This window comes from Jiangella alkaliphila (genome assembly GCF_900105925.1).
In the GTDB taxonomy this organism is placed as follows: domain Bacteria; phylum Actinomycetota; class Actinomycetes; order Jiangellales; family Jiangellaceae; genus Jiangella; species Jiangella alkaliphila.
This window is the reverse complement of record NZ_LT629791.1, coordinates 451,512-509,182: the sequence shown is the minus strand read 5'-3', so window position 1 is coordinate 509,182 and position 57,671 is coordinate 451,512. Positions and strand designations below refer to the sequence as shown.

41 protein-coding genes, 1 tRNA gene and 1 pseudogene (2 of these 43 cut by a window edge) are annotated in these 57,671 nt (G+C 67.7%); 28 read left to right on the top strand and 15 right to left on the bottom strand.

Annotation, left to right across the window (positions count from 1 at the left end; translation table 11 throughout):
• On the top strand, positions 1 to 16,487 hold the 3' portion of the coding sequence (locus BLV05_RS02350) for a right-handed parallel beta-helix repeat-containing protein (RefSeq protein WP_152690535.1). It extends 3,373 nt beyond the left edge of the window; only the last 16,487 of its 19,860 coding nucleotides appear in the window; its start codon lies off the left edge, out of view; the stop codon is at positions 16,485 to 16,487.
• A 68-nt stretch (positions 16,488 to 16,555) separates the two neighbouring features.
• Positions 16,556 to 17,236 (top strand): hypothetical protein, encoded by a 681-nt coding sequence (locus BLV05_RS02345; RefSeq protein WP_152690536.1) that lies wholly within the window; start codon positions 16,556 to 16,558, stop codon positions 17,234 to 17,236.
• 15 nt (positions 17,237 to 17,251) lie between these two features.
• Here the strand turns inward: BLV05_RS02345 and BLV05_RS02340 are convergent, their stop codons facing one another.
• Entirely contained in the window at positions 17,252 to 17,752 is a 501-nt protein-coding gene (locus tag BLV05_RS02340) for a DUF6326 family protein (protein WP_046766613.1), read from the bottom strand.
• Between the two features lie 161 nt (positions 17,753 to 17,913).
• On the opposite strand from BLV05_RS02340, the gene BLV05_RS02335 reads away from it, so the two are divergent.
• From BLV05_RS02335 to BLV05_RS02310, 6 genes are all read left to right on the top strand, one after another.
• On the top strand, positions 17,914 to 19,053 hold the full coding sequence (locus tag BLV05_RS02335; protein WP_046766614.1) for a sensor histidine kinase: 1,140 nt from the start codon (positions 17,914 to 17,916) through the stop codon (positions 19,051 to 19,053).
• Positions 19,050 to 19,706: a response regulator gene (locus BLV05_RS02330; RefSeq protein ID WP_046766615.1), complete on the top strand. Its 657-nt coding sequence runs from the start codon at positions 19,050 to 19,052 to the stop codon at positions 19,704 to 19,706. Before BLV05_RS02335 ends, BLV05_RS02330 begins: the two co-directional genes overlap by 4 nt.
• A gap of 398 nt (positions 19,707 to 20,104) precedes the next feature.
• Positions 20,105 to 20,629, top strand: coding sequence for a hypothetical protein (locus tag BLV05_RS02325; protein WP_046766616.1), 525 nt, complete (start codon positions 20,105 to 20,107; stop codon positions 20,627 to 20,629).
• Positions 20,626 to 20,922 carry a hypothetical protein gene (locus tag BLV05_RS02320; RefSeq protein WP_046766617.1) on the top strand — a complete coding sequence of 99 codons (297 nt, stop codon included), beginning with the start codon at positions 20,626 to 20,628 and terminating at the stop codon, positions 20,920 to 20,922. Before BLV05_RS02325 ends, BLV05_RS02320 begins: the two co-directional genes overlap by 4 nt.
• A gap of 162 nt (positions 20,923 to 21,084) precedes the next feature.
• The gene (locus BLV05_RS02315) at positions 21,085 to 21,339 is read left to right on the top strand and encodes a type II toxin-antitoxin system Phd/YefM family antitoxin (protein WP_051425603.1); all 255 of its coding nucleotides are present in this window, start codon (positions 21,085 to 21,087) and stop codon (positions 21,337 to 21,339) included.
• Positions 21,339 to 21,716, top strand: a complete 378-nt coding sequence (locus BLV05_RS02310) for a PIN domain-containing protein (RefSeq protein ID WP_046766618.1) — start codon at positions 21,339 to 21,341, stop codon at positions 21,714 to 21,716. Before BLV05_RS02315 ends, BLV05_RS02310 begins: the two co-directional genes overlap by 1 nt.
• A 129-nt stretch (positions 21,717 to 21,845) precedes the next feature.
• Here the strand turns inward: BLV05_RS02310 and BLV05_RS35445 are convergent, their stop codons facing one another.
• Positions 21,846 to 22,442 (bottom strand): hypothetical protein, encoded by a 597-nt coding sequence (locus BLV05_RS35445; protein WP_152690539.1) that lies wholly within the window; start codon positions 22,440 to 22,442, stop codon positions 21,846 to 21,848.
• A 76-nt stretch (positions 22,443 to 22,518) separates the two neighbouring features.
• On the bottom strand, positions 22,519 to 23,085 hold the full coding sequence (locus BLV05_RS35440; protein WP_152690540.1) for a hypothetical protein: 567 nt from the start codon (positions 23,083 to 23,085) through the stop codon (positions 22,519 to 22,521).
• A 117-nt stretch (positions 23,086 to 23,202) separates the two neighbouring features.
• On the opposite strand from BLV05_RS35440, the gene BLV05_RS35435 reads away from it, so the two are divergent.
• Complete coding sequence (locus tag BLV05_RS35435) at positions 23,203 to 23,385, top strand: hypothetical protein (RefSeq protein ID WP_152690541.1); 183 nt, start codon at positions 23,203 to 23,205, stop codon at positions 23,383 to 23,385.
• An 87-nt stretch (positions 23,386 to 23,472) separates the two neighbouring features.
• Here BLV05_RS35435 and BLV05_RS35430 read toward each other — a convergent pair whose 3' ends face one another.
• Together BLV05_RS35430 and BLV05_RS02305 are read right to left on the bottom strand one after the other, a co-directional pair.
• Positions 23,473 to 24,498 carry a DUF6414 family protein gene (locus BLV05_RS35430; RefSeq protein WP_152690542.1) on the bottom strand — a complete coding sequence of 342 codons (1,026 nt, stop codon included), beginning with the start codon at positions 24,496 to 24,498 and terminating at the stop codon, positions 23,473 to 23,475.
• 125 nt (positions 24,499 to 24,623) lie between these two features.
• Positions 24,624 to 25,388 carry a GntR family transcriptional regulator gene (locus BLV05_RS02305; RefSeq protein WP_046766619.1) on the bottom strand — a complete coding sequence of 255 codons (765 nt, stop codon included), beginning with the start codon at positions 25,386 to 25,388 and terminating at the stop codon, positions 24,624 to 24,626.
• A 163-nt stretch (positions 25,389 to 25,551) separates the two neighbouring features.
• On the opposite strand from BLV05_RS02305, the gene BLV05_RS02300 reads away from it, so the two are divergent.
• Genes BLV05_RS02300 through BLV05_RS02285 form a run of 4 tightly spaced genes read left to right on the top strand, consistent with a single transcriptional unit; the run spans position 25,552 to position 28,977 of the window.
• Positions 25,552 to 25,881, top strand: coding sequence for a hypothetical protein (locus BLV05_RS02300; protein ID WP_046766620.1), 330 nt, complete (start codon positions 25,552 to 25,554; stop codon positions 25,879 to 25,881).
• The gene (locus tag BLV05_RS02295; protein WP_046766621.1) at positions 25,881 to 27,455 is read left to right on the top strand and encodes a replication initiator; all 1,575 of its coding nucleotides are present in this window, start codon (positions 25,881 to 25,883) and stop codon (positions 27,453 to 27,455) included. Before BLV05_RS02300 ends, BLV05_RS02295 begins: the two co-directional genes overlap by 1 nt.
• The gene (locus BLV05_RS02290; RefSeq protein ID WP_082154890.1) at positions 27,440 to 27,718 is read left to right on the top strand and encodes a helix-turn-helix domain-containing protein; all 279 of its coding nucleotides are present in this window, start codon (positions 27,440 to 27,442) and stop codon (positions 27,716 to 27,718) included. The genes BLV05_RS02295 and BLV05_RS02290 overlap by 16 nt, the downstream gene beginning before the upstream one ends.
• Positions 27,718 to 28,977, top strand: coding sequence for a tyrosine-type recombinase/integrase (locus BLV05_RS02285; RefSeq protein WP_046766622.1), 1,260 nt, complete (start codon positions 27,718 to 27,720; stop codon positions 28,975 to 28,977). The genes BLV05_RS02290 and BLV05_RS02285 overlap by 1 nt, the downstream gene beginning before the upstream one ends.
• 13 nt (positions 28,978 to 28,990) lie before the next feature.
• Here the strand turns inward: BLV05_RS02285 and BLV05_RS02280 are convergent.
• Positions 28,991 to 29,065 (bottom strand) — tRNA-Asp (locus BLV05_RS02280).
• A gap of 766 nt (positions 29,066 to 29,831) precedes the next feature.
• Complete coding sequence (locus BLV05_RS02275) at positions 29,832 to 30,434, bottom strand: hypothetical protein (protein ID WP_046766623.1); 603 nt, start codon at positions 30,432 to 30,434, stop codon at positions 29,832 to 29,834.
• A gap of 194 nt (positions 30,435 to 30,628) precedes the next feature.
• Here BLV05_RS02275 and BLV05_RS02270 point away from each other — a divergent pair, with 194 nt between their 5' ends.
• Complete coding sequence (locus BLV05_RS02270; RefSeq protein WP_052762062.1) at positions 30,629 to 31,264, top strand: hypothetical protein; 636 nt, start codon at positions 30,629 to 30,631, stop codon at positions 31,262 to 31,264.
• A gap of 61 nt (positions 31,265 to 31,325) precedes the next feature.
• Here BLV05_RS02270 and BLV05_RS35425 read toward each other — a convergent pair whose 3' ends face one another.
• Together BLV05_RS35425 and BLV05_RS02265 are read right to left on the bottom strand one after the other, a co-directional pair.
• Entirely contained in the window at positions 31,326 to 31,535 is a 210-nt protein-coding gene (locus BLV05_RS35425) for a hypothetical protein (protein ID WP_152690543.1), read from the bottom strand.
• An 850-nt stretch (positions 31,536 to 32,385) separates the two neighbouring features.
• Positions 32,386 to 32,616 (bottom strand): hypothetical protein, encoded by a 231-nt coding sequence (locus BLV05_RS02265; RefSeq protein WP_046766624.1) that lies wholly within the window; start codon positions 32,614 to 32,616, stop codon positions 32,386 to 32,388.
• A gap of 324 nt (positions 32,617 to 32,940) precedes the next feature.
• Between BLV05_RS02265 and BLV05_RS35420 the strand changes: the two genes are divergently transcribed.
• On the top strand, positions 32,941 to 33,624 hold the full coding sequence (locus BLV05_RS35420) for a hypothetical protein (protein WP_152690544.1): 684 nt from the start codon (positions 32,941 to 32,943) through the stop codon (positions 33,622 to 33,624).
• A gap of 13 nt (positions 33,625 to 33,637) precedes the next feature.
• Here the strand turns inward: BLV05_RS35420 and BLV05_RS02260 are convergent, their stop codons facing one another.
• Positions 33,638 to 36,631 carry a DEAD/DEAH box helicase gene (locus tag BLV05_RS02260; protein WP_046766625.1) on the bottom strand — a complete coding sequence of 998 codons (2,994 nt, stop codon included), beginning with the start codon at positions 36,629 to 36,631 and terminating at the stop codon, positions 33,638 to 33,640.
• Positions 36,624 to 37,427, bottom strand: coding sequence for a hypothetical protein (locus BLV05_RS02255; RefSeq protein ID WP_152690545.1), 804 nt, complete (start codon positions 37,425 to 37,427; stop codon positions 36,624 to 36,626). The genes BLV05_RS02260 and BLV05_RS02255 overlap by 8 nt, the downstream gene beginning before the upstream one ends.
• Before the next feature lie 426 nt (positions 37,428 to 37,853).
• Between BLV05_RS02255 and BLV05_RS02245 the strand changes: the two genes are divergently transcribed.
• Positions 37,854 to 38,087 carry a hypothetical protein gene (locus BLV05_RS02245; RefSeq protein ID WP_046766627.1) on the top strand — a complete coding sequence of 78 codons (234 nt, stop codon included), beginning with the start codon at positions 37,854 to 37,856 and terminating at the stop codon, positions 38,085 to 38,087.
• 561 nt (positions 38,088 to 38,648) lie between these two features.
• Here BLV05_RS02245 and BLV05_RS02235 read toward each other — a convergent pair.
• Positions 38,649 to 39,371 (bottom strand): 5-formyltetrahydrofolate cyclo-ligase, encoded by a 723-nt coding sequence (locus BLV05_RS02235; RefSeq protein WP_197683508.1) that lies wholly within the window; start codon positions 39,369 to 39,371, stop codon positions 38,649 to 38,651.
• A complete protein-coding gene (locus BLV05_RS02230) occupies positions 39,368 to 40,540 on the bottom strand; it encodes a helix-turn-helix domain-containing protein (protein WP_046766630.1) in 1,173 nt (390 codons plus the stop codon). Before BLV05_RS02230 ends, BLV05_RS02235 begins: the two co-directional genes overlap by 4 nt.
• 471 nt (positions 40,541 to 41,011) lie before the next feature.
• On the opposite strand from BLV05_RS02230, the gene BLV05_RS02225 reads away from it, so the two are divergent.
• The 8 genes and pseudogenes from BLV05_RS02225 to fxlM all read left to right on the top strand — a co-directional run bounded on the left by BLV05_RS02225 (position 41,012) and on the right by fxlM (position 52,926).
• Positions 41,012 to 41,593: a helix-turn-helix domain-containing protein gene (locus tag BLV05_RS02225; protein WP_197683506.1), complete on the top strand. Its 582-nt coding sequence runs from the start codon at positions 41,012 to 41,014 to the stop codon at positions 41,591 to 41,593.
• Positions 41,594 to 41,707: 114 nt separating this feature from the next.
• Complete coding sequence (locus tag BLV05_RS02220; protein WP_052762063.1) at positions 41,708 to 42,691, top strand: CapA family protein; 984 nt, start codon at positions 41,708 to 41,710, stop codon at positions 42,689 to 42,691.
• An 86-nt stretch (positions 42,692 to 42,777) separates the two neighbouring features.
• On the top strand, positions 42,778 to 42,957 hold the full coding sequence (locus BLV05_RS02215; RefSeq protein ID WP_046766631.1) for a hypothetical protein: 180 nt from the start codon (positions 42,778 to 42,780) through the stop codon (positions 42,955 to 42,957).
• A 71-nt stretch (positions 42,958 to 43,028) separates the two neighbouring features.
• On the top strand, positions 43,029 to 46,076 hold the full coding sequence (locus BLV05_RS02210; protein WP_046766632.1) for a lantibiotic dehydratase: 3,048 nt from the start codon (positions 43,029 to 43,031) through the stop codon (positions 46,074 to 46,076).
• Positions 46,069 to 47,355 carry a lanthionine synthetase C family protein gene (locus BLV05_RS02205; RefSeq protein WP_082154895.1) on the top strand — a complete coding sequence of 429 codons (1,287 nt, stop codon included), beginning with the start codon at positions 46,069 to 46,071 and terminating at the stop codon, positions 47,353 to 47,355. Before BLV05_RS02210 ends, BLV05_RS02205 begins: the two co-directional genes overlap by 8 nt.
• 200 nt (positions 47,356 to 47,555) lie before the next feature.
• Positions 47,556 to 51,130: pseudogene (dnaE, locus tag BLV05_RS38470) on the top strand (DNA polymerase III subunit alpha).
• Complete coding sequence (locus tag BLV05_RS02195) at positions 51,127 to 51,486, top strand: DUF6300 family protein (RefSeq protein ID WP_082154897.1); 360 nt, start codon at positions 51,127 to 51,129, stop codon at positions 51,484 to 51,486. The pseudogene dnaE and the gene BLV05_RS02195 overlap by 4 nt, the downstream one beginning before the upstream one ends.
• Before the next feature lie 189 nt (positions 51,487 to 51,675).
• A complete protein-coding gene (gene fxlM, locus BLV05_RS02190) occupies positions 51,676 to 52,926 on the top strand; it encodes a methyltransferase, FxLD system (protein WP_046766809.1) in 1,251 nt (416 codons plus the stop codon).
• A 144-nt stretch (positions 52,927 to 53,070) separates the two neighbouring features.
• Here fxlM and BLV05_RS02185 read toward each other — a convergent pair whose 3' ends face one another.
• The gene (locus BLV05_RS02185; protein WP_052762065.1) at positions 53,071 to 53,520 is read right to left on the bottom strand and encodes a hypothetical protein; all 450 of its coding nucleotides are present in this window, start codon (positions 53,518 to 53,520) and stop codon (positions 53,071 to 53,073) included.
• Entirely contained in the window at positions 53,517 to 54,395 is an 879-nt protein-coding gene (locus BLV05_RS02180) for a DNA/RNA non-specific endonuclease (protein WP_152690547.1), read from the bottom strand. The genes BLV05_RS02185 and BLV05_RS02180 overlap by 4 nt, the downstream gene beginning before the upstream one ends.
• A gap of 1,052 nt (positions 54,396 to 55,447) precedes the next feature.
• Between BLV05_RS02180 and BLV05_RS02175 the strand changes: the two genes are divergently transcribed.
• The 4 genes from BLV05_RS02175 to BLV05_RS02160 all read left to right on the top strand — a co-directional run.
• Positions 55,448 to 55,636: an excisionase family DNA-binding protein gene (locus BLV05_RS02175; RefSeq protein ID WP_197683505.1), complete on the top strand. Its 189-nt coding sequence runs from the start codon at positions 55,448 to 55,450 to the stop codon at positions 55,634 to 55,636.
• 99 nt (positions 55,637 to 55,735) lie between these two features.
• Complete coding sequence (locus tag BLV05_RS02170; protein ID WP_046766636.1) at positions 55,736 to 56,788, top strand: hypothetical protein; 1,053 nt, start codon at positions 55,736 to 55,738, stop codon at positions 56,786 to 56,788.
• Between the two features lie 15 nt (positions 56,789 to 56,803).
• Positions 56,804 to 57,478: a hypothetical protein gene (locus BLV05_RS02165; protein ID WP_083421261.1), complete on the top strand. Its 675-nt coding sequence runs from the start codon at positions 56,804 to 56,806 to the stop codon at positions 57,476 to 57,478.
• A protein-coding gene (locus BLV05_RS02160; RefSeq protein WP_046766638.1) for a type IV secretion system protein crosses the window boundary here: on the top strand, positions 57,475 to 57,671 show its 5' end (the start). It continues 1,324 nt past the right edge of the window; the window shows 197 of its 1,521 coding nt (coding positions 1-197); the start codon lies at positions 57,475 to 57,477; the stop codon falls past the right edge of the window. The genes BLV05_RS02165 and BLV05_RS02160 overlap by 4 nt, the downstream gene beginning before the upstream one ends.

Genomic DNA, 57,671 nt, shown 5'->3' with positions numbered 1-57,671 from the left:
ACTGCGCGCTCGAGTCGGCCACGCTGCGCCTCTACTCCAGCTCGCACACCGAGGGCCGGACGCTCGTCGCGGAGCCGCTGGCGGAGACGTGGAAGGAGAGCACGCTCACCTGGCTCTCGCAGCCCGACCCGGTCGCCGGCGCCGCCGGCGCCACCGCCGAAGCGGGAGAGGGCTACCGCGAGTTCGACGTGAAGACTCACGTCGAGGGGATCTTCGCGGGCACCGTCCCCAGCCACGGCTGGGTGCTGCGTGACCAGACCGAGTCCGACCTGGAGAGCGGCGGCGACCAGACCTTCGTGTCCAGGGAGCAGCCGCAGGATCCGCCCGAGATCACCCTGCCCGAGCTCGAGCTGCGCTTCGTGCCGACCGCCACCCAGCCCCCACCGGATCGTGAGGAGCCGGGGGCGCCGGAGGTCGTGACCTGCGGGCAGGTCATCACCAAGAGCACCAAGCTCGCCGCGGACGTCACCGGCTGCCTCGGCGAGGGCATCGCCATCGGCGCGCCGAACATCGTCCTCGACCTCAACGGGCACACGGTGTCCAGCGGCTTCGTCCTCGAGCCGGGCGAAGAGGACAACCTGACTCCGGGTATCCGCAGCGGCTACCCGAACGTCGAGATCCGCAACGGCACGGTCACGAACTACGGCTACGGCATCCTGCTGAGCCCGGGCTCCATCCACAGCGACGTGCACGGCATGACGCTGGTCCGCAACGCGCTCACCGGCGTGCAGCTCTTCGACGCCGACAACGGGCGCACCGGCGCCTCGGTCTACGACAGCGTCTTCGACTCGAACGGCGAGACCGGTCTGCAGCTCATGAGCGGCACCGAGGGCGCGCTGATCGAGAACAACCACTTCGTCTCCAACGGCATGTCGATCCACGTGTTCGACAGCCACCGGAACGTCATCCGGAACAACACGATCAGCGGCATCATCATCGACCCGGCCCTCGACTCCGATGCCGGCATCGTGGTCGAGAACGGCTCGCGGCAGAACGTCCTGGAGAACAACGACGTGAGCGACACCGGCGACGCCGGCGTCGTCATCCACCAGGGCTCGCACGGGACGATCGTCCGCGGCGGCGTCCTCGTCCGGAACGGCGACGCGGGCGTCATCGTGCAGGACTCGGACCGGATCGAGGTCGACGGCGTGCTGGCGCACCAGCAGTCCGACGGCGGCGTCGTGCTGTCCAACTCCAGCAACAGCGTCGTCAAGAACAGCGATCTGCGCTACAACCCGTCGGGACTCGACGCCTCGGGCACGAACAGCCTCGTGGTCGAGAACAACGACGTCTCGCGCTCGCTCCAGGCCGGGATCGAGCTCGGCGACGGCGTCAGCATGATCATCCGCGACAACATCGCCAACAACAGCGGCGGCGCGGGCATCTCGGTGGAAGCCGCCGCCTTCGACGCGAACGGCGTCGGCGTCGGCGGAGCGCTGATCGAGGGCAACACCGCGCACGAGAACGGCGAGAGCGGCATCTCGGTCGCGACCGGACGCCACACGATCCGCAACAACACGGCGAACCTCAACGCCGGCTACGGAATCGAGGCCGGCGAAGAGCCGGTTCAGGGCGAACCGCTCGACCCGAACCGGAACATCGACGGCGGCGGCAACCGGGCCGGCGGCAACCACGCCGACGTCGGCGTCACGCCCGGCCTGCCCGACGCGGTCCAGTGCGTGGGCGTCGTCTGCGGGACGACCGACTTCGGTGAGATCACCCCACCGGACCTCGCCGCGCCGCAGACCACGCTGACCTCGGTGCCGCCCGCCGCGACCGGGAACCAGACGGCGGTCTTCGAGTTCACCGCCAACGACGGTCCGACCGGCGATCCGGTGACCGCGATGATCTTCGAGTGCCGCCTCGACGCGCCACCGGACCCGGCGGTGCCGCCGGAGGACCCCGAGCTCGAGCCGCCCGACCCGACCGAGCCGCCGGAGCTGCCGGAGCCGCCCGAGGGCGAGCGCTGGGTGGAGTGCGCCAGCCCGCAGACCTACCTCGGCCTCGAACCGGCCATGGACCACCACTTCGAGGTGCGCGCCGTCGACCAGGCCGGCAACTTCGATCTCACCCCGGCCGAGTACACCTGGCGGATCGAGCCCGGCGTCGAGGAGGACGGCACCGAGGAGTGCGGTCCCGGCGAGACGCTCGGCGTCGACTGCGCCGCCGCCGGCGCCGCGCCGAACACGCGCATCACCGAGGCGCCCGGCGAGCTGGTCACCGACGAGGCCGGCACGCGCTACGACACGACGAACCAAGCGGCGACCTTCGCGTTCACCGGCAACGACAACCGGACCGCGGGCGAGAACCTCACCTTCGAGTGCCGGACGTACCACGAGGAGTTCAACGACGAGCTCACGCCCGAGGACATCCCGGGCACGGTGGAGTGGGGCCCGTGCGAGTCGCCGAAGCAGTACGCCGGCCTCGCCCACGGCGGGCACATCTTCCAGGTCCGCGCCGTCGACCTCGTCGGGCACAAGGACCTGAGCCCGGCGTCGCACACCTGGTGGATCCACCCGCCGCCCCCGGACACGACGCCGCCCGACACCGAGGTCCTCACCGGCCCGGACCCGACGACCGTGCAGACGAGCGCGACGTTCACCTTCACGGGCAGCGACAACCAGACGCCGATCGACGGACTCACGTACGAGTGCCGGCTCGACGGCGCGATGGACGCGGGCGAGCCCGCATGGACGGACTGCACCTCGCCGCACGTGGTCAACGGCCTGACACCGGGCGAGCACGTGCTCCAGGTCCGAGCCGTCGACCTGTCCGGAAACGTCGACGACGTGAACGGCGCCGTCGACGACCCGGCCGAGCCGGACCCGCTCGACCCGGGTGACGGGGTCCCGGCGGCCTACGTCTGGACCGTGGGCGCGGCACCGGTGCACAAGACCGTCTTCTGCGGCCAGACGATCACGCAGAGCATCATCGTCAACAACAACCTGGGCGACTGCCTGGGCCACGGCCTCATCGTGGGCGCCGACGGCATCACCATCGACCTGAACGGCAAGACCATCGACGGCAAGTCGCTCGGAGCCGCGATCCTCAACAACGGCTTCGTCTCGGTGACGATCCGCAACGGTCGTCTCGCCGACTTCGACTACGGCGTCATGCTGAACAACGGCGCCGGGCTGAACATCGTCGAGGGCATCACGGCGGAGACCAACCAGGAGGCCGGCATCAGTCTCGGCCATGGGACGTTCCCCGAGGACCCGACCCTGGCCCCGAGCGAACCGGTGCCCGGCTTCCAGTCCGGCGTCGACGGCACGATCGTCCGGTCGAACACGCTCGTGTCGAACCGGCGCGGCGTGTGGATCCTCAACGGCGCCAAGGACAACGTCGTGCGCGGTAACCTCATCGGCGCCTCGAGCGACGACGCGGTCTGGATCGAGCGCGCCACCGAGAACCTGATCGACGGCAACGACCTGCAGTCCTCCAGCGGTGCCGGCGTGCTCCTCGAGGGCGCCACCGGCAACACCGTCAAGGGCAACACGATCGTGGACGCCGCTCACGGTGTCCTGGTCGGGGCCACGACGCAGGGGCCGACGATCGGCATCGAGTCGACCGGCAACGTCGTCGTCGGCAACATGGTGTCCGACACCGCCGGACCCGCCTTCGAGATCGACACGTCGAGCCAGAACCAGCTGATCGACAACGTGGGGACGCTCTCGAGCGCCTACGCGATCGAGCTCTACCGGGCGAACGACAACGTCATCCGTGGCAACGAGGTCAGCGGGAACAAGGGCGGAGTCTCGCTCAAGGAGTCGACCGGCAACCGGATCGAAGCGAACGACGCCAGCAACTCGGAGTCGACCGGCATCACGCTCGAGGCGCAGTCGCTCAGCAACGTGCTGCTCGACAACGTGTCCAGCAACAACGACGGCGGCGGGATCTACATCGGCGACGAGACCCCGGCCGGCCAGGGCACCCTCGTCGAGGGCAACACGACCAACGGCAACAAGGGCACCGGCATCCAGGCATCGAAGCCGGCGCACCTGTTCAAGGACAACGTCGCCTTCGACAACGAGAGCTGGGGCATCCACGTCGGCGACCCGTCGAACGGGCGGGCGAACATCGACGGCGGCGGCAACGTCGCGCAGGGCAACCAGGGCCCGCTCGGCATTGACCTCAAGCCCCAGCAGTGCTACAACATCACCTGCGTGGACGGGCCCGGCGGCGGCGACTCGATCGCCCCGAACACGAGCATCCTCGAGGCGCCGGTCAACCCGAGCACGCAGAGCATTGCCGTCTTCCACTTCACGGGCGCCGACAACGCGAGCCCGGTCACCTTCGAGTGCCGGTTCGGCCCCCAGCCTCTCGCCGCGTCCGTGGAGTGGAAGGCCTGCACCAGCCCGGAGACGATCACCGATCTCGTCAACGACACGTACGCGTTCGAGGTCCGCGCGATCGACTTCAGCGGCAACGCCGACGCGACGCCGGCCACCTACACGTGGTCGGTGGAGCTCGGTAGCTTCGCGGTCTCGATCGACTCCACGCCGGACAAGATCACGGTGGACACGGACGCCACGTTCGCGTTCTCCGCCAACCGCAACGCCGGCGTGACGTTCCAGTGCCTGCGGGTCGACGCCGGCACGGACCTGACCGACCTGTGGCCGGACGCGGCGGCCTGCACCTCGCCGGTCACGTACACCGATCTCGAGCCCGGTGACCACGAGTTCTGGGTCCGGGCCACGGACGCCGCGAGCACCTTCGACACGAAGGTGTTCGCCTGGACCATCGGTCCGCTACCGGTGGCCGCCCAGGTCAGCTGCGGCCAGATCCTCACCCAGAGCACGCGCCTGACCAACGACCTCGTCGACTGCGGCGGCCACGGCCTCATCGTGGGCGCCCCCGGCATCACCATCGATCTCGACGGCCACGTCATCGACGGGCTGGGCCTCGACGCCGGCATCCTGAACAACGGACATGACGACGTCACGGTCACCAACGGCCTCGTCACCCAGTTCCTCTACGGCGTCCAGCTGAACGTGGGCACCGCCCGCAACGTCGTGCACGACCTGCGGGTCGAAGCGAACGAGGAGGCCGGGATAGCGCTGTCCGACGCCGACCAGGGCGGCGACGGCAACACGATCCGCGACAACTCCATCGTGGCCAACGAGCTCGGCATCGCGCTCTACACCGGCACGCGCCACACCGTGATCCGTGGCAACACGCTCGGCGCGAACCAGGGCGAGGGCGCCATCTACCTGGAGTTCGCCAGCGACAACCTGATCGAGGGCAACCAGGTCTCGATGAGCAGCGGCGACGGGATCTTCATGATCGGCGGCGGGAACAACACCGTCAGCGAGAACACGCTCAAGGACAACGGCGGCTTCGCTGTCGTGGCCGGCGAGGAACTGCTGCCCTCGAACGACAACCTGGTGCGGCGGAACACGATCTCCGGCGGCCAGGGCGGCGTGCTGGTCGGCGGCGACGGGAACACCGTCCTCAACAACACCGTGAACGGCTCGTCCGGGCCGGGCGTGGTCGTCGAGCTCGCCACGAACACGCTCGTCAAGGGGAACGACTTCGGCGGCAGCGCGAGCGGCGTCGAGGTCGGCGAGGCCACCGGCACGACGATCGAGGCGAACAACGCCAGCGGGACGCTCGGGTCCGGCGTCGAGATCGGCGAACTGTCGGAGGACACCGTGGTCCGCGGCAACACCGCCAGCGGCAACGGCGGCGACGGCATCGCCGTCACCGAGTCGTCCGTCCTCGACTCCGGCACCCTGGTCGAGAACAACACCGCGGACTCCAACGGCGGCGACGGCATCTACGTCGAGGGCTCCGGCCACACGATCAAGGACAACGTCGCCCAGATCAACGGCGGCTGGGGCATCTACTCGGTCGGCGCCGTCGACGGCGGCGGCAACTTCGCCGCCGGCAACATGGAGCCCGAGCAGTGCTTCGGCGTGGTCTGCGAGCTCGGCACCGTGCCCGGCGCGCCCGAGACCTGGATCGTCTCCGGCCCGGCCGACTGGGACACCGCCACGCCGGGTATCCAGAGCCCGAGCCGCAACGCGAGCTTCACCTACATGGGCGACGACGAGTTCACACCGATCCACGAGCTCGTCTTCGAGTGCCGGATGGACTCGACGAATCCGCTGGCGTGGGAGGACTGCGACTACCCGGCCGAGTACCTGAACCTGAGTCCCGGCGAGCACACCTTCGAGGTCCGCGCCGTCGACATGATGGGCCAGGGCCTGGCCGACCCGACGCCGGAGAGCTTCACCTTCAGCTACGTGCCGCTGCCGACGGGCGTGGCACCCGAGGTGACCCTCGACGTCGTGCCGGAGGACATCGAGCCCGCGACGGCCGGCGTCCAGGTCTGGCTCCTCGACGCGATCTTCACCTTCCACGCGAACGAGCCGGACGTCACCTTCCAATGCAAGGTCGACGCGAACGGCTACGAGCCGTGTGGCTTCGAGGCGGCCACGTTCATGAACCAGGGCGCCTTCGAGTGGGGCCTGGAGGAGAACGAGGTCGGACCGCACACGTTCTCCGTCCGCGCGATCGACTTCGAGGGCAACGTCGGTGCGCCGACGACCTTCACCTGGGAGCTCCTGGGCGTCAACGTCGTCTTCACCGACGGCCCCGGCTTCACGCCGACAGCCGGCGGCCCGCAGGGCGACCCGGCGACGGGTGGTCCGAGCGCGAGCACCTCGGCCGAGATCCACTTCGAGGCCAACGTCGCCGACGCGACGTTCTGGTGCCGCTTCGACAGCATGGACCCCGGCGGCTACTTCCCGTGCGAGTCGCCGTTCCGCGCCGGCCCGGCGTTCGAAGGCGACACCGCCTTCCCGGAGCCACTGCTCCCCGGCGACCACGTGCTCGAGGTCTACGGCGAGTCCGAGCTGTTCGGCACGGCCGCCGAGCTGGAGCCCGCCGTGTACGAGTGGGAGGTCGTCGAACCGGTCGACACGCTGCCGCCGAACACCACGATCGAGCGCGCCCCAGGGCTGCTCGACCTGAGCTCGACGATCTTCGAGTTCAGCGGCACGGACGACCTGACCCCGGAGTTCCTGCTCACGTTCGAGTGCCAGGTCACCGACGGCACGGCGCCGCCGAACGGGAACGAGTGGGTCGAGTGCGTCAGCCCGTTCAACCTGCTCGACGTGTACTCGTACGCGGATCCGCAGCTGCTGCTCACGGAGCACACGTTCTATGTGCGCGCCGTCGACATGTTCGAGCCGGAGTTCCCGGACCCGACGCAGCCCGAGTTCGAGGGCAACGCCGATCCGACGCCGGCCGCGTACACCTGGACCCCGGTCGCCGACAGGCGAACGCCTGCCGTGACCCTCACCGGTGGTCCGGCCGACGGCGCGACCGTCGGCCAGGAGCCGGAGCTCTACACGTTCTCCGGCATCGACAACGCGACACCGCAGCTCGAGCTCGAGTTCGAGTGCGCGGCCTACCTCACCGCGGCCGGCGTCTCGTCGGCCGAGTGGGAGTCGTGCGAGTCGCCCGTCGGCGGCTACGACATCAGCGGCCTCGAGCCCGGCGCCTACACCGTCGCCGTCCGCGCGACGGACCTCGCCGGCAACATCGGGCCGGCCGCCACCCGGACCGTCAACGTCTCGGGTGCGCCGGTCGTGACGTTCCTGAGCGGGCCGGACGGCCGTCTCGACCCCATCTCGGGGGAGCCCGACGGCGCCAGCGGCACCGAGAACGCCGTCTTCACCTTCGAGGCCGACCAGGCGGGGTCGACGTTCGAGTGCTCCGTCGACGGCTCCGACTTCCTGCCGTGCGGCGGGACGACTCTGCCCGCCACCGGTGCGGCCTGGGTCGTCGAGGACGGCGAGCACCAGTTCGCGGTCCGCGCGACCAGCGCGCAGGGGATCGTCGGCGAGGAAGCGGTCTACGAGTGGCTCGTCGTACTCGGCGCGGACGTCACCGAGCCGAACGCGCAGTTCGCCACCGGGCCGGAGAACGGCACGCTGTCGCAGACGGCCACCTTCACCTTCGCCGGCACCGACAACCGGACGCCCGCGCAGGAGCTGACCTTCGAGTGCGCGCTCGACTCGACCACGTCGTGGAACTCGTGCACCTCGCCCGAGGAGTTCTCCGACCTCACCCGCGGCACGCACACGCTGCTGCTGCGCGCCGTCGACGCGGCCGGGAACGTCGAGTCGACGCCGGCCGAGTTCACGTGGACGGTCGCGCCGCCGCCGGTCACGACCATCCTCTCCGGGCCTGGTGTGGAGCAGGAGGAGACGACCGACCGGACCGTGACCTTCACGTACTCCGCCGACGTCACGCCGGTGACGTTCCACTGCTGGCTCGACGGGAGATTCAACCCGGGCACGCCTGGACCGTCGACGACGCCCGGACTGCCGAACGATCCGCTGCCGTGCGACCCGGCCGGCATGACCTACACCGGCCTCGGCATCGGCGAGCACCTCTTCGCCGTGCGCGCCGTCGACCAGTTCGGGAACCTCGGTCCGTGGGAGGACTCCGAGTTCCGGGTCACCCCGTCCGAGGCGCAGATCACGTCGGCGCCGGCCAACGGGACGACCACGACCGCGACCTTCGAGTTCACCAGCGACCCGCTCGACCCCGACGCCGTCTTCTACTGCTCGCTCGACGACCGCCCGTTCGGGCTGTGCAACGAGACGCCCGTGGCTGGAACGCCTGGCACGTACGCGAAGACGTACACCAACCTGTTCCCCGGCGAGCACACCTTCCAGGTGCAGACGCTCTACACGGGCGTCGACTGGATGGGTCTGCCGTTCGAGCACGACCCGATCCCGGCCACGCACACCTGGACGGTCCAGGACTTCACGGCCCCCGAGACGATCATCGACTTCGGCCCGGCCGCGACGACGCTCAGCACGACCGCGTACTTCCAGGTCAGCTCCGATGACCCGACGGTGACGATCGAGTGCACGCTGACCGGTCCCGCCGGGACCGAGACCGGCGAGTGTGAGCCGGGCGTCGTGACCGAGTTCACCGATCTCGTTCCGGGCGCCTACACGTTCACCGCCGTGGCCACCGACCTGTCCGGCAACGTCGACGCGAGCCCGGCCGTCCACACCTGGACGATCGAGGCCGCCGGCGCGCCGAACACGCCGGTTGGCGACAACGTCGCGGTCACCGTCGGCGACGTCACCGTCACCTACTTCTCCGTCGAGACGGCGGGGACGACCACGGTCGACCGCATCCCGGCCGGCCCGGCGCTGCCCGACGGCTTCAGCGGTGCGGGCACCCAGCTCTACGACATCAACACCACCGCCGCCTACTCCGACCCGGTCACGCTCTGCGTGAACTACGACCCGGCGGCGTTCAACGGGGCCACCTCGCTGCGGCTGCTCCACTTCGACGGCGACGTGTGGCTCGACGTCACGACGCTGCACAACCCGTTCTCCACGCCGGCCCGGCTGTGCAGCAACATCGTCGAGGACTTCGGTCTGTACGCGATCGCGCGCGCCTCGTCCGGGATGGCGCCGGAGACGTCGATCCTGTCCGGTCCCGACGGCCCGCTCGGTCCCGAGGGCCTGCCCACGTCGACCAGCGGCTCGGCGACGTTCGAGTTCTGGGCCGACCAGCCGAACGCGATCACGCAGTGCTCGATCGACGGCGATCCGTTCTTCTACTGCGAGTCGCCGCTCACGGTCGGCCCGCTGGAGGAAGGCGACCACGAGTTCCTGGTCCAGGCCATCAACGAGTTCGGCTGGATGGACCTGACACCCGCGATCTTCGAGTGGGAGATCATCGGCCCGGACGTCACACCGCCGACGACCGTCATCACGAACGGACCGCCCGAGGGTTCGTCCACGCCGAACTTCATCAGCATCTTCGAGTTCACCGGCACCGACGACATGACGCCGCAGCTCGAGCTGGAGTTCGAGTGCACGCTCGACGGCGCGGCCATCGGAGGCTGCGAGACGCTCGAGGAGATCGAGGTCACGACGCCGGGCGACCACACCCTCGTGGTCCAGGCCATCGACGCGGCCGGCAACATCGACCCCGTCGGCGCCATCCGGAACTGGACGGTCGTCGACATGTCCGGGCCGGACACCGAGATCGTCCTCGGACCGGAGGAGGAGACGACCGAGACCAGCGCGACCTTCGAGTTCGAAGGCTTCGAGCTGCTCAACGACGACCCGGTCTTCGAGTTCGAGTGCGCACTCGACACCGGCGACTTCGCGCCCTGCACCTCGCCCCACACGATCGCCGGCCCGCTCGGCGGTGGACCGCACGTCTTCCACGTCCGCGCGGTCGACCCCGACGGCAACCGTGACATCTCGCCGGCGTTCTACGAGTGGCTGATCATCGGTGCCGACGACACCACGCCGCCCGAGACGTTCATCACCGTCTTCCCTGACCCGGCGAACTCCGGCCCGGACGTCACCTTCGCCTTCGCCAGCAACGAGCCGGTCGAGACCTTCGAGTGCGCCATGGGTGACGGTGCGCCGCCGGCCGAGCTGCCGACGACGTGGGAGGAGTGCGAGACCGTCTGGTTCCTCGAGTCGCTCGACTCCGGGCCGCACTGGCTGTGGGTCCGCGCGATCGATGCGGCCGAGGTCCCGAACGTCGATGAGACGCCCGCGGGCGCCAGCCGCGGCTTCCCGGCCGGCACGGTCGACACCGAGCCGTTCGTGTGGGTCACGACGGGCGAACCGGACACCGTCATCGACGCAGGACCCGCCGACCCGACCGGCGAGTTCACCGCGACCTTCGAGTTCCACTCCGAGCAGCCCGGCGCGACGTTCCAGTGCTCGGTCAACGGATCGCCGTTCGTGAACTGCTCGTCCGGGTACCAGGCCGGGCCGTTCCTGCCCGGCGAGGCCGGCGCGCCGGAGGAGCACGAGTTCGAGGTCCGCGCGGTGAACCAGTACCGCAACGCCGACGGCGAGCAGGTCATGGACCAGACGCCGGCGGTCTACCGGTGGACGGTCCAGGACGTGACGCCGCCCGAGACCTTCTTCCTCGGCGCGGAGGGCATCGGCCCGGCACAGTTCCTCGACCCCGGCCTGCGGTTCACCTTCCGCGGGGCCGACGACCTCGGCTCGTCGTTCGAGCTCGAGTTCGAGTGCGCCGTCACCAACACGACCGCGGGCGACCCCGTGGTGTGGGAGGAGTGCGGGGAGCCCGCAGCGGACGACACCTTCGTCCACGACATCGCGTTCGAGGAGCTGACCGCGGGCGCGTACACGTTCCAGGTCCGCGCCATCGACATCGCGGGCAACCACGACCTCACGCCGGCTCCCGAGCCTGCGCACGAGTTCGCCGTCGAGGCGGAGCCCGGGACGACGTTCCTGGCCGTCACGCCGCCCATCGCCGGGCCCGACTTCGAGACGACCGCGACCTCGTTCAGCTTCGAGTTCTCCGGCACGGGCGCTACCTTCATGTGCGCTCTCGACTCGACCGCCTTCGAGCCGTGCGTCTCCGGGGTCAGCTACCCGGACGTGCCTTACGGCGAGCACCTGTTCCAGGTCTTCACGGTCGGCCAGTTCGGCACGCCGGACACGACACCTGCCGAGTTCGAGTTCGTCAGCGGCACCGACGTGGCTCCTGACGTGACGATCACAGACGCCCCGCCGGCCACCGGCGGCACGGCGTCCACAGGGACGATCGAGTTCAGCTCCACGGATCCGGAGGCAGCGTTCACTTGCGTCCTCGACGGCGGACCGGAGCTCCCGTGCTCCTCGCCGTTCGAGTACACGGACCTCCTGGCCGGCGAGCAGAACCCGCACACGTTCGAGGTGACCGCGACCAGGGCCGACCTGCTCCCGAGCGTGACGCTCGAGACAGCGCTGCACGAGTGGGTGGTCACGGACGACACGGCACCCGAGACGACGCTGCTCGCCCCGCTCCCGAGCAACCCGAGCGGCAACGAGGTCGAGTTCCGGTTCACCGGATCCGACAACGGGACGATCCCGGCGAACCTCGAGTTCGAATGCGCCCTGGACGCGGCGCCGTTCGAGCCGTGCTCCACGCCGTGGACGCTCCCCGAGCTCGCGGGTGGCGAGCACACGTTCCAGGTCCGGGCCGTCGACGAGACGCCGCTCACCGACCTCACGCCGGCCACCCACACGTGGAACGTCATCGCGCCGCCGCTGACCACCATCACGAACGAGGCGCCGGCCGGCGTCGACGTGCCGGACGGCGAGACCAGCACGAGCGCCACGGGCGAGCTGTCCTTCGTCGACCAGCCGGGCTCGACGTACGAGTGCCGGCTCGACGCCGTGGACCCGGACGTCGACCCGTTCGAGCCGTGCACGTCGCCGTACCCGTACGACCTGTCCAACGGCGAGCACGTGTTCGAGGTCAGGGCCACGACGCTGCCGCTTGCCGGGCAGAGCATGACCGAGAGCCCGGCCGCGGAGTACACGTGGACGATCGACGCCTCCGACACGACAGCGCCGACCACCACGCTCCAGCTCGGTCCGGCGAACCCGACCACCAACAGCTCCGCCACGTTCGTCTTCGGCGGCACGGACAACCTGACCGCGCCCGCCGACCTGACGTTCGAGTGCTCGCTGGACGGGGCCGCGTTCGCCGACTGCGAGAGCGGCGACGTCTACACCGGCCTCACCGTCGGCGACCACACCTTCGCGGTGCGCGCCTCGGACACGGCCGATCCGCCGAACGTCGACGACTCGCCGGCCACCTACGAGTGGACGATCGAGCCTCCGGGCGCGGCCAACACGCCGGTAGGCACGAACATCGAGGTGTCCACAGGCGGTGCCACGCTGACGTTCGCCGAGGTCACCGCCGAGGGCTTCACCTCGGTCGCCACGCTCGCCGCGGAGTCGGCGCCCACCCTGCCGGCCGGCTACGACGCGGCCGACGCTCTCTACTACGACGTCTCCACGACGGCGACCTTCGTCGGTGACATCACGGTGTGCCTGCCGTACGGCGCGCTCGTCGACGCGCACGTCCTCCACTTCGACGGGGAGTGGCTCGACGTGACGCTCGAGCAGCAGGGCGACCTGCTCTGCGGTGTCGTCAGCAGCCTCTCGCCGTTCGCCGTCGCCGAGGCCTCGGCGGTGGTCGCTCCCGACACCACCATGATCCAAGCGCCGCCGGATCCGACGATCCAGTCGACGGGTGACGGCGCCGAGGTCCAGTTCCAGTTCGGCTCGACCATCGACACCATCGAGCACCCGGCCGAGTTCGAGTGCAGCCTCGACGCCGAGGCGTGGAGCTCGTGCGACTCGCCGTATCGGTTCAACGCGCTGTTCGGCGAGCACACGCTCCAGGTCCGGGCGATCACCGACGCGGGCGTCCGCGACGCCACGCCGGCCGTCTACACGTGGACGGTTCTGGCCCGGCCGGTGGCCACGATCGAGGCCGGCCCCGCGGACCAGGAGCCGGACACCCTGGACATCGAGAACGAGAGCCGGACGGCGGAGTTCGAGTTCAGCACCGACCAGGCCGGAAGCACGTTCGAGTGCCGCCTGACCGGTGAGGACACGGGTACGACGTGGGAGGCCTGCACCTCGCCGCGGTCCTACGAGGATCTCGCCCTCGGTGAGTACACGTTCGAGGTCCAGGCGATCAAGGACGGCAACGCGAGCTTCCTGCCCGCGCAGTACGAGTGGGAGGTCGCCGACCTCTCCGCTCCGCTGGTCACGATCGGCAGGGGGCCGGAGGGCACGGTCGACGCCACCACCGCGCGGTTCGAGTTCTCGGCCGACGAGCCGGCCACCTTCGAGTGCTCGCTCGACGGCGCACCGTTCGGTGCGTGCCAGTCCGGCATCCAGTACACGGGTCTCGGCCTGGGCGACCACACGTTCAGCGTCCAGGCGACGGATCTGTCCGAGGGCGAGAACCTCAGCGTGACGGTGAGCCGGAGCTGGACGGTGGCCGACCTCACCGCGCCGAGCATCACGCTCGGCGAGAAGCCGGCGGCGACGACGTCCGAGACGGCGGCCCAGTTCGCCTTCACCACCAGCGAGAACTGGGGCGGCGAGGTCACGACCGAATGCCGCCTCGATGCGGCGGCGTACGAGCCCTGCGATTCGCCGACGTCGTACTCCGGCCTGTCCGCGGCCGAGCACACGTTCGACGTGCGGGCGACCGACTCCGCGGGCAACGCGCGGACGGAGAGCCACAGCTGGACGGTGCAGGACGTCGCCGGTCCCGAGGCCGAGATCACCGACGTCACGGCGGGCTCGCTGGTGATCGAGTTCACCGGCACCGACGACCACACGGCCACGGCCGACCTGCGGTTCGAGTGCCGGGTCGACAGCGCCGCGTACAGCGTCTGTGTCAGTCCGAAGACGTACTCCGACGCCGACCTGGCGGCGATGACGCCCGGCGAGCACACCTTCCACGTGCGGGCCGTCGACGAAGCCGGGAACGTGGGGCCGGCCGACAGCCACGCCTTCACCGTCGCCGACACGACGGCGCCCGACACGTCCATCACCGGGTCCCCGACGAACAACACGACGAACACCGACGCGAGCTTCGCGTTCACCGGCAGCGACAACGGGACTCCCGCGGCCGGCCTCACCTTCGAGTGCAAGCTGGATGCGGGGACGTACGCGGCCTGCACCTCGCCGAAGGCGTACACGGGGCTCACGGTGGGTCCGCACACGTTCGAGGTGCGGGCGAAGGACGCCGCCGGCAACGTCGACCAGACGCCCGCGACCTTCGTGTGGACGATCCAGGAGCCGGCCCCGGTGCCCGACACGACGGCGCCGGAGACGTCGATCAGCGCGAACCCGCCGGCGACGACGACGCAGACCAACGCGTCGTTCTCCTTCGCCGGCACGGACAACCAGACGCCGGCGGCCGGCCTGACCTTCGAGTGCAAGCTCGACTCGGGTGCGTACGCGGCCTGCACCACGCCGAAGGCGTACACGGGTCTGGCGATCGGCTCGCACACCTTCTCCGTCAGGGCGAAGGACGCCGCCGGCAACGTCGACCAGACGGCGGCGACCTACACGTGGACGGTCCAGAGCGCGACCGTCAACTGCGGCGCGCCGCAGACCCTGACGGCCACCGCCGACGCCTGGATCGACTCCGGCAGCACCTCGTCGAACAAGGGCTCCGACTCGACCCTCAAGGTCATGTCGAAGAGCGGCAGCAACCTGCGTGCCCTGGTCCGGTTCAACCTGCCGGCCCTGCCCGCGGGCTGCTCGGTCCAGAGCGCGACGCTGCGGCTCAACGCGAAGTCGGCCGCGAGCGGTCGCACCATCCAGGTCCTCCAGCTCGGCGGCACCTGGACCGAGGGCGGCGTCACGTGGGCGAACCAGCCGGCGACGACCGGCTCGGCCGTCACGACGAGCTCGGGCACCGGCTACCGCGAGTGGAACGTCGCCGCGATGGTGCAGTCGATGTACACGAGCGCGAACCACGGGTTCCTCGTCCGCGACGCGAACGAGAACCAGGATGCGGAGCAGCAGTTCCACAGCCGCGAGGAGAGCACCAACCGGCCGCAGCTCGTGCTGACGTTCGGAGCCGTCGCGCCGCCGAACGGCCTGCCCGACACGCAGATCACCGGCAGCCCGCTGGCGGCGACCTCGAGCAGCTCGGCCACCTTCACCTTCACCTTCACCGGCACCGACGACGCGACGCCGGCGGCGAGCCTGACGTTCGAGTGCCAGCTCGACAGTGCGGCGTGGGCGGCGTGCACGAGCCCGCGCAGCTACTCGAACCTCGCGGTGGGCTCGCACACCGTCCGCGTCCGGGCCGTCGACGGGGGCGGAGCGGTCGACCCGCAGCCGGCCGTGTACACGTGGACGATCGATCAGACGGCGCCCGAGACCGTGCTCCGCTCCGGCCCGCCGTCGTCCACACCGAGCACTAGGGCGACGTTCGAGTTCCTCTCGCCGGAGACCGGCTCGACGTTCGCCTGCTCGCTCGACTCCGGGCCGTTCACCGCATGCACCTCGCCGAAGGAGTACACGAACCTGGCCGTCGGCCAGCACACGTTCAGAGTGCGGGCGACCGACGCGGCCGGCAACCTCGACCAGACGCCCGCCAGCCAGCAGTGGACGATCCAGCCCGGGGGCGACCCCGTGAGCTGCGGGCCGACGCAGACCGTGACCTCCGTGGCCGACGCGTGGATCGACCAGAGCAGCCCGTCGTCGAACAAGGGCGGCGACTCGATCCTCAAGCTCATGTCGAAGAGCGGAGACGCCAACCTGCGCGCGCTGGTCCGGTACGACCTCCCGGCGATCCCGGCGGGCTGCGTTCTCGACACGGCCCAGCTGCGCCTGTACGCGGCGTCCGCCTCGGGGAGCCAGCGCACCATCGAGGTCTTCCGGCTCAGCGGATCCTGGACGGAGAACGACGTCACCTGGGCGAATGCGCCGCAGACGTCTGGCTCGGCCGTCACGACGACGTCGGGCAGCGGCTACCGCGAGTGGAACGTCGCGACGCTCGTCCAAGCGATGTACTCCAGCGGATCGAACCACGGCTTCCTGATCAAGGACGCCGCCGAGGGCCAGGACGCCGAGCAGCAGTTCCACGCACGCGAGAAGGGGGACAACCTCCCCCAGCTCGTCCTCACCTTCAAGCCGGCTTCGTGAGCACTCGAGATTCGTGGGGAGATGGACGGATGGTCACGCGGACACGGACACGGATGCGGGTCGGGTTCATGCCGGTCGTGCTCCTGCTCCTCTCTCTCGCCGCCTGCAGCGGCGACGACAACCCCGACGGCGAGAAGTCGGGGACGGCGATGGGGGCTGACGCGTTCTTCGGCAGCTTCGTGGGTGAAGTCTCGGGGACCGAAGCCCTCGTTGCCGTCGTCGCCGGACCCGCCGAGGGCGAGAAGGGCTCCGGCGCCGTGCAGATCTATCTCTCTGACGGCAGTGGCCTGAGCGAGTGGTTCTCCGGCCCGATCTCGGGCGACAGCTTCGTCGCGGAGTCCGATGACGGCGACGCGGAGATGGACGGCACCCTGGCCGCCGACTCGGTCACGGGCACCGTCGAGCTTCCCGACGGCACGACGGCCGAGTACCGGGCCACGCCGCCTTCCGGTGCGGCAGGCCTCTACGACCTGACGATCTCGTCCGCCGGAGAGCTCAGCGGCGCGTCCGCCGCCGGTCTGGGCGTGACGGGTCAGATCACGCTCGGTGAGCCCGGCAGCGGAATGCTCAGACTGGTCGACGGCAAACGTCTCGACTTCTCCGTCACGCAGACGCCCGCAGGCGACCTGGCTCATCTCCGCGCCGGCCAGGTCCGCCTGATCGTTCTGTCCGGTGGCGAGTTGCGGGGCATGGCCAAAGGCCAGCCCTCCGATGCCGGCAGCGTCGATCTCCTCATCCAGTCCGCCTGAAGACTGCTCTCGGGTTCACGCTTGCTGTTGGGCGCGAACGGTGTCACGGTCCGGGCTGGTCGCCATGGTCGCCATGGTCGCCGACGGTGCGGTGCGGGGCCAGGTCCAGGCGAATCGCACGATGAGGGCGAGAAGGATCAATTCCAGCACGATGCCGAGGCCGTAGAAGTACAGCCAGGACTCGCCCACCGCGTTGAATGCCGTGACGGGGACGTAGAGCGAGGCCACGATGAGGTTCGTGATGCGGTTCGCCCGGGCGGGCAGCGTCATCGACAGCACGACCATGAGGATCGGGATGGCCATGAGGGTCAGCGCCGTGGTCGAAAAGGTCTGGGAGAGGTCGAACTCGAAGACCTTGCCGTCGAGGATCTCTTCGATGACGCCGGGCGTGAAGAAGTTGAGAATGTCCACGTAGGCGTAGAGGAACATGAAGCTCGTCCACGTTGCGGCGAGCTTGGCTCTCACCGGGATCCGCTGGTCTTCCAGTGGGGCGGTGGTGGGTTGACGTGTTCTCATCGTGGGCTCCGTTGTGTGGTGAGGATCGGTAGGTCCACGATCGCTGAGCCCGGCGGAGGGCGCCTCGGCCCGGAGGCTGGGGTTCGCCTGGCCGATGGCATGGTCTCTCTCTCGTTCTTTCGGCGGGTACGCCGAGGCGAGCCGATCCCTAGGCTGGAGCCGTGGTCACCGTCCGGCGCTCCATCTGGCATGAGCCGCGGCCTGCTGACGCCCCACCCATCGGTCGGCTCGACTGGCTGCTGGTGGGCGTGTTCGCGGCCGCCGCCTTGGTCGAGGGCATCGCTCGGCCGGGCTTGGCCTGGCAACCCCTTGTGACGGTGCTCGCCCTGGCGCTGATGCCTGCCCTGCTCTGGCGGCGGGGTCGCCCGCTGATGGCCGCCCTGGTCGGGTGGGGCGTCGTCGGGCTGCTCTCGGTCCTCCAGCTGACTGCGCACGCCGGGGACCTCGGCCTCTACTCCATGATGGCCGTCCTGATCCTGCTCTACTCCCTGGTGCGGTGGGGCTCGGGCCGGGAGATGGTCTTGGGGACGGCGTTCGTGACAGTCGTCGTCGCGCTGGGGATGTACGTCTCCTCCGCGGGCTGGGCCGACGTTTTCGGCGGGAGCGTCCTCCTGCTGTTGTTCGTCGCCCTCGCGGCGGTGTTCCGCTACCGCGCGGACCTCTGGCATCGCCAACAGCGCGAGATCCGCAATCAGGAGCGGGTGGGGCTGGCTCGCGAGCTGCACGACACCGTGGCCCACCACGTCTCGGCCATCGCGGTGCAGGCGCAGGCCGGTGGCGTGGTTGCCGGCATCGAGCCTGAGAAGGCTGCCGAGGTCCTGGCCGCGATCGAGTCTGAAGCGTCGCGAACCCTGGCGGAGATGAGATCCATGGTGCGGTTGCTGCGTGACGAGGAAGCCGTCGCCTACTCACCGCAACTGGGTGTCGCGGACCTGCCTGCTCTGGCGCGCGCCGACGCGACGCCCACCGTCGAGGTCTCGCTGGACGGTTCGTTGACCCGGCTGGCACGACCCGTGGACGCCGCGCTCTACCGGATCGCGCAGGAGTCGCTGACCAACGCCGTACGGCACGCCCGCAGCGCGACCCGCGTCGGGATCGACGTACGCCGAGAGGGCGACGCAGTCAGGCTGCGTGTCAGCGACGATGGACAGACCGAGCCGGGGTCAGCCCGGGAGCCTGGGTTCGGCCTGTTGGGCATGGCCGAACGCGCCCAGCTCCTCGGCGGATCGCTCTCCGCGGGGCCGGGGCCCGAGGGTGGCTGGGTGGTCGAGGCCGTGCTGCCGGTGGAGGCGCCGGCATGAGCATCCGTGTCGTCGTGGCCGACGACCAGGACTTGGTCCGGACCGGGCTGGTGATGATCCTCGGCGCGCAACCCGACATCGAGGTCGTGGGGGAGGCAGCAGACGGGCTCGCAGCGCTCGACCTGGCGACCCGGCTGCGTCCCGATGTCCTCCTCGTCGGCATCCGGATGCCCGGGCTCGACGGCATCGAGGTGACGCGGCGCCTGGCCGGGCCAGACGTGACGGACCCGATGGCGGTCGTCGTGATCACCACCTTCGACCTCGATGAGTACGTCCTCGGCGCCCTACGCGCCGGCGCCCGCGGCTTCCTGCTCAAAGACGCTGGGCCGGAGCTCCTCGTGCAGGCTCTCCACGCGGCGGCCAACGGGGACGCGCTGATCGCCCCCAACGTCACACGCCGGCTGCTGGCGACCTTCGCCGACCAGGCGCCGGTGGTACCGGTCCAGCCCATCGACCCGCTCACCGAGCGCGAGGAGGAGGTGCTCGCGCTGGTCGCACGGGGCCGGACCAACGCCGAGATCGCCACCGAGCTCTTCGTCGGCCTGAGCACGGTCAAGACCCACGTCGCATCGTTGATGACCAAGCTCGGCGTCCGCAACCGCGTCGAGATCGCGATGTGGGCATACGACACCAGACGCATGAGAGCCACGTAACCCACCGTCAGCGAAGAAGCGGTAGCTGGAGCGCATGACCGGGTCGCTGGCCCCGGACATGAGAACAGCTCAGAGGATGACCTCTGAGCTGTGGGTATTGCTGGCGGTCCTGACGGGACTTGAACCCGCGACCTCCGCCTTGACAGTGCGGATCGGGCTCGCCGTCCGCTGTCGTCCGTTGCCGTTGGTCGTCCATCTGCGCAGGTCGGAATGGCGGCTGATATCGGCTCTTGATCGCGGGCGGTGCGGCTTCTGATGCCTCTTCGCTGCCTCGTAGCTGCGCGGCCACGCGGCCCACCTGATGCCTGCGTGTCCTCATTGAGTTAGTCGCCCCCGGCCGGTGCTGGAACACCGGACCGGGGACTTGATCCCAACCTGATCTAGCCAGGGAGAGACCCGTGGTCAAGCTACCCGAACCCGATACCCGAGAGATCATCACCCGCGCACCGTTCGTCGAGGAGGGTGTCGGCGAGATGGTCGCGCACATCCTGCACGGCGATGCCCATATCGATGTGGAGATCAAGCCGTTCGAGACCGAGATGTACGCGCAGTTCGACCTGCTGCCGAAGGAGGCGCGCCGGCTTGCCGCCGATCTGGTGCGGATCGCCGACGTTGCGCAACAGGCGATGTGGACTCCGAAGCTGCTCGCCAACGTCCGTGAGCGGTACCTGCCCGGCGCGACCGATGCGCAGATCATCGAACAGTTGCAGCGGCTGGCCGACCGCGACGACGGTCTGGAACTGCTCGAACCCGGTCTGCTGTTCCCCCAGGACGGCTACGCCCTCACCGCCGAAGCGCACCGCGAGCTGGTCGACCGCATCGCGGCTGCGTTGTCGGCGGCCGGCGTAACGCTGGGCGAGCTAGAGACCGTCGTGGGCGACCTGCGCAAGGTCCACCGCACGGACGTGGAGAACGCATCATGACCGCCGCCGCTGATCGCGAGAGCTGCGGCGTGAAGTGGTGCGACGAGGCCGGCGTGCACACCATCCACCGGGACTACCTGGAGTCGATCCCGGCCGAGTCCGGGCGCTGGGTCCTCGGCGTCAACGTCGTCCGCCCGCATAGCTCGACCATCGGGGTCGAACTGACCACGATGCCGCGTCATGGTCGGAGCACCGTGGTCCGCCTCGGGACTCAGGAGGCCGAACTACTGCACGAGGCGATCCGCGAGGCCGTGGAACGCATCCAGCGACGAGCTGGCCGCGACGACATCTAACGATCTACCAGGCTGGTCCCGTCGCATCGCTGATTGGTGCGACGGACCAGCCGTCCCCCGATGCCGCAAGCTGCGACGACGCATCGCCTTCCCGCGCGTGCGTCGTCTCGACCGAAAGTGAGGACTGCTGTGTCTGCTGAGCTTCTGCCGTACGCTGGGACTATGTCCGAGATGCCGGTGCAGGACGCGAAGGATCACCTCAGCGAGGTGATCAGCCGAGCCACGTCCACCGGGGAGGTCATCTACCTGACCGACCACGGGGAGCGCCTGGCCGCCATCATGCCGGCGGAACGCGCCGCCGTTCTCGATGGCCTGCTGGCCGTTGAGGAGTTCGAGGCCGAGCACGGACCGATCCCCGCCGACGAGGCACGCAAGGCGCACGACGTGCTGGTCCGCGAGGGCGTTATCACTGACTGATGGGCATCACCTACGACACCGGCGCGTTGGTCGCGGCGGAAGCGAACCGAGTCGACATCTGGGCGCTCCATCGTGGCGCGCTGCGCCACGAGATCCGCCCCGTCGTCCCCGCCGCCGTCCTGGCGCAGGCATGGCGAGGCGGCCCACAGCATCAGCTCTCACGCTTGCTGCGCGGCTGCAGGATCGAGCCCGTAACCGAACAGCTCGCCCGCGAGGCCGGCGCTGCATGCGCAGCCGCAAGAACGAGCGACGTCGTCGACGCCACCGTCGTCATCTCCGCGCTCTCACGCGGCGACCTCGTCGTCACCAGCGACCCCGGCGACCTCGCCCGCCTGGCCGACGCCCTCAACAAGCCCATCAACCTGCACTCTGTGTAGCCTGCGGCCGCCATCTGATCCGATGGCGGCCGCAGTCCTCGGTGGGAGTGCACGTTATCGGCTGACCTGCACGCACACCGCCGTGCTCGGACTGTTGGTCCGGTCACCTCTGACCACGCCGTCTACGCCTCATGGCTGGTGTTGGGCGTTGGCGGGCGGTACTTGAGCAGGCTCAGGGCTCCAAGGTGCTGCCCATCCCGTGCGCCTTTCGACCTCGACCCAGTTCATCTGGAGCGCTTCCCTCACGTTTGTCCCCGTCTGGCTATACAAATCTCGTAGGCGGGACCCAATCAGCTGCTCTCCCGTGGCCTCAGAATCGGGGTAACCCATATCGCGCCGGGCAGCGATTACAAAATCAGCATAGAGTCGAATAAATATCTCTGCCGGGGGATTGTGAAATGAAGCTTGCCTTAATCGATGCCAGGCTGATACGGCCTGATCTGATCCGAAAATGGCAATCCAGGCATCAAAGTTGTTAAACTTCTCGCCAAGCTCACCCATGTTCACGGTCTTGCTCTTTGCCGGGTCCAGCAAATCGTTGAGAGCATCTATCATTGGCTTATAGGTCTCGAATTTCTTCTCAGCCAAGCGATTCTCTAGATCGCGGATCCGACTAGCCTGCAATTCCAGGCGCTTTGTCGTTCGTGCCGACCTGTACGCAACGACGGCTGACGTGATTGCCGCGACGGCCGGAATGCTCGCTACCGCAAGAGATGCCCAGTCCATTTACTCTACCTTCGCTTGAGTCGTGTGACGCTGCCCTAAGTAGCTCAGCGCCGAGCGGGGAGGCCGGGTACTCAAATCAGTCATGCGACTCGCCGCGTAGCGCCGTGCCAACTTGGTCTATGAGCTGCCGCACCTGTTGGCCAAGTGGATGCCGCGGGCTGGTGACAAATCGCTGCGCATACCAGGTCGCCATTCTTTCGGCGAACGCCAGAGCTTGCGCGGCCTCTTCGGTCGTAGCGTCAGGGAATGGTTTTCCGTGCACAATGTCCCCGCGTCGACGAACAGTGACACTCTGCCAATAGGCCCAAGCGTTCGACCCATTCTCTGTTAGCGGTTCATCGAATGGGCCGTACCATTCCTCAGCTTTGGTGAAGGCATTCTTCCAGTCGCTATTTCCGAGGACTCTTGAAGCCTTCTTCATGGCGGTAGCCCAGTCGGTTCCGCGATCGATAAAGTATGGCGCTAGCACAAAGTCACGTAGTAGTACTTCAGCTGATCGGACCGACCAGACCAATGAGGGGCTCGGGAAGCCCGCCTCCAGTAATAATTGGGCCTCATCTCGGCCTCGTTTGGCTCTGGAGTATGCAGCCAAGAGATGCTCCTGGACGCTCGGTTCGCCCGATGCGGTCGCGGATTCATCCATGTGCTGGATCTCCTCACTCTGAGGCGTCGTCCTCATAGCTGCCGGTCGTTGGCTGGAGTGGAGCGGGTCCAGGGTCGCGTAGCGATCACGCAGTGACGCCGGAGGCGCCCTTGACGCGTGGAATGGAGGTCAAAGAATGGCCGCTACGAGGACGACGGCGGCAACGGTGACTCTGGGAACCTGGCCGAGTTGATGCCGAACTACGAGCAGGCCGCCGGCCGCCAGGGCCCGGAACGGCCGCCAGGCCGCACGCCCGGCCCGAAGGCCGGGCGGGCACGGCGCGCGCAGCGCGCCGCTTGATCCTCAATAGCTCAATCCAGCAATCCCCCGTGCGCGCAAGTGGGAAGGTGCTTCGCGTGTCCGGGGACCGGGGGTTGCGCCTCACGCTTATCCCTCTGCTGCAGGCGGAAGGTCTGATCCGCCCAAGACACGGTAGACAGCCAATGGGACAATGGAGAATCCCGGATCCCGTGGAAGATCTGCGAACCCGAGATTGGCGATGAATGAAATGAACTGGTTGAGCCCCGCAGCCGTGCGGCCGCGCGACACCGTCTGACCATCAGGCTCGGTCAGTGACGGGAACTGGCTACTCGGCGGCTTTGCGCCGTGATGGCCCACGATTCCGACGAGGGTCCAATCCAGCGGGGCGACGCCGTAGCGCTGGAACAGAACATCTGGCTCGGAATCAAGAAACCTCCGCCCTTCTTCCAGTCGCGCGGAAATGGGTGGGCCGTCGATCCCGGCACAGTACATCGTGAGATGTAGTCCGGGCGTGAAAACACCACGTGCGATCTTGACCATTCCGACGATCTGCTCACGCGTAACGGAATCACCCAACAAGGGAATTGGACCAGGCGGTATCAGACTTTCGAGCAACTCCGGTGCATTGGCTAGACCTTCTCCCCGCCGAGCGTCCCGCTCTGCCCTTTTCTGAGCAGGAGGCTTGGCCTTGGGAGGTAGACCTTGCTGATGGGACTGATCGCCTGTGGCACTTGCTCCAGTGACTTCTCCGACGCCTTGTCCCACCACAACCATGTTGGAGAGCACGCTGGCAAAGTACCGGGCGTCGAATAGCGCCGCTTGGCCGCTCAAGCGAATTAGCGAGCCTACTGGGGCAGTATTCCGAAGATTCACCCATCCACGGTTGTCAGCCAAATCAGCCGAAGCATCTCGCAGCACTCCTTCGGCTTCCAAGTCGCTCTCTAGCGTGGGAAAGAGAGCATCCGCCATGGACTTCTGAAGAACGGCCGTGCTACCCCACCTCCGGCCGTACTTCAGGGGCCCAACGCCGACACCAGTCTCCTTGCCGTCGTCGGAGCTTTCGGTGGTGCTCTCGACCACACCTTCGTACAACTGCGCGGCCAAACCTCGTACCTTGTCGATGTCCAGGTAGAGGAACTCACGAAGAACCATCACGCCCCCCGGCATTAGATGTACGAAGCCATCGCCCAAGATTGATCTTGCGATGAATACCGGCAGACTACACGCCAGACGGCAGAAATGCGGAGACTTGCCCAACTTGCTGCGCCTGTGTCCGGCTAGTCCTTCCTTGGTGGTACGGGTAGGCGATAGGACAGGACGTAGCGGTCGGAGGAGACGACGATGTCGGCGGTCTCGACGGGCCGGCTCTTCGCGAAGTAGGTGCGTTCGATCGCGAGGATGGGCACGCCGACCGGGACCTTCAGCGTCTCGGCCTCATAAGGCCGCGCGGACCGTCCGGTGACGTCCTCGACGACGTGGGTGATGTGGATACCGATGGCGTCCATGCGGGGCACGACGCCGGTGACGGGGCCGCCTTCGGGTTGCTCGACGGGTGTGCCCTCGGTGATGACCAGCGGCTCGAACGAGGTGGAGAGCATCGCGGGCTCGCCGTCGGCGAAGAAGCGGTAGCTGGTCCGCATCACCGGGTCGCCGGCCTGGATGCCGAGCCGGTCGGCGATCGTCTTGGATGCGGTGGTGCGGCGGGTCTGGTACTCCCATTCCGGCACTTGACCGGATGCTCGGGCGGATGCGGCGAAGGGTGAGGCTTCGGGGCGTTCGCTGTAGAGGTCGCCGACGACGCGGGTGCGCTGTGGCCGCTGCGCTCGGACGAAGCTGCCGCGCCCCTGCTGCTTGACCACGAGCCCTTCGGACCGGAGGACTTCGACGGCGTTGCGCACGACGATGCGTGAGACGCCGTAGTCGGCCATGAGGTCGGCTTCGCTGGGCAACCGGTCCTCGGCCTGCAACGTGCCGTCGAGGATCTGGCTGCGGATGTCGTCAGCGATCTGCAGGTAGGCAGGGCGACCCCTGAAGTCCGCCACAGGCCCTCCCCTCTACTCGACAGAACAAGTCTTCCACCTGGGCGGTCGCCCGCGTAACTGAGGCGGTCAGCCTGGCGTGTCGCATATTGCGTTGTCCAGTCGTCCTACTTGTTATAACGTGTTGAGTGTCAGATGGAGTCACCCCCTATCCCCGGAGGTCACGATGACGACCCAGACGCTCGCCTCCGCCATGGCGGCGACACTGCGGCCGCTGCGGCTGAACTTCGCCCAGGTGTGCATCTGGTGCGGCTACCGCTGGTGCACGTCGCCGCGCTGTGTCGGGCTGCACGAGAAGTCGGTGTGGATCGTGTGCATCGACTGCGATGGCTTCGGCGTGCTCGGCCCGCTGGACGCATGCCACTGCGTGCACGGCCTGATGGAGGCCACGCCGGCCGTCGATTCCGCCGAGCTGCGCCGGCCGCTGCCCGTGTACCGGCCGGAGGACGACGAGCCGGAGTTCATGGTCACGCCGCGATCGGCAGGGCGGCCGTGATGGTGCTCGGTCCTGCGCTCTCCGACGAGCTGGTCCGCGGTGCCGCCGTGCTCGTAGGCGCCTGCGTACGCCCGGTCCTGTCCCGAGTGACCGACACGACGACCGGAGACGTGCGGACCGTGACGATCGCGTGCGGCGCGACCCGTGAAGTGATCTGCCCGTCGTGTGCGGACCGGGCTCGCCGGTTGCGGATGCAGCAGTGCCGTGAGGGCTGGCACCTCGACACCGAACCCGAGCTCGACGACCCCGACGCCTCTGAGAGCGACGACGAGGCCCCTGCGGACGACAACGAGGACGACGCGACGGAACGGCGTGTGCGGTCCACCAGGCGGCGTGAGGACGTGCCGGACCTGCCTCGGCTGCCGGTCTCTGGTCACACCGTCGGGCGGACGTTCGAGGCTCCGGACGGCAAGACCTACCGGCCGTCGATGTTCCTCACCCTGACGATGCCGTCCTACGGACGCGTGACCGACGAGGGCGTCCCCGTCGACCCGGCGCGGTACGACTACCGGCGCGCCGCCCTGGACGCGATGCACTTCCCGAAGCTCGTCGACCGGTTCTGGCAGAACCTCCGCCGCGCGACCGGCTACAACGTGCAGTACTTCGCCGCCGTCGAACCGCAACGGCGGCTCGCACCGCATCTGCACGCAGCCATCCGCGGTGCTATCCCTCGCAAGCTCATCAAGCAGGTCGCGGCGGCCACGTATCACCAGGTCTGGTGGCCCGGCATCGACTACAGCCACCACTACCGCGCCGGGCGGCCTGCGTGGGACGAGGAACAGGGCGGTTACGTCGAGGACGGCGGCTGGATGCTGCCGACCTGGGACGAGGCGATGGACTACGTCGACAACGGCGACGGTCTCGACGTCGGTGAAGAACCAGAGCCGGTCCACGTGCTGCGCTTCGGCGTCCAGGTCGACCTGCAAGGCATCCTCGCCGGTACGCCGGCCGCTGACCGCCGCGTCGGCTACCTGACGAAGTACCTCACCAAGTCCATCGCCGAACCGCTCGACATCGACGACCCGCACCGCATCTCGGCCGCTCGCCGCGCCCACATCGACCGGCTCGCCGAGGAAGTCCGCTGGCTCCCGTGCTCGCCGACGTGCGCGAACTGGCTGCGCTACGGCACCCAGCCGAAGAACGCCAGACCGGGCATGGAACCCGGCCGCTGCCCGTCCAAGGCCCACGACCGCGACCACCTCGGGCTCGGCGGCCGCCGCGTCCTCGTCTCGCGCAAGTGGACCGGCAAGACGCTGACCGAGCACCGCGCCGACCGGGCCGCCGTCGTCCGCGCCGTCCTCGCCGAAGCCGGCATCGAGATGGACGACCACGACCAGTTCTCGGCGACCGCCACCGCACCGGACGGTAAGGCTCGCTACGTCTGGACCCCGGTCCGTCCCGTCGACCCCGACGCGCCCTCCTACGTGTGGGCCGTCGCCAAGTCGATCGAACAGCGCCGCCGCTGGCGCGAGCAGTACGACGCCGCGAAACAAGCCACCGGGCCGCCGTCCGGTGATGTTTCGGCAACCGACCCGTCCTCCCCGGAAGGAACCCCGCCATGCCCGACAACGTGATCCGCCTCGACGCCCACCGGCCGCCAGGACAACATCCCCGCGTCGACGCGCTCGTCTACTCCGTCGCTGAGGTGGCGGAGCTGCTGAACCTCGCCCTCGGCGGCACCTACGCCCTCGTACGGTCCGGCGACATCCCGGCACGCAAGCTCGGCGGGCGATGGGTCATCCCCAAACAGGCGTTCCACGACTGGCTCGAGACCGTCACCATCGAGCCCGACCCGGAGCCCGGACCGCCGCTCCCCGGCCAGGACGGGCTGTTCTGATGGGCTTCGTACGCAAGACGACGGCCGGCACCTACCGTGCCTCGTGGCGTGATCCGTCCGGAGGGCAGCGGTCGAAGTCGTTCCCGACCAAGCGTGAGGCGTCCCGTTTCCTCGCTGAGGTCGAGTCGGCCAAGAACCACGGGCTCTACGTCGATCCTCGTGCCGGGCGCGTCCGTCTGAGCGACTATGCGGCGACGTGGGTCGCTGGGCGGGCGAGCGCCACGACGACCACCGTGCGTACGGACTCGGTTCTCCGGACTCATGTGCTGCCCCGGTGGGGGCCGGTGCCGCTGGACAAGATCGACCACTCGTCGGTCCAGCGCTGGGTGTCAGAGCTGAACGCCACCCGCTCGCCGGCCACAGTGCGCAAGTGCTTCCACGTGCTCGCGGGCATCATGCGGCTCGCCGTCCGTGACCGGCTCCTGGCCTTCAACCCGTGCGAGGGCGTCCAGCTCCCAGCGATCCGTCGTTCGGACACTGACGAGCGCACGATCAGCCGTGAGGGGTTCCTGAGCCAGCTCCTGCCCGTCATCCCCGAGCGTCACCGCGCCCTGGTGGCACTGGCAGGCGGAACCGGGCTGCGGTGGGGCGAGTGCGCCGGCCTCCGCTGGGACGCCGTGGACCTGGACGCCGAGGAGGTCCACGTCGTGCGAGTCGCGGTCGAGGTCGCCGGGGCCGTCACGACCAAGCCGTTCCCGAAGTCGCGCGCCGGCCGCCGCGTCGTCCCGCTCCCGCCGTTCGTCGTCAAGGCGCTGCGCGACCACCGTCGCCGCTACGGCCAGGGTGACGCTGGGGAGGTGTTCACGAACCAGGCCGGGGGACCGGTGCGGCGAACCCTGTTCCGCGTCCGGGTGTGGCGTCCCGCGCTCGTCCGGGCCGGGCTGCTGGGCAAGGTGGTCCAGGAGGGCGAGAGCGTCTACCGGGGCGTCTGGCAGGACGACGCCGGGCGGGAGCAGACGGAGACCTTCGAGACCGAGGCCGCCGCCGTCAAAGAGGTCTCCCGTCGAGCCACCGGCGGGCTGCGCTTCCACGACCTGCGCCACTCGTACGCGACCTGGCTGGTCTCCGACGGCGTGCCCGTCAACGACGTCCAGCGGGTCATGGGGCACGAGCAGGCGACGACGACGCTCAACCTCTACACGCACGACTCGGGAAGCGCCCGCACCAGAGTGAGGGGACTGTTCGATGCCTTTTCGCTGCCTCGGCCCGCTGACGAGACCGGCCCCGGACATGAAAACAGCTCAGAGGATGACCTCTGAGCTGCGGTGTTGCTGGGCGGTCCTGACGGGACTTGAACCCGCGACCTCCGCCTTGACAGGGCGGGGCAGACGACCTGGCTGGACACCGCGAACTGTATCTGAGCAGCGAATATGCCGATGGTTGCAGCTGGTAGATGATGGCTCTTTGTAGGTGCGTCGTGGGCAGAATGTGGGCGGCGGCTCGGTTCGGTCGACGCCTCGCGTGTCCGGGGCAGGTCGCCTTGGTTGATCTCTCACGATGCGTCGCGGGTTGCGACTGTTGCATAGCCGCTCCGCGCAGACCAAGGGACGCGCCTGCATGCCTGCTTGAGACAGGCAGGCAGGTGCCGGGTTGCGGGTCATCTGTCAGCTGCCCGTAGGCCCCGCGTGACCTGCTGATCTGATCGGGGGCCGGGCCGTTCGAGTTGACAGCCAGACGCGAGACACCCCACCCGTCGACGGGGGAACGAGCGAGTGGGGTGCCTTGCGGGAGTTTGTCCAGGTTAGCTGAGGTGCACGCCAATGCTGATCACGAGTGGCCGGCGATCCAAGATTGCCCCGTTTGCGTCGTCCGAGATTGGGCACGCGGCAGCCGTGACGAGCGTCCTTCCGCAGCCCGGCGCCCCTCCCGATGGCCGCGAACGCGCTGATCACAGCGTTCATAAGGTTCCTGAGCTGGCACCAGGCGATGATGCCGACCCAGTCATCTTGGGCTTGCTCACTGGCTTTGAGCGCTACATCCGTGAGCACGGCCTGCCGGACTGTGATGTGCGTGAGGCGCTGGTGGCGTGGCTGGACGTGCAGCGTGCCGAGCTTGCTGAGGCGGGCCGATGCTTGACACGCGAGCGCCACGCCCTCGGGGGTCGAGGACGGTCTCATGCCTGGGGCCGAGCATCACCGGGCGCCGGCGCCCCTGACCCGCCGGTCACGCCAGGTGGCGGATCGGGCCACTGGGCATCGGCCGCTGCTCTCCGAGCGACCTCTGCTCTGCGCTCCTTCTCGAGTTCTCGCCGAGCTTGTCGGCGAGACTTGAACTTCAGGTCGTTTTGCATCTCCATGATGAACTTTTCTCGTGCGCCCCTGGCCTCGTCGGATGAGCCGCGAAAGTATGCCCAGCGGTTGATGGCCTGCACGTATCCGTAGGCTGCCTCCTTGACCCGACCGGGCGCGAATATCTCAATCATCATGTACGGCGTTACTAGAGACTCATGCCCCTCGACGTCCTGTAGGCCGGGGTGGTCGGCAGGCAGATGGCCATATTGCTCTTCGAACTCCCACGTATCGCGCTCGGCCTCGCTGCAGGCAAGAGCGAACTTGACGTAGGTCGCTCGCTTATCTTCGTAACGCCGTTCGCTGCGCTCATGGCGTCGGCGAAAGAACTCCTGAACCAACGCGCTAAGGAAGCTCAGGAGCACACCGGCGATCACGCCGCCAGCACCGATCGCCGCGGAGAGGACGATTGCTTCGTTCTGATCCATGGCAGCACCGCCTTCCCGGGATTCATGCCGTCACGCAAGGTGAGGCAGAGTACTCCGGGCGCCGGATAGAACCCGACGAACCGCACTCGCCGCGTGAGCGAAAGCCTAGGGTTGCTTAGACCGCTGCCGGGTGCTTGTCGGCTCGGTCCGCTAACGTCGGCGATCGCACTCTACGGTCGAGGTCGCGGGGGATCATGGCGAACAACGACGTGCAACGGCTGGTGACAGCAATCGAGACCTCGCTGCCGGCTCAGTGGCAGCAGTGGCCCGGCGGCTGGCCGAACCAGATTGAGGCGGCTCTGATCGACGCCGTGATGTCGATCCGGGCTCGCTACGGGCAGAGTCACACCGGCGTCCGTGGCGCCATCTTCAAGTGGCGGGAGCAGCGCGGAGGCCGTCGGCGGCTGGATGACCTGCAAGCGCTCACGGCAGCCGATCCCAGCAGGCTTACGGATGTCTTCGGTCGGCAGCAGCTGTCAGGTGGCGCGCTCAAGGGTGTGGCCATCGTCCAGGCCGCACAGAACCTCGTGGACAACAAGGTGCGGCACGCGGCTGATGTCGATCCGGCATCAGCACGGCATAAGGCCGCCTACACGAGCGTGCGAGGCCTTGGCCCGGTCACCTGGGAGTACTTTCTGATGCTCCTGGGCACACCGGGTGTCAAGGCTGACACCTGGATCACGCGCTTTGTCAGCGAGGCGCTCGACGGGCGTACGGTCACCTCGACCGAAGCCCGCGCGCTTGTCATCCGGGTGGCCGAGAAGCTCCAGGTGTCGCCGACGCTGCTGGATCACGCTATATGGAGCCATCGACGGCAACTGCCGCGTTAGCGACCTGCGGCGGCACGCTGCGCCTGGTTGCAGTCGTGCATCAGTCGCGGGCCTGGCAGGGCTATGACGCCTCCGCCGGCAGCTTCCCGAACTTGGTAAGCAAGGCTCGCGCATTGCGGTCAGCCTGGGTGCCAGGCTTGAGGTTGGTGTGTATGCCTTCAGGCGGCAGGTCGGGATCGTTGCTGGTGACATGCACCCGCTTGGTGCTCGGGTCATACCAGATGTCGACTTCCAGTCGGACGTACTTGCCGTTCTCCGAAGGGGTTGCCACGGCGCCTCCCATGGGTCGGGCGGCAGTCTACTGCCAGCCCCGGACATTTCGTTGACCAGCGCGTTCACTCCCATAGCCCTCCTTTGCTGCTAGCTCTCGGCCTCGCCGCAGCGGATGTGAGAGCCTTGGGAGCACGATCAAGAACCTCGCAGGGCAGGAGATCGTGGCATGACGGACCGCCGATCGAGCACGGCGTCGACAGCCTGCAGGAAGCGCAGAACGAGGCGGTGCGTGAGGTCGATGGTGTCGCCACTCACGCGAAGGGCGCGACCGACCACATCGCATGTCTTTGTCGAGGAAGCCAAGGTCCGCCGCGCAGCCGACAACCCTGCCGCCGACATTGCCTCCCCTGGCAGGCGATACAAACCGAGCTGGGCCAACTCGGCATCGAGCTACAGTCCCTCCCCGACGGCGCTGCTGACGACCTCGATGAGCTGCGCCGGCCTGCCGACAGCACGGGCACCGCCGCGCCTACTGAGGCGGCGGTGCCAACCGACACGCTGCCGATCATCAAGGTTTCTGGCAAGCGGCGGGGATCAGGGCCGTACGAGCGTTGGCTACGTGTTGGTTGTCGAGTCTGGTGCAGTACCGTCTGCCACCCAGGCCACGAGGCCAGCAGGGGCCAGACCTCTATGCCGAGCTGTTCGCACGCTGTCCGCAACGAGAGCTGGCATTGTCAGCCATCCGGTGAGGACGCCACCACGCACGCCTCGACTTCGTCCCGGCGCCTCGGTTGGATCCGGCGAGCGGCCACCTTTGTCGCCTGTGAATCGCACCATTGCGGTGGTCAACGCGGCTGGCAAACATGACTAGTTGCACTCAGTTTGCCGGGAGCCGGCGAGGAAATCGGCTAGAGCAGCTCGAAGGTCGGATTCTCCGCAGCGTGCTGCAGGATATGCTGTATCCCATCCTCCCGGTTCTCGACCGCCTGCCCACCTGTTGTGTATGCGATCCAGAGCTCGGCAAGTTCCGCAGGAGGATTCGGATCACGGTAGACCATGCCAACTCTCCGGCCGCCGATGAATACCATCTCCGCGGCACCGAAGCCTGACAGCACAGTCGGTCTGACTTCGTACTCCATGCTTGACCCTAGCAGCGATCGTCAATGCTGAGGGGCCGTCCTGCTGCAGAATTCGCGGCCGCGGGGACGGGCGAGCTTCGGTTGGTTCCGGGCAACGACTCGGTCGTCGCCCGCACCGATCGGATCGAGGGCTCGTACTACTGGTGGCTCGAAGGCGCCGCTGTTCGGGCGGACCGCGGTTCGCGGCTTCTTGGCCGAGTTCTCGCTGGTCCGTCCATGTGGGGCGCTCACGATCGAGTGGTCCTACATGGCGCGGCGTGGTGCAGAAGACAAGGTGGGCGCTCTGGTTGGGCACATTGCGTCGATTCCGATAGAACTGTGCACATGACGGGTGCGGGAGATCCGGCCGTTCTGGTGCATCTTGAGCAGGTGCGCCAGATCTACGCCGACACCGGGGCGATCGAGTACGTGCGTGGAGTCGTGCGTGAAACGTGGCGTACCAACCTTGGGAGGTGGTCGCCTGAACGGCACTTCGATGACACGAACACGCTTGGCTACCAGACCCACCGAAATGTCAACAACCGGATCTCGCGGACCATCGATTCCAGTGAAGTTTTGCCGAGCGTCCTTGCCGAGACCGAAACTGGAATCGTCATGCTCGGATTGGCGGGGTTTCGGCTTCGTGTCGTGAAGGCGCCGGTCGAGTGCGGATTGACGCCGGATTTCGATCGTGACTTTGATTGGTCCACATCCGCGACTCGAGAGACAGCTGCAAGTCGAAATTCAGGTAGCTATTATCCGCTCGCTGCAGGCGAGTTGACCTTGGACGCCGAATACGATCCTCGTCCGCTGCAACGTCGTCATATCGACTCTTGTCGGGAGGTGTTCTTGGTATGGGCGGCTGAACTGAAATCGGACCGAACTGCGGGCTGGCTCGGCCTTCCGCAGACAGGAGACCTTCCATGGATGGGCATCGTGAAGCTCTGGCTCGACGAACCGACGTCGGATGGCCCCAATGCGCCGGCTAGCGGCATCGACTACGTCGATGAAGACGAAGCCGAGGACTAGTGACAGCGATACCTCATTCGGTTCCTTCCTGCTGTAATGAGGCGCGCAGGTTTCGCAGCCGGTCCTGGTCGACGGCTGTCAGTTCGACATCAAGGCCGTCGTCCTGTCGTAGGAGCTCGGCTGCCGTGTCCCAGGAGGGGCCGAGCGCGGCGGCTAGGTGAAGAGCTCCGGGGCGAGACAGCCCACCCGAGCGCTGCAGGTTCACGGCTGTCTCGGTTGGCGCTCCATACTCGATAGCGTCGGAGATCCAGGTTGGGCTGCTGAGGCCGTGGAGCTCGCGCATGAGCGTGTGGGCGGCAGTCCAGGTCCAGCTGCCGGGGTAGCCTATTCGAGAGACATATTCCGCGACGTCGGACACCCGGCTGGACCGATCGCTGCTCCCGAAGAGACCGGTATGACCGAACGTCGGCATAGTCTCGGCGATTGCGTCGAGCGTCTCGCCAGCGATCCAGAGCACTAGGGCGCTGACCTCGGCCCAGAAGATGTCGCTGTCCAGGTGTTCGTCGGCGCGCATGCGTGCGAATTCGGCCAGATATGAAGACCGGGCCGTCTCGGTCTTGCGAGCGCGCCGTAGCCACAGTGTGTTGGCCATGGTCTCGGATGACTCGTAGATGGTGCGTGCGACCTGTTCGCGCTGTGCGCCTGTCAGTTCGACGGCGTCCGCCAGGGTCGGGAGCCATCCCGACTTCCCGGCTGCCAGTGTGGTTTCGAGGCGGACGACGCTCTGGGGGTTGAGTCCGGTGAGCCGGGCTCGCTCGCCTCTGTCGGTGAGGCGGTATGGGCTGGCCGCGACCGCGAACCCACGGTCCTCAAGCGATTCGAGGACCGTCTGGGTGAGCCCTTCGACATAGCGACGTTCGGAGGTGTTGCCGGCTTGATAGGTGAACGTGCCCGCCGCCAGCCGCGTGGACTGATCTTTGTGGTAGCTGTCGCCGTCTCCGAGCCACCCCATGACCTGTGATTCGTACTCCCCGTACCAGGCGATCTCGTCCGGGCTCCGTGGTGTGTCGGTGACACTGGTGAGCTGGCCTCGCACGCGGCCCACCGCAGCGGTGGTCCAGAGGCTTTGGGAGATGTGATTGCGCAGGGTCGGAGCGCCGGAGTCGAGAATGAAGACGATGCCTTCCATGGCGACGTTGACACGGCCCGCGCGGCCGATGATGTTCAGGTACAGGTCCCGCTCAAGCTTGCCCGTGCTGCCTTGGAAGTTCAGATGCGGGATCACCACGGCGAGGAACGGGAGGTCGGCGCCCTCGGCCACAGTGGTGGTCGCCGAGACGGCACGGAGTACGCGGTGCGCGGCAAGCTCTTCGATGATGCCGAGGACGAGGGACGGGACGCCCGCGTGGTGGAACCCGACGCCGTTACGCAAGCACACTGTCAGCGGATGCCGGGGACCCATCATGGACGCGACGAGCTTCACAGCACCGTCGAGACGGTCAGCCTGATCGGCGTCGAGTTCGCTGATCCACAGGTTGCTCCCGAGGGGGTCATCCTCGACTAGGCGGGTGGCGAGGCTCTCGGCGTACGCCCGTTGGGTGCACACGGCCAGGACCGGTCGGTAGGCAGGGGAGAGCCGGGAGATCAGCAGCGCGGCATCGTCGAGCGGCTTGCCGGAACGATCAAGGTCGCCTACGCCTGTCGAGGTGCGGCGTTCGACGCGCTGGATGAGTCGACCGTTGGTGCGCCACGCCACCTCGATGGTTCCGGTCGGTCTGCGCGCACCCTTGGTTAGGCGGCCGTCGGTCAGCCAGTCCGCCACCTCGTCGACGCCTTGGCTCGCGGCAGATAGTGCCAAGAACCGCATATCCGCGTATCGCAGCTTGAGCCGGGTCAGGAGCATCTCGAATCTGGGACCACGTCCCGCTCGGCCGATCAGGTGCATCTCATCGAAGACCACCAGGCGGCATCGTTCGAGCGCGTCCGCAGTCATGGCGTCGGACGCCGCCTTGCGCAACAACGCGTCCAAGCGCTCGGGGGTGCTCACTAGCACATTCCCAAACCGCGATGGAGTGTCCAGGTCGTAGCCGGTGCCTAGGTTTTGTACAACGTGGCCGAGCCGAGGCAGATGACGCTGGAACTCGCGGGTGACCTGTCTGGACAGCAAACGGTATGGAGCGACGTAGATGACCGTGGCTTCGGGGTGCCGATGCAACGTGGCTGCGATCTTGAACTCGGCAAGCAGGGTCTTCCCACTCGAAGTGGGTAGCGAAACCGTGAGTTCCTCATCAGTTGTAAGGCCATTTCTGATCGCAGAGATCTGCGGCGGGAAGAGCACCTCGATCCCGCGTCGTCGCACATAGTCGGCGAGCTTCTCATCCTCAAAGCTTGGATCGGCGACCACAAGATTGGCGAGAGGATTGGCCCCCTCGCGGGCACTTTGCCAGGCGATGGCGCTGTCCAGCAGTGATACGCCGAGACCGTCGCCCATCCTGGTCATGAGGTCCCTTGCTCGCCGGGCGAAGCTGGCGTCGTCGTCGACGAGCGCCGACTTGATCGCTGCGGCAACGGCAAGATCGCGGCGCGTGTGCTCTCCATGGTCTCGCTCGTCGCTACGGGTACGAGGCCCTAGCCCGCGGGCCAGGTCGTTTGCAGCACGAGTGGCGCTTCCTGCGAGGCTTGATGCGATCGCGGAGATGCTCAGCTCCAGGAATGGCCGCCCGGCTGCCGCGGCCCGCTCCACGCTCCGCAGACGGGCGGCGAGCAGCTTCATCCGCGCGAACTGGCCGTCACGAATGAGAAGGTTCAAGCATTCAAGCAGCACGAACACCTGATCCTGCGGATCATCGGTAACCTCGGCGAGAGCGATCGCTACGATCGTCTCGACCTGGTCCTCTGCGAGGTGCCCGAACGAGGTAGCTGTGTCGAGCCGCTCCAGCGCGAGCAGTTCAAGCAGCCGATCGCGATTCTTGCGCCGGTTGACTCCCTGATGGCGCATCGTGAGCGCGCTCTGTACTCGCGCCCTGCGCAGTTGTCGGCGCGACATCGCGAAGTCGGGCTCAGCCACTGGGAACGAGCCTCTCGTGCAGCGTCGCCAAGTTCGGGACGAGAAGCATGCGGAAGTGGGCATCCGGCATGTTCGTCTGGGCGAGTTGGGCAGGTTGATCTGCGAGGTTGCAGTGGGGTGTGGGTGCTGCAGCGGCGATACACACGACCCGCACTCGAGGGTTACTGAGAGTCTCCCGCAGAAAGAAGAAGATGCGCTGGGCGACGTTGGGATTCACTCCGGCCTGGAGAAGTCGTCCATGAACCGTGGTCAGCTGCCGATGGATGTAGGGCGCGGGCAGTTCGTCGGTAACCGACTTCTCGAGCTTGCCGCGCATGCCGCCGGCGCGCCTGCTCACCGTGTGTTTGACGCTCACGAGGACGAGCCGGTCCCCGGGGCCGATGTCACTCGATGCGTCTGGGTCCAGTTCGACAGCGATGATGTCGATGCCACTGTCGCTCTTCTGCACCGCCATCTTCGGCACGTTCGGCATGTGCATGTCGTCAATGTCGACGTCGTCAACCGCGACCACCGTCGCAGCCGCGACGAGCTCGATCGCGTCAGCCCGCATCACCTTGGCATGTTGGTCGGACGTCGCCGGTGGCCCAAGTCGATCGACACCCATATCGGCAAGGAGCTGGTCGAGCTCCTCGTTGAGATCCACCCGCAATAACGCCTGGTAGGCCGCAACTGCTCGCACGATGTCGTCATCGTCTAGCGCCCACTGCTGGATGTTCCACCCTTGAGCCGTGTCCAGCGCCACGACCCTACTGTGCTGCGCGATCATCTTGATCTCGTCGCGGGCGTGGGGGATCACGCGCGCTAGCCTACGGCCGCGATGGCTCTCCCGAACGCTACCCATGGCGTGGGCGTGGCGAAGGCATCGATGTCGGAGTAGGGGTGCAAGGCGTGGTCTGCGCTGCCAGCACCGCGGCGCTCTCTGCCAGGCATCGAGCCGACTTGAGCGTGAGGTCGGCTTGGCCATCGTCATTCGAGCCTCACGACCGTAGCGGTGGCGAACTCGACGCGGCCGCTGCCCGCTAGATGGGCGACCAGGTCCTTGTGGATGCGACGGCTGGTCCGCTCGCGGTCCGATCGGTCCGGGCGTCGCGGTAGCTGCTTCCGCGGGCGGTTCGCCAAGCGGTGGGAGGGCCGCAGCGGGCCGCCCGCCCGCCAAGACCGCTTGACCGTCTGTCCGGCCGTGGCCGTACGCTGGGCGTTCAGCAATAGGCGGAGGATTGTCATGATGCACGTAACCGGCGCGATCACCCGGATCAACAGCAAGCTCCCCGACGGCGAGCCTGGCCACACCGTAACGCTCCGGTTCAGGCCGGCCGACCACCTGCCGGAGATCGAAGAGACGTACTTCGTCGACGAGCCGTTTCCCGGCGAGGTCGGCCAGGTGGCCGTGGTCGAGATCGTTCAACGACGTGTCGTCCGCGTGAAGGGCGTCACCACCCAGCCGAAGCGCGACTGACCCTGCCGGCGTACGTCCGCCGGCACGCATGCGGTACACGTCCTCCGTGAGTAGCCACACGCCTTCGACGGACAGCGCCCGCCCGGCCGCCACTTCGTCCGACCGACGAGCCCCGAGCCGAACGTGAAGACGCCCGCTCCCGTGTCACACTAATGGCCGGGAGCGGGCGCCAAGCAGACAGCCTAGGGCCCGAAGCGTTTCGACCGGCCCGCGACACGGCGGGGCGCTAATCCCGGCGCTGGTGGAGGCGCACCAGCAGCTGGCGGGCGCCTTGAGGTCTTGAGTGGCTTCGACTTCCCAGGTGACGTCCGCCGTCTCCAGGATCTCGGCCATGGGCAGTGACACCCGCGCCGCCGGCCTGGCGCAGGAGCGCGATGAGCAGAGCGCTCGGATCTCGGGCGTGATGTCTAGCCAGCTGCGCTCCTCTGGCTTGGTCATCGTGGTTCACCCATGGATTGTCCTTAGCCAAGGAGTTGATCAAACCAGCAGGTCATACGGGTCGGACACCAAGCAGCCGCGCTGCCTGGGTCTAAATTCCAGCCGGGCTTGCTGACGGGTGGCTCACAGGTCCGGCTTGCGGCCCGTTCTGTGCGCGCGGCGCAGGGCTGGGATGGCGTCGATCCTCTCGGTCGTGAGGTGATCCCACATCACGCCGGTGGGCCGCCGTCGACGTGGGCAGCTAATGATCTCGCTGGGCGTGATGACATAGTCGACGGGGAAGTCGTGGTCGCTTTCGGGGATGGGCTCGGTCGTGATCTGAAGGTGGTGCACGAGCGTGACGATCATGGTCTGGTAGGTGATGAGCCCGGCCTCGGTGAGTAGGGCCATCTCGAGGTCGCTGTAGCCGGCTCCTTTGCCGATCCTGGTGCCGTTGCGGTCGACGGCGACGCTGCCGGCGACCACGATGTCGATCTGCTCGATGGCGTCGACATCGACCGGTCGGCCGTGGCGGACGGCGCCGTCCTTGGCTGCCGCGTCTTCGATCGAGTCGATCAGGGCGGGCTCGAGGAGAATGAACGGCTGCTTGGCGGCCATCCGGGGCACCGCCATGTAGAGCCGTTTCCCGTCACGTAAGGCACGTAGCCGGACGTCGAACTGGGCACGGTCCGGATTGGCCTTGACCGTCTCCGCGCGCTGCCACTCCTGGAGCGTGGCGAGCCGGTCGGCCGCGCGGTCTGCACCGTCGTAGGCTGGGATCTTGCCGTAGCTGTCGAGCGGGACGACACCGGCGGCGAGCAGCGATCGCCAGACCTCGTCGCGGACGGCGTTCTTGGCGGCCGTCACGTCGTCGCGATGAGGCCCATCAGCCGGTCCTGGATCTCCTGCGCCCACGTCTCGTGCCTCCACTCCCGAAGTTCCTGCCCTGCGTTGAACGCGAGCACAAGGCCACCGCCGCCCATCGTGTGCTCGACGGCGTCGATGGTGCGGTGCATAGCCGCCGCGGCCTCGTCGAGCTTGTGCTGGCGGATCAGCGCGAGGGCTAGGTTGCCCATCGCAATTGCCTGGCTCTTCCGCTTCGCCGAGAGTGCGTGCACGGTGGCGCGCAGGATCGGCTCGGCCCGCTCATGCTGGCCGAGCGCCAGGTAACAGCTGCCGGCCAGGCGGGTCCACTCGTGAACGGTGTAGTGCTCGGCGGCCGTATCGTCGGTGGCTGCCGAGTTGAGCAGCGCCTCGGCCTCCAAGAGCGCCGACTCGCATCCAGGCGCATCACCGGTCATCGCCCGGCCTTCGGCGACGTGCAGCAGCGCCAACCCGGTCAGTGCCGGGCTCGCGGCTTGGGCGGTCTTGGCCGCGCGGTCGGCCAGCACCGCACCCTTGGTCGGGTCCTTCTCGCCGTACAAGGCGATGTAGCTGCTTCGCAGCACTGCGTATGCCTCGCGCACGGGATCGCCGAACTCGCGGGCCGCGTTGATGGCCTGCTTGAGGTAGGCGACCGGTTCGCGGTGGTCGCGGCGCCGGCTGACGTCCCACACCAACTGCCCCATGAAGGTTGCCGAGTCTGCCTCGATTGCCAGGAGCCGATGACGCACGACGCCGTTGCCAGCGTTGGCACGCAGATAACTCACCTGGCCATGGAGCTGGCCAGCCGCGCCTAGCAGCGACGTCGTCGGCACGTGGTCGTACTGCGCATCCAGGTGCTGAAGCCGCGCCCGCAGATCACCGGTCGCAGTGAGGTCGACCGTCGACGGGTTCTGGAGCGTGTGGCGGAGTCGTTCATCGTCGCCCCGGTCATCGACGACGCCATCCTCCAAGGTGATCAGGAGCGTGTCGAGATCGTCCAGGGACACGTCGAGCACGTCGGCGATTCTCGAGCGCTGCCATGGCTGCGGCGCCGTCGTCCCGGACTCCCACCGCGCCACGGTCGTTCGGTCGACTCCAACGGAGTCGGCGAACGTCTCCTGGCTCATCCCGCGCGCTCGTCGACGCTGCGCCAGATCTCGACGTCGAGCCATGCTCTCGTCTCCTTGCCCCGGTTCGGCGCCATCGCGCCTGATCGGAGCAGCCACTGCCACACGGATGCTACAGAACCGCCCCGCCGATGCCGTGGTCACCTGCATTGAGTCACGGCTTCACTGGCACACAACGGTACCGGTCAACTCGCGCAGAACACCCCGCCGGTGCTGTTGGTGCCCTGCCGGGAGAGCCCCGGAGCCCCGGCAGGGCGCCGCCCGCAACCGCAGCCCGGAAGTTGGAGAGATGGGTACACTGGCCAGCGAGCCCTTCGTTGCTTTGATCACCCTGCCGACCGATCCCGCTTCCCTGGTCGCGGTGTTCTCGATTCCGGCCTTGTACATGGGTGCGATCCTCGCGGCTCGGCATCTTCGTCGGCGGCAGGACCGATGAGCTACGGCCCCTTAGGCGTACCGAACGCCGGCGCCGCCCACTACCGTGCCTCCGCCCGACCTGCAAGAGCAGGGGTGCGAGTGCAGCAGCCGGTCTGGCCTGCCGAGGATGCGGCGCAGGCCCGTGCCAATCAGCGAAAGCACATGTTCTCGCATCTACGACGACTCCGGATCAAGGTCGTCGACTCGACGCGAGCACCGCAGAGTCACGCCGAAGGGGATACGAACGTGACGGAAAGCAACGAGGACGCGGAGATCACCGACCACCCCGTCTGGGACGTTGGCCAGGCGATCCACCTCGCCGACCTCCACGAACCATGGACCATCGACCGACTCTACGTCGACAAGATCCGCTACGTAAGACTCACGCGCCCCACGAGACGCGGGGTACCCGAGTCGCGGCGCATCCGCGACGACATCCTGAGGCGCCACCATCAGGTCATCCGGCGCCGGCTCGACCGTGACATCAAGGCGAACCTCGGCTTCCGCCTTCGAGGCCTACGGGTGGAACGAGACATCACCCAGCAGGAACTGGCGCCGCTGACCAGCATGCATCACACGATGCTCGGCCACATCGAAGCCGGAGGGCGCAACATCAACCTCCGCCAGCTCGACGAGCTTGCCGTAGCGCTCGGCGTTAGCCCGGCCCAGCTGTTCGGCTGACCACCGGCGCACGCACGGTTCACATGCGAGGCTGACAACACCCCGACGTCATCAGGAGGCGCCTACCCCATGGAACGACGCCCCCCAAGCCCTCCTCTCAGGACCACCATCGGCTTGCTCGGCGACATGATGCTCGGTGGCCAGGTCGGCGAGCGACTGGCTGCAGGCCAGCGCGTGTTCTCCGATGACATCGCGTCCTTGCTGGCAGGGGCCGACCTCGTCGTGGCGAACCTGGAATGCTGCATCACCACATCCACACAGCGCTGGCCGTCGCCGTCAAAGCGGTTCTACTTCCGTGCCCCGCCGGCTGCGGCTGACGCACTGGCGGAGCTAGGCGTGGATTGTGTGACGCTGGCGAACAACCACAGCATGGACTACGGCGAGGTCGGGCTGAGCGAGACGATCGACCGGCTAACGCGCGTCGGCATCGATGTCGTCGGCGCCGGGGCTGACGTAATGCGGGCACGCGCGCCATCGGTTGTTGAGGTCAACGGCGTGCGTGTCGGCGTGATGGGTGTCACGGATCATCCGCCGGAATGGGCTGCGACGCGGACCTCCCCCGGTGTCGCGTTCGCTCGCTTGTCCGCGGGGGTTCCGGAGTGGTTGCAGACCCGAATCGAGACGCTCGCCCAGGCATGCGATGTGGTGCTGCTGTCGCCGCATTGGGGACCGAACCTCGCCCGTACGCCAGCGCCCTATGTCCGTCGCGCCGCGCAGGAGTTCATCGATGCCGGGGCCACGCTCGTTGCCGGCCATTCCGCACACTTGTGCCATGGGACGGCCGACCGGGTCATCTTCGACCTCGGCGACTTCGTGAACGACTACGAGCCACACCCGTTGGTCCGGATGGACCTCGGCGCCGTGTGGCTTGTGGACCTTGATCCTTCCGGTCGCCCCGCCCGGGCGCGGGTGTTCCCAACTGTGTGCCGAGCCGGCCAGGTCACGCTCGCATCCGGCGCCGATCGCGCCCGCTTCGCCGAAGGACTGGTCGCTGAGACCTTGGAGATCGAGCTTCCCGACATCGGTCGCGGGGGAGACCCCGCCGACCATGCGCGGATCGCTCAGCTGAACGTCGGCGACAGGTCGGCACTGCGATGAACTCGCCGATGACCCGGAGTAGGGCACCTCCGTGAGCAAACGGCCAGCGTCGACAACTCGATGACCACGATTGAGAGGAGCCTGACATGTCCCACGCAACCCAGTCCCAGACCGCCGTCAACGCCGGAAGCGCGACCCCTGCGCTCCGCACCGACTTCGACCTCGACCTGACGGTGCTGCCCGTCGGCGACAACCCGGACGTGCACCGGATCTTCGCCTCTGACACCCAGGAGCCCTGTCAGTGCAGCACTGATCAGTGTCACTGACCACCGTCAACCCGGATCGGGGGTGGCTGCCGAGTCCCGGCAGCCACCCCGCATCCACAGGAGGGAATGCCGTGGACTTCGTCGCCGCCGACGTCGCCCTTCTCCGCGCCGCAGCAGCCCCACTGCGACCACTCGTCGCAAGGCCCACCGATAGCGAACCTCCGACGGCCCAGACCTTCCTCGCCGCAGCCTCCGCCGATGTCCAGCTACGCACAGCGATCGCCGTCGCCAACCCCCGCGTCGCCGTGGTTCTCACCGGCGCCGCTGCGGGACGCTTCCCCGACAAGCCGTCGCGCCTTCGTCGGGCGGCCCTTGCCGTGGCCGCCTACGATGCCCGACTACACGGCCGCCCCACACCGCACGGGTTGTTCGCCGGCGTCGCCGGCATTCAGTTCGACGACGACATCGCAACCGATCCAGGCCCGCGCCGCATCACGGTGCGGCCCGACGAGGAGTGGCTGGTCGGCGTCGTCGCGGCGCTGGAAAGCGACCTCGAGGTGCTTGCGGCGCTCACGGTTGTCAGAGGGGCCGTCGCGAAGCGCGGCGATCGCCTCGTCACGACGCGCCGGTTGATGCCGTCTGCCGACGGCGCAGTCCAGGACCAGGAGATATCGGTGCGCCGGACGGCGGCCGTGGAAGCGCTGCTGGAGTTCACCGCGAAGCCGCGGCCCGTCATCAACGTCCTCGGGCAACTTGCGACCTTGCACAGCCTCGACCGCACGGCGGGTCTCGGCGTCATACGTGACCTGGTGTCTGCCGGACTGCTGCGCACGGGCCTTCTTCCTGAGACTGGGAGCGGAGACCATCTGGCCGAGCTGGTCGCCCGCCTGCACCGGCTGGGCCTGCATCGGCACGCCGCTGAACTGGAGGAGATCGCGGCCACCGCGCGCGACGTCGAGCCTGGAGACGTGGCAGCCACCTGGAACGACTTGCGGGAACGCATGAACGACGTGCCCGGCTCGACCGGAGATCAGCTCGCGCGCCCGGACCTAGGCTGGTCGCGCGAACTCCGCCTCCCCCGACCCGTGGCCATCGAGGCCGCAGCGGTGGCAACTACGCTGGCCCGGCTCTTCGCGAAGGAGCCGCGTACGACGGTGGAACTGCGTGAGTGGTTCCTGAACACCCACGGCGTCGACCGGCTCGTTCCGGTCCGCGAACTGCTCGATGACCACGCGACCGGCCCCGTCGCGACACTGCTCGATTCCGAGGACTCCGATCACGGTCAGACACCCGCCTGGCGCCTGCGCATGCTCGCCGAACTACTCTCCGATTCGCTGCGCAACGACGCCCGAGAGGTCCGCCTCGATGACCGGCTGGCTTCCTTCACAAGGCCAGAACGGGAGACGGCGCCGGCTCCGGTCGTGTCCGCCGACCTGTTCTGCCGGCTCGTCGCGCGCACCGCGACGGCGTTAGAGGCCGGCACTTTCTTACTCGTAGAACCCCGCTTCGGGCCGGGTGCCGCCGGTGCGACGTTCACTCGCTTCGCGCCGTTGCTAACGGATACCGCAGCTGCCGTGGGCAATCGGGTTCGGCAGGCCAGGCCACGGACGGAGACCGCCGTGTTCGCTGAAGTGGTCTTCGAACCCGCTCATGCCCGCACCCGCAACGTGCTCGCCTCCCCTAGCTGGCTTGATATGCGCTTGTGCATCGACCGTCCGGCCGAGGACCCCAGCGAGGTCGACCTCGACGACCTCCTCGTGGGCGCCACCCGTGAGGGCATGTACCTTCTGAGCAAACGCCTCGGCGTCCCCGTTGTGCCGGTGCTGCACTCGCGGATGAACCGCCAGTTGGCGCCTGCTGCTGTGCGGCTGCTGCTCGCGATAGGCGAGGACGACTGCGCGCAGGTGCACGGCTGGTCATGGGGACCGCTGGCAGCGGCCCCTTTCCTGCCCCGCGTGGTGCTGGGACGCGCCGTCCTGTCGCCGGCGACTTGGCGGATGCCCGATGGGCTGATCGCCGCGGCCAGCAGCGATGACGACCTCACCTGGGCCAGGCTGGTGCGCGAGTGGCGCATCACTCACGACGTGCCGCAGCGAGTCCTCGTCGGTGTCGGCGACCGTCGTGTCCCGCTGGACTTGGAACGGTACTGGGATCTGCTGGTACTGCGGCGCGAGATCACCACGCGCGAGGTACGCAGCGTCTGCGAATTCATCGGCGACGATGAGGAGGACGGCTGGTTCGGCGAGACCGGGCGGGCACACGTCACCGAGTTGGTGATCCCGATGTTCTCCACCGACACCTTGCAGCGGCGTGCGCCTGCGCTCGTTTCGCGGGCCATCCACGCCGGCGCCGACACGATCTCCGAGCCCGGCGGGGAGTACCTGTCGATCGAGATCGACGTGCCGAGTCGCAGCCAGAACCACGTCCTCCTCAGACTTCGTGACGTACTCGAAGTTCCGATGGTCGCGGCAGGCGTTGATCGGTGGTTCTTCCTGCGCTACCACCGCATCGGCTACGTTCGCCGCCCGCATCTCAGGGTCCGCTTCCACGGCCCGGCGGATGGCCTCGCGGCGACGCTGCTACCCGCCTGGCACGATGTCGCCATCCAGCTGCGTGCCGACGGCCTGGTCGGTGACTGGCGGATCGTTCCCTACAACCGGGAGGTCGAACGCTACGGCGGGCCCGCACTCTTCGCCGATGTCGAGAAGCTGTTCCACGCCGACAGCGAGGCGATCGTACACACGCTGAGGGCCGAGCAGCCAGGGCTGCACGGCAGCGCAGTCCTGGCGGTCTCAGCAGCGGAGCTAGCCTCGCATCTCGACCCCGACGGGGTGCACTCGCAGTGGCTGAGCAACCTGCACGGCCACCCCGACACAGCGCTGCGTCCAGAGGTCCGTGCCCTGGTCGCTGGCGGTGACCTCGGCGCCCGGCTCGGCCGGGAGGCGGATTCAGCCTGGGCGCGACGACGGGAGATGGCCTCGGCGGTGGGCCAGCGGGTGCGCACCGTCGAGGAGATCGACGGATGCTGGTCGTCGCCAGAGCGGATCTACGAGTCGATCGTGCACCTGCACTGCAACCGGATGGCGGGAATCGCGCCCGAGATCGAGCACCAGGCGCTCCGTCTCGCCCACGACGCTCTCGAGTACAGGGCGCGCGCCGTTGTAGCGACCGATGCGTGAGCAGGCAAAGGAGATCGCGGTCGAAGTCCTCTCACGATTGCGAACCCCGCCACACATCCAGCGCATCGCTTCGACGTCAGCGACACGTCTCGAGGCGTCAGGGTTGTGGGACGCATCCTCTTACGCCACTGGTTTCGCCGGCCTGGCCGTCGCACAGTTGGTTCTATCCGACGTCGATCCGGCGGCCGCGGATGTCGCCTCTCAACACATGCGTACGGCAATCGAGCAGGTCGGCGGCCGCAGCACGATCAGCGTCATCGCCGGCTTCGGCTCGCTTGCTGCCGCCGCGGTTGTCGCCTCCGGCTGCGCGTCCAGCTATGCAGCCCTCGCCACCCGGGGGTGCGACTGGCTCGCGGTCGAGTGCGATCAGGTCTGCAGCGAACAGCACGCCAGGTGGCGAGCAGGGGAGACCTGGGCGGACGAGCGCATGTGGGACGCCGCCTGTGGTCTTGGCGGCGCCGGCCGAGTCCTCGTGGCGGCTCATCAACAGGGTGTCGGCGACTACGCGACAACGCTGAGGTCGATCTGCTCCGTGCTGGTACGCCTCACTGAGCCGGCAACTGGACCGGACGGTGTCCGCGTCCCGGGCTGGTGGATCCGTCCCGGAACGCAGACCCGCTGCATCAACGGCGGATGGAACCCTGGCCTCGCGCACGGCATCAGCGGACCTCTGGTCACCCTCGCCGCACTCTGGCGCGCCGGCATCACCGTCCCCGGACACCGCGACGCGATCAGCCGCATCGCCGCCGCCCTCACCGAGGCTCGAACCGACGACTATCGATGGCCGCACACAGTTCCACTCACGAGCGCGCACGACAGCAACTCTGTGCACGCCCGCAGCGCATGGTGCTACGGCGCAGCTGGAATCGCGCGCGCCCTCTACCTCGCCGGCGCCTCTATCGGCGATCACGAGATCGTTGACGAAGGATGCACCGTGTTCCGAGCCATCGCGGAGCAAGACGTCGAGTCCTGGAATCTGTGGGGCCCAACGTTCTGCCACGGCTACGCCGGCATGCTGCAGATCGTTGACCGCACCGCGATCGAGACCGGCGACGCGGTGCTGGCCGACCAAGCAGCACGTCTGGCAGCGATCATCATCGCCTCGTACCGTGATGGCAACGAGTTCGGATTCGCTCACGTGCATGACCGATCAGGCCCGACCATCGTTGCTGGCGACTTCCCCGGCGTCCTCACCGGAGCAGCCGGTACCGCGCTGTCCCTGATGAGCTGGGCCAGGCCGGAGACACCGGCATGGGATCTGCCGCTGCTCATGACCTAGCTGGCTGGTGGGCGGAGGGCTTCCACGAGACGACCACTTGCTGCGTGCCCACACCTTGTCGGCCCTGGCTGAGATGCTCTGTCAGCAGGCTCACAAGGCCCTCGCGCCAGCCGCCGAGTGTCGGGCTGAACGCCCCGACGGCGCGCTATACAGTGAGTGGTCCGAGCAGCGACGAGCTCGAACGTGGAGGGAACCCCGGGGTGCCAGATTCTTTCGTCCACCTGCACGTCCACACCGAGTACTCGACACTTGATGGGGCAGCCAAGAACAGCCTGCTCATGGGCGAGGTTGCGAAGCAGGGGATGCCGGCCGTCGCCATGAGCGACCACGGCAACATGTTCGGCGCCTACGAGTTCTTCCATGCCGCCAAGAAGGCCGACGTTCGGCCCATCATCGGCATCGAGGCCTACGTCGCACCAGGCTCGCGGCACGACCGAAAGCCCGTCTTCTGGGGGGCCGCACGGCAAACAGGCCGCGGCATCGGTGAGGACGCAGGCGAAGGCGGAAAGGACGTCTCCGGAGGAGGCCGGTACACCCACATGACCATGTGGGCTGCCGACGCCACCGGCCTGCGCAACCTCTTCCGGCTCTCCTCACTGGCATCGTTCGAAGGCTTCTACGGCAAGCCCCGAATGGACCGAGAACTCATCGCAGAGCACGCCTGCGGCATCATCGCCACCACTGGCTGCCCGTCCGGCGAGGTTCAGACCAGGCTCCGGCTCGGACAGTACGACGAAGCGGTGAAGGCCGCCGCGACCTACCAGGACATCTTCGGCAAGGAGAACTATTTCCTTGAACTGATGGACCATGGGCTCGACATCGAGCGCACCGTCCGCGAAGACCTCCTCCGCATCAGCAAGCACCTCCAGATCCCGCTGCTGGCCACCAATGACTCGCACTACGTCACCGAGGACCAGGCCGACGCCCACGACTCGCTGCTGTGCGTCGGAGTCGGCCGCAACAAGGACGACCCCAAGCGGTTCAAGTTCAACGGCAGCGGCTACTACATCAAGACCGCCGAGCAGATGCGGCAACTATTCGCCGAGCTGCCCGAAGCGTGTGACAACACGCTCGCGATCGCCGACCGTATCGGCGCCTACGACGAGGTCTTCACCTACGTCGACCGCATGCCCAAGTTCGATGTCCCCGAGGGCGAGACTCAAGCCAGCGCACTGCGGAAGCTCGTCGACGACGGTATCCGCCACCGGTACGGCGACGCCCCCAGCGAAGAGGTCCTCCAGCGGGTCGAAACAGAACTCAGCATCATCACCCCGCTGGGCTTCGACTCGTACTTCCTGGTCGTTGCCGACATCTGCCGCTACGCGCGTGACAACGGCATACCCCTCGGGCCGGGACGAGGTTCAGCCACCGGGTCGATCATCGCCTATGCCACAGGAATCACCGAACTGTGCCCGCTTGAGCACGGCCTGCTCTTCGAGCGATTCCTCAACCCCGAGCGGATCTCACCGCCCGATATCGACCTCGACTTCGACGACCGTCAGCGCGATCGTATGGTCCGATACGTCACCGAAAGATACGGCGCCGCATACACCGCGCAGGTCAATACCTTCAGCACGATCAAGGCCAAGGCAGCGGCGAAAGACGCGGCCCGAATCCTCGGGTTCCCATTCGCCATCGGCGACCGCATCACCAAGGCAATGCCGCCGGACGTCATGGGCAAGGGAATGCCCTTGTCGGGGATGTTCGACCCCGAGCACCCGCGATACCACGAGGCCGCCGAGTTCCGCCAGCTCTACGAAACCGATCCCGACGCTCGAAAGACCGTCGATACCGCTCGCGGCATCGAAGGTCTGACCCGCGGCACAGGCGTTCACGCGGCCGCGGTCATCCTGTCGTCCGCCCCCCTGCTGGACCTGCTCCCGCTGCACCGCCGTGACAAGGACGGCGTCATCATCACCGGGTTCGACTATCCATCTTGTGAGGCCATGGGGCTGATCAAGATGGATTTCCTCGGCCTGCGCAACCTCGGCATCATCGACCAGGCGATCAAGGTCATCCAGGCCAACCGCGGCATCGACCTCACCCCCAGACGATCCCACTGGACGACAAATCAGCCTTCGAACTCCTCAGCCGTGGTGACACCCTTGGTGTGTTCCAACTCGATGGCGGGCCCATGCGCAGCCTCCTCAGGCTGATGGAACCCAGCCGATTCGAGGACATCGCCGCGGTACTAGCCCTGTATCGGCCAGGCCCGATGGCGGCGAACGCACACATCAACTATGCCGAGCGCAAGAACGGCCGCCAACCGATCACCCCAATCCATCCAGAGCTCGAAGCAGCGCTCGAGCCGATCCTCGGCAGCACCTTTCATCTGCTCGTATACCAGGAGCAGATCATGGCCATCGCGCGGGAGCTGGCCGGCTACAGCCTCGGCCGCGCCGACATTCTGCGCCGAGCCATGGGTAAGAAGAAGAAGGAGATCCTGGAGGAGTCCTTCACCGAATTTCACGCCGGGATGCGCAATAACGGCTTCTCGGACGATGCAACGCAGGCGCTGTGGGACGTGATGCTCCCGTTCTCCGGGTACGCATTCAACAAGTCCCACACCGCAGGCTACGGCCTTGTCGCATATTGGACGGCCTACCTCAAAGCCAATTATCCGGCCGAGTACATGGCAGCCTTGCTGACCTCAGTTGGCGACGATAAGGACAAGATGGCGGTGTACCTTGCCGACGCGCGGCGCCTCGGCATCAAGGTACTTCAGCCGGACATCAACGAGTCCGTCGCTGATTTCACCGCTATTGGCGACGACGTGCGCTTCGGCCTCGGCGCGATCCGCAATGTCGGAACCAACGTCATCGAATCACTCGCTGCCACCCGCGAGGCCAAAGGCAAGTTCACCTCGTTCGTCGACTTCCTCAACAAGGTCGAGGTGGTCGTGTGCAACAAGCGTGCGATTGAGTCGCTGATCAAGGCCGGTGCGTTTGACAGTCTTGGCCACACTCGAGCCTCGCTTGGGGCGGGCCTAGAGCCGTCCGTCGATGCGGTCATCGACATCAAACGTAAAGAGCAGAATGGCCAATTCAGCCTGTTCGGCGCCCCCGAGGAAACCGTCGACGAGGCTACCCCCTTCGGGCCCAGCATTGACGACACCGTCCCCGAATGGTCTCGACGCTTCCTCCTGGCTCAAGAGCGAGACATGCTCGGTCTCTACGTCTCGGCCCACCCACTCGACGGTGCTGGCGACATCCTGAGCAGCAACCGCGATATGGGCATCGTCGACCTGCTCGACAGTGAGCGGCGCGAGGGCATGATCAAGCTCTCCGGCATGATTACCAGCGTCGATCGGCGGATCAACCGCGCTGGAGCGCCTTGGGCGATCGTTACGGTGGAAGACTTCGATGCCAGCATAGAGGTGCTGTTCTTTTCCTCCTCCTACACCCTCTACGCCAGCGAACTGACCGAGGACATCGCCGTCTCGGTCACGGGCCGAATCAATGAGCGTGACGGTAGCCTGAACCTCTACGCCCAGGAGATGGCCACACTCGACATCTCCGCGTTGGGGGACGGCGGCGGATCCGTAACACCAGTGGTCATCGCTATGAAGGCCTACCAGATCACTCCCGACGTGATCGAAGAACTCAAGTCGATAATGCAGATGCACAAAGGCACGACGCCAGTGCAACTGCATTTGCTGCAGGGGCGCGGTCGAATGATCAAATTCGCTCTCCCGGGGTGGACCGTGACCCCCGACACGTCGTTCGTCGCGGACATGAAGCACTTGCTGGGCCAACAAGGGCTGCTGCTCACATGAGCGACGGCGAGCGCACCGTTCCACTGGTGGAGATCGGCGACGTGCCACCATGCCCTCGATGCGGTGGTGAGGGATTACTGCGGGCCAAGATCCCGCGCGGATCGGCCAACGCCGACGGCGGTCGAGTCCGGCTGTACTTGCCGGTCGTGCTCTGCGCTAGGTGCGATCTCAAACATCCGACGGCCGGCGCACTCATCACCTTTCTCCACGTCCACGGAAGCGTCACCAACACCACCGCAGACGTTTTCGCCGACCTTGTCTGCGCCTGGATAGCCTCCCTCGACCTGGCGCCTGTCAGCGACGCTCGACTAGATGCGGACATCGCCGCCTGGCGGGCTGGCGACTTCGACGGCTGACCCCCTGCGGCACACGCTGAGAGATCCCCCGGCGGAACCGAGCGGGACGCCGTTCGCTACCGGTCGGACTGCCCCTGTCCGCGCGAACCTCCACACCATCGTCCCGATCGACGGCGTCGACGTGGCGATGGGCCGGACAGCCCTGTGTCGGACCCCGCCACCCGCCCGGACCCGCCTAACCTCGACGCCGTGACGCCTCACCCCGCACCCGCGGCCCCGTCCCTTGATCCCGCGACCCTGCGCCGCCGGCTCGCCGACCGGCTGCGCTCCACCGGCGCCGCCCGAACCGCACCGGTCGATGCCGCGTTGGGGGAGGTCCCGCGGCATCTGTTCCTCCCGAATGTGCCGATCGAGCAGGCGTACTCGGACCAGCCGGTGGCCACCAAACATGACGCCGCGGGTGCCGCGATCAGCGCGGCGTCCGAACCGACCATCGTCACGACGATGCTCGAGCAGCTCGGCGTCGAACCCGGACACCGGATCCTGGAGATCGGGGCGGGCACCGGCTACAACGCCGCCCTCCTCGCCCACCTCACCGGCGACCACGGCCACGTCACGACCATGGACGTCGACGAGGACATCGTCACCGCCGCCCGCGCACACCTCGCCGCGGCCGGAGTCGGGAACGTCACCGTTCGCCTCGGTGACGGCGCGCTCGGACATCCCGACGCCGCACCCTACGACCGCATCATCGCCACCGTCGGCGCCTGGGACCTCCCGGTCACCTGGCGACGGCAGCTGGCCCCCGGCGGGCGGATCGTCGTGCCGCTGCGGTTGCGCGGCAGCATCGCGCGATCCATCGCCTTCGAACGCGATGAGGACGACGGCTGGGTCAGCCGGTCCAGCCACCTGTGCACCTTCATGCCGCTACGTGGGATCGCCGACGACGCCCGGCGCAACCTTCCGCTCACCCCGGACGCGACCGTGGCCGTCGAGACCCACCACGACCAGCAGGTCGACCCCGCACTGGCGGGTGCCCTCGATCACCCGGCCAGCACGATCTGGACCGGCGTCACGTTCACCGGCAGCGAGTCGTTCGAGTGGCTCGACCTGTGGCTGGCCTGCATGATGGACAACGCCATCAGCCGGATGCCTGTCCGGCTCGCTGCCGTCGATGCCGGCCTGGTCGCGCCCCAGTTCGGGTGGGGTTCGATGGCGGTGATCGATGCCGCCGACCTGGCCTATCTCACCCTCCGACCGGTCCACGACAGCGGCCGGTACGAGGTGGGCCTCGTCGGACACGGCCCGAACGCCGACCAGCTCGCCCAGACGGCGAGCGCCCAGGTCCAGGCGTGGGACCGCGACCACCGCGCCAGCACCGTCGACTTCCAACTCCGACCCACCCACAGTGCGCCGGCCGAGACCCCGCCGTCTGGCACGACACGGTTCACCTTCGCCCGTCCCGGCGCCCAGCTTGTCATCACCTGGCGGCAGCCGTGATCACCATCGACGACCGCCTCATCCGACGCTTCCCGCTGTCCACCGGTCCGACCCCGCGTGCCGCACGCTCGACCAGAGGATCGCAGGTCTACAAGCCTGGTTCGCTCGGCAGGAACAGCGCCGGCTGACGGAGAGCGCGTCCGTTCAGATGGAGGTAATCGTACGGGCGGGATGCCAGGCGGGCAGGTGTCCCTCGTCGCGGGGATACAGTTTCTGGTCTTTGAGCAGGACTCCGGGATCGGCTTCACCGTCGGAGGCTGGGTCGTCGGTGGCGATGCCGCCGTAGGGCGGGCTGTGATAGTCGAACTCGGCTGCGATCTTGCCGCCTGCGGGCAGGCGGAATGTCGCGTTGTACCAGGTGCCGATCCCGTCGGTGTACATGTCCTCGCGCAGCTCCAATAGCGCGATGACGCCGTTGGGGTCGATGTGGATCTTCGTGCGCGGGCCGCCGTCGTTCATGATCGCGAAAAGCTCGCCGCGGGCCATGTCGCCGGCGCCGGTGGCCTCCAGGACGAGCAGATGCCAGCCGTCCGGCGCCAAGGCTGTCATCGCCTCGCCGATCTCGTCGAGCTTGGCCTTGTCTGGACTGATCACTGCCGTGTCCTCCTCGTCTGGCGGTTCCTGATGACGTCGGTGACCGGTTCCTCCCCGGGCGGACCATGGGTGACGACGAAGTAGGTCGGGCGGCGGCCGACGCCGTAGCGGACGATGATCTCCACCTCGACCGTTCCGCCCGCCTTGACCACCTTGCGCCACCGGTTCTCCAGGGTGGCGTATTCACTGCGGTTCACTTCGCGCCCCATGGGCACGAGGTTGACCTCGTCGCCAGTGCCGCCGAGGACGCTGGCGATCAGGTGACCGCCGTCGTCCAGCTCGATCTTTCCTGCCAGCTTGCGCTGAGCGTATGGCTTCCGAGGAGCCGATGGCCGTTTCACCAGTGTGGCCCGAACGAGGAGCACCCGGCCCAGATCGTCTGTGGTGTAGACGACGGCTTCGTCCACCACGATCACCGTGTTCGGCGGCGGGTTCTTCCGGATGTCCTCGTGCTCCGGCCCCTCCCCGGAGATTCTGATGACGGGCAGCTCGGGTACCCCGTCCAGGGCTACCGCCTCGGGCGCGCGCGGTTGGGTCTCGGCTACGGGTGCGCCGGTCAGCATCGCGACGGGCAGCGGCTTGGCCTCACTGTCAGGTGGGCGGACCACGCGCTCCAGTTCGGCGGCGGCACCCGCCAGTATCGTGCCGACGTCGTCACCGAGCCGCCGGACGTCGGCAAGCAGCCCGCGCACCACTGGATCCAGCTCGGCCGCCTTACCCGCTGCCGACGTGCCACGTGTTGCCTGCTCAACCAGCCTGCGCACGTTCTCGGCGTCCCCACGCACGACCTCGAACACGCCGTCGATCTCGCCCAGCGCTTCGTCTTGCGCTCCCCGCAACCCGTCGGCGCCATCCCGGATGGGCCGATCACTCACACGACCACCGCCCTTGCTCGTGGTCGTACAAGGATCTCACGCAAGGCGAGCGACGCACGGTGTGCCCACTCCACCGAGGAGCGGACGGCTGGCACTTGGGCACAGATCAGCCTAGGGGCATCTGGACTCGATCTGCGTCGTGTCTGGGCTGCGCCTGGCCACTGAAGACTCGCACCAGTTCCGGCGCGCGCTCCCTCGGGCGCAGTGCACGCCGGAACTGACGCCACGACGACTCCTCGCACCACTGGTCACGCCGCTGTCACGCGGCGCGGGTTCACGGTCTGCTCGGGATTACCCATAGACCTGCTGGAGCCTAGGTGGAAACCACATTCTTGCGGCGAAGGTGTTGATTCCTTGCTCCTTCGAGCATATGTTGATCTGTTCTGCTCCGCCGGGATGCCGAAGAAATGGCGGCCATCGGATGCGGGTGGGATGGCGCAGGTGCAGGGCCTGGGTCGGCACCGATGAAAGGACTGGGTGACCGTGCCCGAAACGATGACCTACGAGCGGCGACGGCGAGCAACGACGGACAGAGGGCGACACGATCGCTCGTCCCCGGTTAACGGGGCTGATGCGGTCACCAGGACGGCTCCGCACCTGATCCGTTGCGCCTGAGCGGGATGAAAGCGCAGGTCCCCCGGCCTTGAGTGCCGTACCAGCAGGTGCAATCACGGCCTGAACAGCGAGCGTCCGGGCACCCGCTTGGCCGCCATAGGCTGCCGAGCCGCTGGTCGACCTACGCGGGGAGTGGTTCAGAGCGCCACTCGTCGCGGCTTAAGGAGCGCACTTCTCGGCGATGCCAGCCGCCGGCGCGTGCCTATGGACGGCGTGCGTGCCGCGTGCCTCGCCGAATACCTCAATCACTGAACGCTCTGATGCCACACAATGCCCACATTTACCAACTTTGCAGGTCAACGCCATTCATGTATTGCCATGTGGTCGAAGTCGGCCACACGATGTTGGTGAATGGTCGACGAAGGAAAGGTCACGTGAACGAGCAACCAGACACCGAATCAGAGGCTGCCGATGACCAATCGCCGAAGCTGCTCAAGGTGCGTGAGGTCGCTGTGGCGCTGAACGTCAGCGCCATGACGGTGTACCGCGACATCGAGGACGGCAAGGTCCCGGCGACCCGGATCCGCGGGTCCTGGCGCGTGCCGGCGAGCTACGTCGACGACGTGCTCGCCGATGCCCTCCGCCGTCAGGCCGAAGCGAAGGCTCGCCGTCCCCACGTGGCCTGACCCCGGCGGCCCGCCTCTAGGCGGGCGCGGAGCGATCAAACGGCTACCAACCATGCCGCTCCGCGCCCGGAACAAACCCCATCGACGTGAAGGGTTCGCATGAACAACTCTACGCATCAACCTGCCCTGACGAGGATCGACGCGAGCACCGACGAGGGGCTCAAGCGCGCGCTGCGCAAGCTTCACACGGCTGAGGACTGGAACGGCCCGGTGGGACGTGCGGTCATCGACCAGCTTCGCTTGCGTGCGCTCGCGGTTGTTCGAGCATCCCGCGCGAGCGCCGATCTCACTGTCGCGCACTTGGTCGACGGCCTGATCAGCATCGGATGGGAGATCGCGACCGCTCAGCGGGCCGACATCCTCGCCGCCGACCGGCCCTGGGGCCTGATCGTGCGCGCGCTGGCTCGAGCCGCGGTGCAGGAGGTGCGATCAGCCGAACTGGTCACCTCCGGGGACGGCACCCGCTGGGCGGTGGCCGGTGGCTGGCACACAGCCCGGCGCCTGGGGATGGATGGCGCCCAGGTGACCGACCGGCTGGTCCCGGCCCGGCACGATCCGACCGGGGACGCCGTCACCGAGAGCCGCCCGGACGACCCGGCGGTCCGTTGGGACCCTGGCCTGATCGGGCTGCGCGACGAGCTCGTCGCGACCGGGTCGCCACGCGCCCTGGCGACGGAACTGATCAGCGCGGCTCTGGATGTCTTGCAGCTCACCCGCCGGCGCAGCCACGTCCACTACACGGCCTACCGCGACGAGCGCCTGGCCCGGCTTCTGGCGACGCACCAGATCCGTGCGCTCGTCGACCTGCTGATCGGGACTCGCCGCGATGGACCTGCAGGTTCTGCCTGGCTTGCGCTGCGCGAGGCCGCACAGGCCGGCGGCCCGGTTTCGCTGGCGGACGCACACCCGCAGTCCTTGCCCAGGCTCGCCGTGCTCGCCCAGGCATGGACCCGCCCGACATCCCGCGCTGTGTCCGGCCACCTCAACGGCCACACTCCAGCACGCCCCGCCCAACCCGGGCACCGCCCGTCCGCCGAGGTGGGCGGGCGCGTCCACCTGCGCGCGACCTCTGGTGCGCGGCGCCAGCCACCAATGGGATGCCGAGCACGACGAACAGCGCACGCCTCCACGGCGCGCCGACGGACGGCCTGAGGGGAGAGCCTCGACATGATCACCGGACGCAACGGATCCACCCTTCGGTCATGGCAGGTGGTGGCCGGGCTCGCCGTACTCGCGGTCGTGGTGGTCGCCGTGCTGGCGGTCACCAGCCGCGATCGCACCAGCACACCGACCGAGGACGGCCCCCCGGCCACCGGCATGCCGTCCGCATCGTCTGGAGACGGCCCGACCGACGCCGAACCGACGATGCCGGGCGCCCGCGCCGTGACCCTGCCCGACACGAAGGACCCGGACGCGTATGCGGGGGCGATCGCCGAGTTGGTGTTCGGCCTCAGTCCGGCGGACTCCTACGCCCGCGGCTACCGCGACGTCCTGCTCGGCGCGATCGACCGTGACGTCGCCGGAGACGACTACGACCGCCTGGTCGCCGTCACGAGCCGATGGATCCCGGATGATGCGACCTGGGACCGGCAGGCCGCCCAGCAGCTGCGCGCCGTCTTCGAGGTCGAGAGCGTCGTCGAACCCGAGCAGGTGGTCTTCAACAGCGACGTCCCGCCAGGGCACGAGGTGCGGACGGTGTCGGGCGTGCAGTCCCTGCGGTACGAGGACGAGAACGGCGAGGAGGTCCGGGAGGCCCGGGCACGCTCGGTGAGCGTCTGGGTCTATTGCCCGCCGGATCGGAACTGCTCGCTGGTCTCGGTGCCGGACGAGGTGCTGCGGTGATCGACCGCGGCGCCTGCGATCTACTGGTCATCAGCTGGGGCTGCGACCTGGTCGGTGACGCGGCCTCCGGGATGGCCGAGGACCTGATCACCGCGGTGGCCGCGGCGGTGTTCGGGTTCGCGGTCACCCTCCTCGGCTGGGTGTGGACGGCGATCGAGGAGACCACCACCCCGGTCACCGACGCGGACTGGCT

Excerpts from the sequence above, each read along its gene's own strand:
- BLV05_RS02345 (WP_152690536.1), top strand. The coding sequence starts at position 16,556 with ATGCCGGTCGTGCTCCTGCTCCTCTCTCTCGCCGCCTGCAGCGGCGAC.
- BLV05_RS02340 (WP_046766613.1), bottom strand. The coding sequence starts at position 17,752 with ATGAGAACACGTCAACCCACCACCGCCCCACTGGAAGACCAGCGGATC.
- BLV05_RS02330 (WP_046766615.1), top strand. The coding sequence starts at position 19,050 with ATGAGCATCCGTGTCGTCGTGGCCGACGACCAGGACTTGGTCCGGACC.
- BLV05_RS02320 (WP_046766617.1), top strand. The coding sequence starts at position 20,626 with ATGACCGCCGCCGCTGATCGCGAGAGCTGCGGCGTGAAGTGGTGCGAC.
- BLV05_RS02315 (WP_051425603.1), top strand. The coding sequence starts at position 21,085 with ATGTCCGAGATGCCGGTGCAGGACGCGAAGGATCACCTCAGCGAGGTG.
- BLV05_RS02310 (WP_046766618.1), top strand. The coding sequence starts at position 21,339 with ATGGGCATCACCTACGACACCGGCGCGTTGGTCGCGGCGGAAGCGAAC.
- BLV05_RS35445 (WP_152690539.1), bottom strand. The coding sequence starts at position 22,442 with ATGGACTGGGCATCTCTTGCGGTAGCGAGCATTCCGGCCGTCGCGGCA.
- BLV05_RS35440 (WP_152690540.1), bottom strand. The coding sequence starts at position 23,085 with ATGGATGAATCCGCGACCGCATCGGGCGAACCGAGCGTCCAGGAGCAT.
- BLV05_RS35430 (WP_152690542.1), bottom strand. The coding sequence starts at position 24,498 with ATGGTTCTTCGTGAGTTCCTCTACCTGGACATCGACAAGGTACGAGGT.
- BLV05_RS02300 (WP_046766620.1), top strand. The coding sequence starts at position 25,552 with ATGACGACCCAGACGCTCGCCTCCGCCATGGCGGCGACACTGCGGCCG.
- BLV05_RS02295 (WP_046766621.1), top strand. The coding sequence starts at position 25,881 with ATGGTGCTCGGTCCTGCGCTCTCCGACGAGCTGGTCCGCGGTGCCGCC.
- BLV05_RS02290 (WP_082154890.1), top strand. The coding sequence starts at position 27,440 with ATGCCCGACAACGTGATCCGCCTCGACGCCCACCGGCCGCCAGGACAA.
- BLV05_RS02285 (WP_046766622.1), top strand. The coding sequence starts at position 27,718 with ATGGGCTTCGTACGCAAGACGACGGCCGGCACCTACCGTGCCTCGTGG.
- BLV05_RS02275 (WP_046766623.1), bottom strand. The coding sequence starts at position 30,434 with ATGGATCAGAACGAAGCAATCGTCCTCTCCGCGGCGATCGGTGCTGGC.
- BLV05_RS02270 (WP_052762062.1), top strand. The coding sequence starts at position 30,629 with ATGGCGAACAACGACGTGCAACGGCTGGTGACAGCAATCGAGACCTCG.
- BLV05_RS02265 (WP_046766624.1), bottom strand. The coding sequence starts at position 32,616 with ATGGAGTACGAAGTCAGACCGACTGTGCTGTCAGGCTTCGGTGCCGCG.
- BLV05_RS35420 (WP_152690544.1), top strand. The coding sequence starts at position 32,941 with ATGACGGGTGCGGGAGATCCGGCCGTTCTGGTGCATCTTGAGCAGGTG.
- BLV05_RS02245 (WP_046766627.1), top strand. The coding sequence starts at position 37,854 with ATGATGCACGTAACCGGCGCGATCACCCGGATCAACAGCAAGCTCCCC.
- BLV05_RS02230 (WP_046766630.1), bottom strand. The coding sequence starts at position 40,540 with ATGGCTCGACGTCGAGATCTGGCGCAGCGTCGACGAGCGCGCGGGATG.
- BLV05_RS02215 (WP_046766631.1), top strand. The coding sequence starts at position 42,778 with ATGTCCCACGCAACCCAGTCCCAGACCGCCGTCAACGCCGGAAGCGCG.
- BLV05_RS02205 (WP_082154895.1), top strand. The coding sequence starts at position 46,069 with ATGCGTGAGCAGGCAAAGGAGATCGCGGTCGAAGTCCTCTCACGATTG.
- BLV05_RS02195 (WP_082154897.1), top strand. The coding sequence starts at position 51,127 with ATGAGCGACGGCGAGCGCACCGTTCCACTGGTGGAGATCGGCGACGTG.
- BLV05_RS02170 (WP_046766636.1), top strand. The coding sequence starts at position 55,736 with ATGAACAACTCTACGCATCAACCTGCCCTGACGAGGATCGACGCGAGC.
- BLV05_RS02165 (WP_083421261.1), top strand. The coding sequence starts at position 56,804 with ATGATCACCGGACGCAACGGATCCACCCTTCGGTCATGGCAGGTGGTG.